We start from the raw sequence: 57,305 nt of genomic DNA on the forward strand, positions 1-57,305 counted from the left end.
CGTCGAGATCGACGAGTCCGAGCTGCGCGTGGACGTCTACCGCGCCTCGGGCCCGGGCGGCCAGGGCGTCAACACCACCGACTCGGCGGTGCGCATCACCCACATCCCGACCGGCATCGTCGTCTCCTGCCAGAACGAGCGCTCCCAGATCCAGAACAAGGCGAGCGCGATGAACGTCCTCCAGGCGAAGCTGCTGGAGCGCCGCCGCCAGGAGGAGCAGGCCAAGATGGACGCCCTCAAGGGCGACGGCGGCAACTCCTGGGGCAACCAGATGCGGTCGTACGTGCTGCACCCGTACCAGATGGTCAAGGACCTGCGGACGGAGTTCGAGGTCGGCAACCCGCAGGCGGTCCTCGACGGTGAGATCGACGGCTTCCTGGAGGCGGGCATCCGCTGGCGGAAGCAGCAGGAGAAGTAACCGCCCACGCGCGCAACGCCGTTCGGCGCCGGATCCCGGTCGGGGTCCGGCGCCGTCTGCGTAAGGGGCGTCAATTCGCTGACGCAAGCGGCGCGCACGCTATTTCGGCGCTTTGTCGACAAGGGAACGGCCAGGTACGGCGCGGTCGTTCGGCTTTTACGTCACAGTTGCATCGTTGCACGCCCGGCAAGTGTGATCATTCCGGGCATCGCACGCGCAACGACCTTGACGCTTGTCTGAAAAGTGGGAAAGCTGACGCGCGGCATGCGCATGAACGGGGGCGTGTGTGATCGGGGGCGACAAGAAGCACGACCCCCAGCGTCCGCTGCCCCGAGCGCTGCTCCACTGACGAATTCAGCTACTGGGGGTAGCAGGCAGATGACCAAGAAGACGCGGGTCCGCGTGGCGCGGATCGCAGCCGGTGCGGTGATCGCCGCCGGTGCGTCCCTGACCGCCGCGGGCGCCGCTTCGGCCGTCGGCGTGGAGGTCAACGTCGCGGGCCTCGGCGCCAGCGCCGAGGTGACCAAGGACGGTGCGGAGATCGGCCTCGGCATCAACGAGGGCGAAGGCGACCCGGGCGGTGTCGGTGACACCTCCACGGGTGGCGCCGCCGCTTCGGGCGGTACGGACACCACGGGCGGCGCGGCTGCCTCGGGCGGCGCGGCCGCTTCGGGTGGCGCGGCTGCCTCGGGTGGTACGGACACCACGGGTGGCGCGGCTGCCTCGGGTGGCGCGACCTCCACGGGTGGCGCGGCCGCTTCGGGTGGTACGGACACCACGGGCGGCGCGGCTGCCTCGGGTGGCGCGACCTCCACGGGTGGCGCGGCCGCTTCGGGTGGTACGGACACCACGGGTGGCGCCGCCGCCTCGGGTGGTGCCGCCTCGACGGGTGGCGCGGCCTCGACCGGCGGTGCGGCCTCCACGGGTGGCGCGGCCTCCACGGGCGGTGCGGCCTCGACCGGCGGCGCGGCCTCCACGGGCGGTGCGGCCTCCACGGGTGGTGCCGCCTCCACGGGCGGTGCGACCGGCGGCAACGGTGGCAGCACCGGTGGCGACCAGGGCGGCTCCACCACCGGCGGCGCGGCCGCGACCGGCGGCTCCACCACCGGTGACGCCGGCAACTGCACCGTCGACCTCGACGGCGCCGAGTGCGCCAACAACACCGACACCGACTCCGCCGGCTCCAAGCCGGTCGAGCAGGGCAAGGCCAAGGAGGAGCTGGCCGAGACCGGCGGCGAGCTCGCCGAGACCGGCGCCGCCGAGACCACGTTCCTGCTGATCGGCGCCGCGACGATGATCGCCGGTGGCATCGGCTTCCGTATGCTGCCGCGCCTCGTCGGCGGGGGCCGTACGGCCGCCTGAAACCGGCCGGTAACCCCGTAACCGATCACCGGCTCCACGCAGGAAGGGCCCCGGAAAGCCGCTCAGCGGCCTTCCGGGGCCCTTCCGCACTGCCCGGCCCCTCCAGGATGTCGGAGGGCCGGGGGAAGCCTTACGCCGTCTGCTGGGCCGTGGCGGCCAGCAGGGCCACCATCGCGACCAGGGCGACCAGCAGCGTCAGCAGAGCCGCCGGGCTGAGGCCCCCGAAGGGCCCCTCCTGCTGGAGGCGCTCCCGATTGGCCCGGCAGACGGGGCACCGGCCCTCGCTGACGGGCGCCGCGCAGTTCGCGCATACCAGTCGGTCATAGGTCATGCGCTTTCCTCCTCCCGCGCGGCGGAGCCGCAGACGCGGACTGTGCACAAGTTCTCTCCGCACAACGCTCACGGAAACGCATCCGTTCCCCCTACCACTCTGCCAGGTCCGGCGCATTTAGGCGCGCCCCACCCGGTGAAGGCGGGCGGGGGCGGTCGCGGGGGCGCGGGGGCGCCGGGACAAAAGGTGCAAGGGCCCACGGCGACTGCGCGGGCCGTCGCCGTTCGCGTATGGTCACGCACACCTACTCCCGGCCGACCGTGGTGCACCCGTGATCCGATTCGACAACGTCTCCAAGTCCTATCCGAAGCAGAACCGCCCCGCGCTCAGGGACGTCTCCCTGGAGATCGAGAAGGGCGAGTTCGTCTTCCTGGTGGGGTCCTCGGGCTCCGGCAAGTCCACCTTCCTGCGGCTGCTGCTGCGCGAGGAGCGCGCCAGCCAGGGCACCGTGCACGTCCTCGGCAAGGACCTCGCCCGGCTGTCCAACTGGAAGGTGCCGCACATGCGCCGCCAGCTCGGCACCGTCTTCCAGGACTTCCGGCTCCTGCCCAACAAGACCGTCGCCCAGAACGTGGCGTTCGCCCAGGAGGTCATCGGCAAGCCGCGCGGTGAGATCCGCAAGGCCGTACCCCAGGTGCTCGACCTGGTCGGCCTGGGCGGCAAGGAGGACCGCATGCCCGGCGAGCTGTCGGGCGGTGAGCAGCAGCGCGTGGCCATCGCCCGCGCGTTCGTCAACCGGCCGATGCTGCTGATCGCCGACGAGCCGACCGGAAACCTGGACCCGCAGACCTCCGTCGGCATCATGAAGCTGCTGGACCGGATCAACCGCACCGGTACGACGGTGGTCATGGCCACCCACGACCAGAACATCGTCGACCAGATGCGCAAGCGCGTCATCGAGCTCGAGCAGGGCCGTCTCGTACGCGACCAGGCGCGCGGCGTCTACGGCTACCAGCACTGAGCGGCGGCTCCCGCAGCAGCAGCTCCAGCAGCACCAGCAGCAGCAAGAAAGGCTGAACGCACGCGATGCGCGCCCAGTTCGTACTCTCGGAGATCGGTGTCGGCCTCCGTCGCAATCTCACGATGACGTTCGCCGTCATCGTCTCCGTGGCCCTGTCACTCGCGCTCTTCGGCGGTGCGCTGCTCATGCGCGAGCAGGTCAGCGTGATGAAGGACTTCTGGTACGACAAGGTCAACGTCTCCATCTTCCTCTGCAACAAGAACGACGCGGAGACCGGTGACACCTGCGCCAAGGGCGCCGTCACCGCGCAGCAGAGGGAGGAGATCAAGACCGACCTCGAGAAGATGGACATCGTCGACACGGTCCACCACGAGACCGCCGACGAGGCGTACAAGCACTACAAGGACCAGTACGGCGACACCGCCATCGCCAGCATCATCACGCCCGACCAGATGCAGGAGTCGTACCGGGTCAAGCTCAAGGACCCGGAGAAGTACCAGGTGGTGGCCACGGCGTTCGCGGGGCGGGCGGGGGTGCACTCGGTCCAGGACCAGCGCGGCATCCTGGAGAACCTCTTCAACATGATGAAGGGCATGAACGTCGCCGCCTTGTGCGTCATGGGCCTGATGCTCGTCATCGCGCTGATGCTGATCGTCAACACCGTGCGGGTGTCGGCGTTCAGCAGGCGCCGTGAGACGGGCATCATGCGGCTGGTCGGCGCCTCCAGCTTCTACATCCAGATGCCGTTCATCATGGAGGCCGCCGTCGCGGGTCTGCTGGGCGGTGTGGTCGCCTGCGTCCTGCTGGTGGTGGGCCGGTACTTCCTGATCGACGCGGGGCTCCGGCTCGCCGAGTCCATGCCGCTGGTCAACTTCATCGGCTGGGACGCGGTGTTCGCGGTGCTGCCGTTCGTCGTGGTCATCGGCCTGCTGATGCCGTCCCTGGCTGCCGCCATAGCGTTGCGCAAGTACCTGAAGGTGTGACGATTGCCCCGGGGCGCCGTGCGGTCAACCACCGTACGGCGCCCTTCGCTTGTCCTAGAGTGGGCGCCATGCTGGGCCCCGAGTTCTGTACCCGGCCCCGCGGCGCACGCAGCCGCGGGGCGGCCCTGACATTCGTCTTCGCCACCGTCGTCGCCACCGCCGCGGTCACCAACTGCCTTCCGCGCGACGAGGGGCGCACGCGCGAGCCGCTGCCCGCGGCGCGCGCCGCCTCGCCCGCCACCGTCGACCGGGAGGAGCTCGACCGCGCCGCGCGCGAGGCCATGGCGGACGGCAAGTCCGCCACCAAGGCCGCCCAGGAGGTCGTCAGCCGCAGCGGCGACCGGTGGGGCGCGGTGTACGACCGGCGGGAGTACGAGGAGTTCGAGCAGGCCCTCGACGGCGCGTACACCGGCGTCGGCCTGTCGGCACGGCGCGACGAGGACGGCCGGGTCGAGGTGGCCCGCGTCCAGCCCGGCGGCCCCGCCGCCAAGGCAGGCCTGAAACCGGGCGACCGCCTCCGTACCGTCGACGGCCGCCCGGTGCGGGGCCGCTCCGTCTCCGAGGTCGTCGCCCTGCTGCGCGGCGACGCCGGTACGCCCGTGGTCCTCGGCCTGGAGCGCGGCACCCGCGCGTGGACCGAGACGCTGCGCCGCGCGCGGCTGGCCACCGAGGACGTCACCGTCCAGCGGCTCGGCGACGGCGCCGCACGGGTCGTACGGATCAAGGTGGCCGCCTTCACCAAGGGCACGGGCGAGCGGGTGCGGCGGGCGGTGCGCGAGGCACCCGACGGCGCCGGCGTCGTACTGGACCTGCGCGGCAGCAGTGGGGGCCTGGTCTCCGAGGCGGTCTCCGTCGCGTCCGCGTTCCTGGACGGCGGGCTGGTCGCCACGTACGACGTCCACGGCGAGGAGAAGGCGCTCTACGCCCAGCCGGGCGGCGATACGCGCCGGCCCCTGGTGGCGCTCGTCGACGGCGGCACCATGAGCGCGGCCGAGCTCCTGGCCGGCGCCCTCCAGGACCGCGGCCGCGCCGTGACGGTGGGCACCCGGACCTTCGGAAAGGGCTCCGTACAGATGCCGAACCGGCTGCCGGACGGGTCCGTCGCCGAGCTGACCGTCGGCCACTACCGCACCCCCGCCGGGCACGCCGTGGACGGGCGGGGCATCACCCCCGACGTGACGGCGGCCGAGGGCGTGGAGGAGCGGGCGCGCACGGTATTGAGTGGCCTCGGCACCACCTCGTAGTGCGAAAATGGCCGCACTATGGCTAAGGAAAAAGGGCGCAAGCTGATCGCGCAGAACAAGAAGGCGCGGCACGACTACCACATCCTGGACACCTACGAGTGCGGTCTGGTGCTGACCGGCACCGAGGTGAAGTCGCTGCGCCAGGGGCGGGCCTCGCTGGTGGACGGCTTCGTACAGATCGACGGCCACGAGGCGTGGCTGCACAACGTCCACGTGCCGGAGTACAGCCAGGGCACCTGGACCAACCACTCCGCGCGGCGCAAGCGGAAGCTGCTGCTGCACCGCGTCGAGATCGACAAGCTGGAGTCCAAGTCCCAGGAGACCGGTCACACGATCGTCCCCCTGGTGCTGTACTTCAAGGACGGGCGGGCGAAGGTCGAGATCGCCCTGGCGAGGGGCAAGAAGGAGTACGACAAGCGCCAGACGCTCCGCGAGAAGCAGGACCGCCGCGAGGCGGAACGCGCGATGTCCGCGGTCCGGCGCCGCCAGCGCGGCTGAGGCGAGTGACGCGCGTCACAGGGCGCGGGAAATAAGCTGGCACCGTCCGGCGTTGATCCCGTACGATGGCACTTGCCTCTCACGGCAGGGGCGCAGATTGAAAAATCAACATGGGGATGATCGGTTTCGACAGCGGCTGTCGAAGCAGGGGAAGCGTGTCGAGGAAGCGGCAATGATCTCGTAAACCATATGTCGCAACCAATAATCGCCAACACCAAGCGCGATTCCTTCGCCCTCGCTGCCTAAGTAGCGACTCGCGAAGTGTCAGCCCGGGGCTGTTCCCGACCCGGATCCTGGCATCAGCTAGGGAACTAAACCTCTAGGCCCGGTCACGGGGTCTAGGGGGAAACCACACAGTGACTGAGCCCGTCGGAGACTTGTCCGCGTGATCTCCGGGGCCGAGAAAAGCGCAGCGGACTGCACACGGAGAAGCCCTGATTCTGCACCGTTGGACGCGGGTTCGATTCCCGCCATCTCCACTCGCCGGAGCCCCGGGGGCACACGCCCCCGGACCCCGACATCCCATGTGGGCAAAGGCCCGGCCGTCGTCATGACGGCCGGGCCTTCGTCATGTCCGGCACCGGCCGGCCCGGCCGGCAGCGGCGATCAGTGGCGATCAGCGCCGTGCCGAGGCCAGCGCCAGCAGCAGTGCCAGGCCCGCCGAGGCGAGCGGGACCGTGTACGCCGTCGTCGCGCCGGCGTGTTCGATCGTCCAGCCGCCGGTCGCCGAGCCCGCGGCTATGCCGCCCAGCAGGGCCGTCACGGCCAGGGTCATGCCCTCGTTCAGCTGCCCGGCCGGGGTCAGGCGCTGCACCAGCGTCATGCCCGTCACCAACGTCGGTGCCGTCGCCATGCCCGCCAGCAGCAGGGCGCCCGCCAGTGCGAGTAGCGAGCCCGTGCCGGCCGCCGCGAGCAGCGGCAGGGACATCAGGGCCGTCATCGCGGCGAGGCAGCGGAGCAGCCGGCGCCGGGCGCCGCCGGCGGGGGCCGCCATCGAGCCGTAGACCAGGCCCGCCACGCACGAACCGGCCGCCTGGAGCGCCAGCACGACGCCGGCCGACGGGCCGTCCACGAAGGCGAGCGTGACGACCTCCATCGACCCGAAGACCGCGCCCGTCGCCAGGAACACCGCCAGCAGGGCGGGCATGCCGGGCGTACGCAGCGGGGTGCGGGGCCCGCGCCCGGTGCGCGGCGTGACGGGCGGCTCGGTGCCGCGCTGCGCCGCGAAGAGCAGGACGCCCGCGACCAGCAGCACCGTGCCGGTCAGGGTGCCCGCCTCCGGGAACACCGCGGCGCACAGGGAGGCCGCCAGGACCGGGCCCAGCATGAAGCACAGCTCGTCGGCGGCCTGCTCGAAGGCGTTCGCGGTGTGCACGGCGGCCGGGTCGTCCCGGTACAGGTGGGCCCAGCGCGCGCGGGACATGCCGCCGGTGTTGGGCATCGTCGCGGTCGCGGCGTACGCGGCGAACAGCGTCCAGGCGGGCGCGTGCACGTGGACGCACGCCAGCAGGGTGAGCTGCCCGAGGGCGGCCACCAACGTGGCGGGCACCGCGACGCGCGCCTGCCCGTACCGGTCGACGAGCCGCGCCGTGAACGGCGCGACGACCGCCGTGGCGGCGAGACCGGTCGCGGTGACGGCCCCGGCGAGGGCGTACGAACCGTAGGCTCCGGCGATCATGATGACGGCGCTCACGCTGAACATGCCCATGGGCAGCCGGGCGATCAGGTTGCCGACGGTGAACGCGCGCGTGCCGGGCAGCGCGAAGAGCCGGGCGTATCGCTGCAGGGGGCGGGCTGTCGGGGTGGTGGTCTGCGGCATGGTGCGAGCCTCGCCGCCACCGGGTGCGGCGGTCCAACACCTGATGGGGACCCATTGACGCACCTGCGTTGTAAATTCGGCGCGTGGCCCATGACATAGACCCGCGCCTCCTGCGCGCCTTCGTCGCCGTCGCCGACGAGCTCCACTTCACCCGCGCCGCCGCCCGGCTGTACGTCGCCCAGCAGGCGCTGAGCCGGGACATCCGGCGCCTGGAGAGGGAGTTGGGCACCGAGCTGTTCGTGCGGACCACGCGGCAGGTGGCGCTCACCGGGGACGGCGAACGACTGGTGCCGTACGCGCAGGCCGTGCTCGCGGCGTACGACGAGCTGGGCGCGGCCTTCGTGGACGAGGCGCGGCCGCTGCTCGTGGACCTCAACAGCGACGGGATGGTCACCGGCAGGGTCCCGGCGCGCGCCCGCGAACTGGCACCCCACTGCGAACTGATGGCCCGGTTCGAGAGCGGGCTGACCGCCGCCGCCGCCAAGATCCTGACCGGCGGGCTGGACGCGTCCTTCGGGCGGTTCGCGGGCCTGGAGCCGGCCGTCCGTGCCCGGCTGTCGGCGCAGCCCGTGCGCTACGAGCCGATGGCCGTGCTCGTACCGGAGGACCACACCCTCGCCGCGCGCGCCGAGGTGGAGGTGGCGGAGCTGGCCGGGGAGTTCGTGTACGCGGGGGCGGGCAACCCCGGGACCCGGGAGTGGACCGACCTGGCCGAGCGGCTGTTCGAGGGGCGGGGCGTGAAGATCGCGCCACCGGCACCCGTGGCCATCGGTCACGACGAGTTCCGCCGCGTGATGGAGAAACACCGCACACCCGTGCTGGTCGGCGTGGACTTCCCGGTCATGCCGGGCACGGTGCTGCGGCCGCTCGTCCGCCCCGTACCGCTCTCGCCCGTCTCCCTGGTGTGGCGGAGGGGCCTGAAGCACCCGGGCGTGGAGGCGCTGCGCGCGGCGGCCGCCGACCTCGCCGAGCGGGAGGAATGGCTGAACAGGCCCCCCGGTTCCTGGCTCCCGGAGGAGGATTTGTTGCAGATGTGCACCAGGAAATGAGAGGCGGACGCGACGGTCACAGGCGTGCGCTACATTCATGACTCGGGTGCGACGTGGGAGGGAGCACCTCGACAGGGTGGGGGCCCGGCGCGGGAGTGGTACCGGCCGGTCGCGTACGCACTCTGATCCGGCTCCATGGGGGATGTGCGTACAGCAGTGGAAAATTGGCGAGAAAACACCTCCGGCGGACAGGCGAACGGCGCGCGCGGCGACTCGTACGACGACGCCATCACCAGCGCCTACCCCGGCGCCTACCGTGACCCGTTCGACGAACCCTTCGACCGGCCGTACCCGTCCCGCGACGATGACGAGCAGGCGTACACCCAGCCGCTCGAGCGGTCGTTCGACATGACGGTCCAGCTGGACCAGCCGGTCCTCCCGGGCGCCGCCGCCCAGGCCGCGGGCGCCCACCCCACGGACATGACGGTGCAACTGGACCGGCTCGAAGAGCCGGGACACCTGGACCGGCCCGTACGGCCGGTGCGACCGGGCGCCGAGGGCGCCGCGAGCGACACCGCCCCGCTCCTCACCGCGATACCCACCTCCGGCGCCGCCGCACCGGAGCCCTCCGACGGGCCCGTCTTCGTCGACGAGAGCGGCCGCCGCAGCAAGAAGCTCCGCCGGCTCGGGTGGGTGGTGGCCGCGGCCTGCGCCGTGTACGCTGTCACGCTCTGTGTCGCCGTCATAGGCGGCAACTCGAGCGCGCCCTGGCTCCTCATACCCGGCCCGGCCAACGAAGAGAAGGCCGACACCACCAAGGTCGTCCCGACCGCCTCCACCAGCCCCGGCGCGGACACCGCCCCGGACGCCGCGCCCAGCGCCCCCGCCCCCACCGGCTCCACCGGCCCGGACACCCCGCGGCCCGCCACCACCTCCGAGGACGGCGCCCCGGCCGAGCCGGCGGCCCCCGGCCCCTCCGCCTCGTCGACGACCGCCCCCGGCACGGGCACCGGCCGTCCCGCCGACAACCCCGGCACGGTGGAGGAGACGGCCCCGCCCGCGCCCAGCGAGGGCGTGCCCGCGCCGCCGGAGAACCCCACGCCGGAGCCGGACGTTCCCGCGGACACGCCGCCGACAGAACCGACGCAAGAAGCGACCGAACCGCCGGTCGAAGAGAGTGACGGCCAGCCGATGGCCGCGGAAGGCACACAGTAAATGACATCGTCAGGCAGACGGCGCGTGAAGCAGGCGCGCGCCGTCCGACGCAGGCTGCCCATGCGCTACCTCCTGCCCTCCGTCCTGCTGGTCGCGCTCTTCGCGATGCTGATGCTGCGCGGCTACGTGCACAACGAGATCCGCCCCGACCACCGGATCCGGCTCCTCGAAGACCGTGACAAGGTGCCGTCCGCCATGCACAAGGGCGGACCGGTCATCGACGCGCGGAACCCGGAGAAGCCGGTCAGCCTGAACGTCCCCGACGACAAGATCGTGCTGACCTTCGACGACGGGCCCGACCCCGTCTGGACCCCCAAGGTCCTCGACCAGCTGAAGAAGCACGACGCCCGCGCGGTCTTCTTCGTCACCGGCGCCATGACCGCCCGCCACCCCGAGCTGGTCGAGCGGATGGTCGCCGAGGGCCACGAGGTGGGCCTGCACACCTTCAACCACCCCGACCTGTCCCTGCAGTCCCCGGAGCGCATCGACTGGGAGCTGTCCCAGAACCAGATGGCGCTCGCCGGAGCGGCGGGCGTCCGCTCCTCCCTGTTCCGCGCGCCGTACTCCAACTTCGTATGGCACCTGGACAACAAGAACTGGGACCTGATCAAGCACGTCGGCGGCCGCGGCTACATCGCCGCCTTCAACGACACCGACAGCCACGACTGGCGGCGCCAGGGCGTCGACACCATCATCAAGAACGCCACGCCGAAGCCCGGCAAGGGCGCGATCGTGCTCATGCACGACTCCGGCGGCAACCGCGAGCAGACCGTCGCCGCACTCGGCCGCTTCCTCCCCGCGCAGAAGGCCAAGGGCTACGAGTTCACCACCCTCACCGAGGCGCTCGGAGCGCCCAGCGCCCACACCGAGGTCAGCGGTACGGAGCTGTGGAAGGGCAAGGCGTTCGTCTACGCCGTCGGCATCTCCGAGAACGTCACCACCATCCTGGTGAGCGGCCTCGCCGTCGTCGGCGCCCTCGTCATCGGGCGCTTCGGTCTCATGCTCGTCCTCGCCTTCACGCACGCGCGCAAGGTGCGCCGCCGCGACTTCCGCTGGGGCGCTCCGGTCACCGAACCGGTCACGGTGCTGGTCCCGGCGTACAACGAGAAGGAGTGCATCGAGAACACCGTGCGCTCCCTGATGGCGAGCGACCACCCGGTCGAGGTCATCGTCATCGACGACGGATCGTCGGACGGGACCGCCGACATCGTCGAGCGCATGGGGCTGCCCAACGTCCGCGTCGTACGGCAGATCAACTCCGGCAAGCCCGCCGCCCTCAACAACGGCATCGCCCACGCCAGTCACGACATCATCGTGATGATGGACGGCGACACGGTCTTCGAGCCGTCCACCGTCCGCGAGCTGGTCCAGCCCTTCGGCGACCCGCGCGTCGGCGCCGTCGCGGGCAACGCCAAGGTCGGCAACCGCGACACCCTGATCGGCGCCTGGCAGCACATCGAGTACGTGATGGGCTTCAACCTCGACCGCCGCATGTACGACGTGCTGCGCTGCATGCCCACCATCCCCGGCGCGGTCGGCGCCTTCCGCCGCACCGCCCTGGAGCGGGTCGGCGGCATGAGCGAGGACACCCTCGCCGAGGACACCGACATCACCATGGCCATCCACCGCGACGGCTGGCACGTCGTCTACGCGGAGAACGCCCGCGCCTGGACCGAGGCCCCCGAGTCCGTCCAGCAGCTCTGGTCGCAGCGCTACCGCTGGAGCTACGGCACCATGCAGGCCATCTGGAAGCACCGCGGAGCCGTGTTCGACCGGGGACCGTCGGGCCGCTTCGGCCGGGTCGGGCTGCCGCTGGTGTCGCTCTTCATGGTGATCACGCCGCTGCTCGCCCCGCTCATCGACGTCTTCCTCCTGTACGGCCTGGTCTTCGGCCCCACCGGCAAGACGATCACGGCGTGGCTGGGCGTCCTGCTGGTGCAGGCGGTGTGCGCGGCGTACGCCTTCCGGCTCGACAAGGAGAAGATGACCCACCTCATCTCCCTCCCGCTCCAGCAGATCCTCTACCGGCAGCTCATGTACGTCGTGCTGCTGCAGTCCTGGATCACCGCGCTCACCGGCGGCCGGCTGCGCTGGCAGAAGCTGCGCCGCACGGGAGTCGTGGAGGCGCCGATCTCCATCCCCACGCAGCGCGACTCCTCCCACAGCGCCGATCGGAGCCCGGTCGCATGACGAACGGCTACCCCGGAGGCGCTCAGGGCGGGTCGTACGACGAGTCGTACGACGGACCGCACGACGGGCCTTACGACGCCGCGCCGTACGACGGGCCGTACGACGCCCCCGTCGGCGGCGGGTACCAGCCCCCGTACGACGGGCGGTTCGACGCTCCGTCCCCGGCGGCGTCCTACGACTGGGCCGGGCCCGCCCACGCGACGCTGCCGCAGCCCCCGGCCCCGGCTCCCGCCCCGGCCCCGGACCCGGACCCGTTCCCGGACTGGTTCGCACCCTCCGGCGTGGCAACCGCCACCGAACCGGACCCGAAGCCCGCCCCGGACGCCGCCCCGGCTCCCGGAACCGAGCCCGGAGCCGAGCCCGAAGTCGCGTCGAAGGCGGGCGGCGGCCGCGACCGGTACTTCGACCTGCTGAGGGCCCTCGCTCTCTTCCGGGTCGTGCTCTACCACCTCACCGGCTGGATGTGGCTGCCCCTGCTCTTCCCGTCGATGGGCGTCATGTTCGCCCTCGCGGGCAACCTGATGGCGCGCTCCCTCAAGCGCCCGCCGGTGCAGGTCATCAGGGGCCGTGTCCGCAGGCTCCTGCCCCCGCTGTGGGCCGCCGGTGCCATCGGCGTGACCGGCATGCTCGTCCAGGGCTGGGGCCCGGCGGAGGGCGAGGACACCCTCACCTGGTGGCTGGAGCTGCTGTTCTGGATCCTGCCGCTCAGCGACCCGCCGAACGCCGCCGAGCTGGCCGGTGTGCCCGGCATCCTGCCCGGCACATGGGCCGAGCCCTTCGCCGGCCCCCTGTGGTACATCCGCGCCTACCTCTGGTTCGTGCTTCTCTCGCCGCTCTTCCTCGCCGCCCTGCGCAAGCAGCCCTGGCCGACGATCGCGGCGCCGCTCGTCCTGATGGCCGCGCTGAACTTCGGCTACCTGGAGGCCGGCGAGTCGATCGCGCCCATCCTGTACGGCATCGGCGAGTTCGGTGCCTGCTGGATCCTGGGCATGGCCCACCAACTCGGGGTCCTGAAGCGCCTGCCCGGCTACGTCATCCCCTCCGTCGCACCCTTCATCATGGGCCTCGGCCTCTGGTGGGCCGTGGACCACGGGCTGAGCGAAGAGAACCAGCTCGGCAACATGCCGTTCGCCTCCGCCTTCTGGGGCCTGGGCTTCGTCCTCCTGCTGCTGCACTTCAGCCCGTCGTGGTCCGAGTGGCCGCGCCCGCTGCGGCGGTTCGACGGTGCCGTCACGCTGCTCAACGCGCGTGCGGTCACGGTCTACCTCTGGCACAACGTCTGCATCGCCATCGCCGTGACGATGTGGAACCGGCTGTGGTCGCTGGAGGTGATGTGGCGGGACCTGCCCTGGCTGATGAACAGCCCGTGGCCGACCCTGATCTTCAGCTGGTCGCTGATCGCCTACTGCATCCTGATGTTCGGCTGGCTGGAGGACGTGGCCGCCAAGCGGCGCCCGAGGCTCTGGCCGTCGGGCGCCGGTACGGGCACGGGCATGGGTACGGGAGCGGCGTCGCGTCGCGGGAAGGGGCGTGACGCATGAGAGTGCGTGCCCGATGGATGCTCTTCGCGGTGGCCCCGCTCCTCGGCCTCACGATCTTCGTCTCGACCCCGACCCCGAAGCCGGAGGCCCAGCAGGCCGCCGGCCAGTCGGAGAGCCAGGGCGCGGCCAAGCGCGCCGAGGAGGAGCTGGAGTCCGCCGAGGACCTCCTCGCCAAGCTGCCGCCCGGGCTCGCCGCCGCGGACAAGAAGGAGCTGGCCCACCAGATCCTCGGCTCGTCCATGAACTCCACCAAGGACTGGCGCACGCTGTACGGCCACATCGCCGACAGCGACGACGGCGACGGCTACTGCGGGGGCGTGATCGGCTTCTGCTCGGGCACCAAGGACATGCGCATCCTGGTCGAGTCGTACACCAAGGAGCACCCGGACAACGCCCTGGCCGCGTACCTCCCCGCGCTGCGGGCGGTCGACGGCACGGACTCGCGCGAGGGCCTGGGGACCGCCTTCATGGAGGCGTGGCAGCGGGAGAGCGAGAAGCGGGCCTTCCGCGACGCGCAGGACGAGATCCGCGACACCATGTACTTCAAGCCGGCGGTCGACCTCGCGAAGCTGGACGGCCTGGGGACGCTCGGACAGTTCGTCTACTACGACGCGATGGTCTTCCACGGCCCGGGCATCGACGAGAACGGCTTCTACGAGATCCGCGAGCGCGTGCGGGCGGCGACCAAGACCGCGTCCGAGGGCGGGGACGAGAAGGCCTACCTGAACGCCTTCCTGGACGCCTGCCGCACGGCGATGCTCGCGTCGAAGTCCGACCAGGACACCAGCCGCATCGACACCACCCAGCGCGCCTTCCTGCGCGACGGCAACCTCTCGCTGAAGACCCCCCTGGTCTGGCGGATGTACGGGGAGACGTTCCGGGCGCCGTGAACCGCGCCACCGCGACAGCTCTCCTCACCGCCGCCCGTCGCGCCAGGTGAGAGCAAGGTTTCAGCCCGGTCACGTCCTATGACCGGGCTGAAACGCGTGCTCCCTAGCGTCGGGTCCTGACGGGATTCAGGCAGGCAGGACCTGACAGCAGCGGAGGTACGCGATGCGCGGCCGGTGGATCGAGCGGTGGGACCCCGAGGACGAGACCTTCTGGCGGGAGGAGGGGGAGCGGGTCGCCCGGCGCAACCTGTACTTCTCCGTCTTCTCCGAGCACATCGGGTTCTCGGTGTGGACGCTGTGGTCGGTGATGGTCCTCTTCATGGGCCCGGAGTACGGGATCGACCCGGCCGGGAAGTTCTTCCTGATCGCGGTGGCGACGCTGGTCGGCGCGGTGATCCGCATCCCGTACACCTTCGCCGTGGCCCGCTTCGGCGGCCGCAACTGGACGGTCTTCAGCGCACTGCTGCTCCTGCTGCCGACGGGCGCGGCATTCGCGGTGATGGAGCCGGGGACCTCGTACACCACCTTCGTCCTCGTCGCGGCGCTCACGGGCGTCGGCGGCGGCAACTTCGCCTCCTCCATGACGAACATCAACGCCTTCTTCCCGCTCCACCGCAAGGGCTGGGCCCTCGGCCTGAACGCGGGCGGCGGCAACATCGGCGTGCCCGTCGTCCAGCTCGTCGGCCTGCTGGTCATCGGCGTCGCCGGGGCGGCCCACCCCAGGATCGTGCTCGGCGTGTACATCCCGCTGATCGTGGTCGCCGCCGTCTGCGCCGCGCTGTACATGGACAACCTGGCGCCCGTGAAGAACGACACCGGCGCCGTCAAGGAGGCCGTCCGGGCCCCGCACACCTGGATCCTGGCGTTCCTCTACATCGGCTGCTTCGGCTCCTTCATCGGCTACAGCTTCGCCTTCGGGCTCGTCCTCCAGACGCAGTTCGGCCGTACGCCGCTCCAGGCCGCGTCCCTCACCTTCCTCGGGCCGCTCCTCGGCTCGCTGATCCGCCCCTTCGGCGGGGCCCTCGCCGACCGGCACGGCGGCGCCCGCATCACCCTGACCACCTTCGCCGGCATGGCCGCAGCCACCGGGGTCGTGGTCTACGCCTCGGTCACGGAGTCGCTCCCCGTCTTCCTGGTCGGCTTCACCGCGCTCTTCGTGCTCAGCGGCATCGGCAACGGCTCAACGTTCAAGATGATCCCTGCGGTGTTCACACGGAAGGCGTACGGGCTCGGGCTCGCGAACGAGGAGGCCGACGCGTACGGGCGCAGGCTCTCCGGCGCCGCGATGGGCCTGATCGGCGCGGTCGGCGCGATCGGGGGGCTCGGCATCAACCTCGCCTTCCGGCAGTCCTTCCAGGCGGGCGGCACCGGCACCGCGGCCTTCGTCGCCTTCCTCGCCTACTACGCGGCCTGCCTGGCCGTCACCTGGGCGGTATACCTTCGCCGTCCGGCCGAGGTCCCGGCGCAGCGGCAGCTCAGCTACTCCGAGGTGTGAGCGGGACATGACTGCCGGGGACGTCCGTAACGGGGGAGAAATATCGGCGAACCAGGACCGTCACGCACCCTTGCCACCCTCTGGTGTCATGCACGAGCAAGAGCAGGCTCCCCCGCACGGTTCGGCAGCACACGATTCGGATGCGCACGGATCCGCGGCGCACGGTTCGGCAGCGCACGGTCCCCTCGCCGGTTTCACGGTCGGCGTCACCGCCGCCCGCCGGGCCGACGAGCTCGGCGCGCTGCTGCAGCGCCGCGGCGCGTCGGTCCTGCACGCCCCCGCGCTGCGGATCGTGCCGCTCGCCGACGACGCCGAGCTCCTCGACGCCACCAAGGGCCTCATCGCCCAGGCCCCCGACATCGTGCTCGCCACCACCGCGATCGGCTTCCGCGGCTGGCTGGAGGCCGCGGACGGCTGGGGGTACGGCGACGACCTGCTCGCCCGCCTGAGGGGCGCGCAGGTCCTCGCCCGCGGCCCCAAGGTCAAGGGCGCCGTCCGGGCCGCCGGGCTCACCGAGGACTGGTCGCCCGCCTCGGACTCCATGGCCGAGGTCCTGGAGCGGCTCCTCGCCCAGGACGTCACCGGGAAGCGCATCGCGCTCCAGCTGCACGGGGAGCCGCTGCCCGGGTTCGTGGAGGCGCTGCGGGACGCCGGGGCGGACGTCGTGGTCGTCCCGGTCTACCGGTGGATGCCGCCCGAGGACCTCGCACCGCTGGACCGGCTGATCGACGCCACCGTGGCCCGCTCCCTGGACGCGGTGACCTTCACCAGCGCGCCGGCGGGCGCCTCGATGCTGGCCCGCGCCGAGAGCCGGGGCCTGCTGCCCGAGCTGCTCGACGCGCTGCACCACGGGGTGCTCGCCGCGTGCGTGGGACCCGTCACCGCCCTGCCGCTCCAGGCGCACGGCATCGACACCGTGCAGCCCGAGCGGTTCCGCCTCGGGCCGCTGGTGCAGCTGCTCTGCCAGGAGCTCCCGGCCCGGGCCCGTACGCTGCCGGTCGCCGGGCGGCGCATCGAGATCCGGGGCCACGCCGTCCTCGTCGACGGCGACCTGCGGCCCGTGCCGCCCGCCGGGATGTCGCTCCTGCACGCGCTCGCCCGCCGCCCCGGCTGGGTCGTCTCCCGCGCCGACCTGCTGCGCGCCCTGCCGGGCGCGGGCCGCGACGAACACGCCGTCGAGACGGCGATGGCCCGCCTCCGCGCGGCCCTCGGCGCGCCGAAGCTCATCCAGACGGTCGTCAAGCGGGGCTACCGGCTGGCCCTGGACCCGGGCGGGGACTCCAAGTACGCGAGCGAGTAGCACCCGTGAGGAGTCCTACGGTGGCGGGATGACGATCCTCATCCGGCCCGCCGACCCCGCCGACGCCCCCGCGCTCGCCGACGCCCTCGCCCGCAACCGCGCCGCCATGCGCCCCTGGGAACCGCGCCGCACCGACGCGTACTACACCGCCGAGGAGCAGTACGCCCGGCTCACCGCGCCCAACAGCCGGACGTGGCTCGCCCGCCACGAGGAGGGCGTCGTCGGGTGCGCCACGCTCTCCGGCATCGCGCTCGGCCCCTTCCGCAGCGCCTTCCTCGGCTACTGGGTCGACGCCGCGCACACCGGGCGCGGGCTGGCCACCCGGATCGTCGCCGAGGTGTGCCGGGCCGCCCGCGAGGAGCTCGGGCTGCACCGGATCGAGGCGGCCACCGTCCTCGCCAACGCCGCCTCCCAACGCGTCCTGGCCAAGAGCGGGTTCGAGCGGATCGGAACGGCCCCCGCCTATCTGCACATCGACGGCGCGTGGCGCGACCACCACCTCTACCAGCGGATTCTCCACAACGACCCGCCGCCGCAGGCGTAGGAGCGGAAGCCGGCGAAAAAAGAATCCGCGCGCGTTGAGAAGAATCCCGCCCGCCTCCGTAGTCATGAACGACAACGACTCAGACAGGGTCTCGACCGGGAGGTGCAGGTGCGCAAGGATGCCGCCGTGGCCGATGACCGTCGGGGAGCGCATCGGGCCCGGCATCGCGCTGTGCCGCCACGCAACGACAACACCTCCGTCCCGGACGAGGAGTTGATGCGTGCGCTCTACCGTGAACACGCCGGCCCCCTGCTCGCCTATGTACTGCGTCTCGTCGCGGGCGACCGCCAGCGCGCCGAGGACGTCGTACAGGAGACACTCATCCGTGCCTGGAAGAACGCCGGTCAGCTCAACCGGGCAACCGGCTCCGTCCGACCCTGGCTGGTGACGGTCGCCCGGCGCATCGTCATCGACGGCCACCGCAGCCGGCAGGCCCGGCCGCAGGAGGTCGACCCGTCGCCGCTCGAGGTCATGCCCGCGGAGGACGAGATCGACAAGGCGTTGTGGCTGATGACGCTCTCTGACGCGCTCGACGATTTGAGCCCGGCCCACCGGGAAGTATTGGTCGAGACTTATTTCAAGGGGCGTACGGTCAACGAGGCTGCCGAGACGCTCGGCATACCCAGCGGGACCGTCCGGTCCCGGGTGTTCTACGCACTGCGTTCCATGAAGCTCGCACTGGAGGAGAGGGGGATCTCGGCATGACGACGTACGAGAACGAGTCGGTGCACGACGCCGTCGGCGCGTACGCGCTCGGAATTCTCGACGACGCCGAGGCCACCGCCTTCGAAACGCATCTGGCCGGCTGCCCGGTGTGCGCCCACCACCTGGAGGAGTTCTCCGGGATGGAGCCCATGCTGGCCATGCTCGCGGAGGGTCCCGGACCGTCCGCCCAGCCGGTCAGCCTGCCCATGCCGGAGCCGCTGCGCGGCGGGGAGACACGCCTGTTCGACCGGATCGTCGACGAGGTCGCCGCCAAGCGCGCCCAGCGCCGGCGCCGTACGCGCTATCTGGTCGCCGCCGCGGCCGCCCTGATCATCGCCGGGCCGGCGACCGCGGTGGTCGTCACCTCGTCCGGCGACGACTCACGTCCCGCCGTCGCCCTCGACCCCCACCCGACCAGCCCCGCCGAGGACGCCTTCTTCCACCACATGGAGCAGAAGGAGTCCGCGGTCGACGCCACCACCAAGGTCAGCGCCACCGTCGGCACCGAGCGCAAGGCCTGGGGCACGCACACCGTGCTGGAGCTCAAGAACGTCAAGGGCCCGCTCAAGTGCAACCTGATCGCCGTCTCCAAGACGGGCGAGGAGGAGATCATCACCTCCTGGTCCGTCCCGAAGTGGGGGTACGGCATCCCGGACAGCCCCGACAAGGCGGCCAGGAACCCGCTGTACGTCCACGGCGGCGCCGCCATGGAGCGCGACGACATCGATCACTTCGAGGTGAGGACGTTCGAAGGGAACCGGCTCGTGACGGTACCCGCCTGACATTCGCGGTCCCCCTGGCGTAGGCTCGACGGCTGCCCAATGCACGTCAGAAGGGGGCCTCGGTGGCCGCGCAGGAAGCCGTCGGTGGTGTCGATACGGTCCGTGACCGCGAGATCGGTATCGAACAGGACCACCTGGACCAGGTGTACCGCCGCCTCGAGGAGAAGATCCACGAGGCGGAGTTCCTGATGAACGACGCCGCCCAGCGCGGCCAGGTCGGAACACCCGGCGCGCTCGCCGAGCGCGACGCGCAGGTGTTCCGCGCCGGGATCCACCTCAACCGGCTGAACAACGAGTACGAGGACTTCCTCTTCGGCCGCATCGACCTGCTCCGCGGGAAGGACGGCAAGAAGGGCCCCGACGGCGCGTACACGTCCGTCGAGCCCGCCGACGACGCCGTGGGGCCGGACAACACCGCCGAGATCGGGGAGACCCTCCACATCGGCCGCATCGGCGTCCTCGACGCCGACTACTCGCCGCTGGTCATCGACTGGCGCGCCCCGGCCGCCGCGCCCTTCTACCGCTCCACGCCCGTCGAGCCGGGCCGGGTCGTACGCCGCCGGGTCATCCGCTCCAAGGGGCGCAGGGTCCTCGGCGTCGAGGACGACCTGATGCGCCCCGAGCTCACCGCGACGCTGGACGGCGCCGAGCTGCCGGTGATCGGCGACGGCGCCCTGATGGCCGCGCTCGGCCAGGCCCGCAGCCACACCATGCGCGACATCGTCGCCTCCATCCAGGCGGAGCAGGACCTCGTCATCCGCGCGCCCGCCGCCTCCGTGACGTACGTCGAGGGCGGCCCCGGCACCGGCAAGACGGCGGTCGCGCTGCACCGCGCCGCCTACCTGCTCTACCAGGACCGGCGTCGCTACGCGGGCGGCATCCTGATCGTCTCGCCGACCCCGCTGCTGGTCGCCTACACCGAGGGCGTCCTGCCGTCGCTGGGCGAGGAGGGCCAGGTGGCCATCCGCGCCGTCGGCAGCCTGGTCGACGGCGTCGAGGCGACGGTGTACGACGAGCCGGCCGTCGCCCGCGTCAAGGGCTCCTCGCGGATGCTCAAGGTGCTGCGGAAGGCCGCGCGCGGGGCCCTGGAGCAGGGCGGCGCGCCCGAGCGGCTGCGGGTCGTCGCCTTCGGGCGGCGCCTGGAGCTGGAGGCCGACGAGCTGAACCGGATCCGCCACAACGCGCTCGGCGGCACCGCGCCGGTGAACCTGCTGCGCCCGCGCGCCCGCAGACTCCTGCTCGACGCCCTGTACGCCAAGTCCGGGGCGGCCTCGCGGCACCCGGGCGACCCGGAGCTCGCCGCCGAGCTGCGCTCCTCCTTCGACGAGGACGTGACGACCGAGGACAGCTTCCTCGCCTTCCTGGACGCCTGGTGGCCCGAGCTCACCCCGCGCCGCGTGCTCGACACCATGGCCGACGAGAAGCGGCTGGGCCGCTGGGCCCGCCGGGTGCTCAACCCGGGCGAGGTGCGCCGCCTGGCCCGCTCCCTGCGCCGCCCGGAGCTCTCCGTGCACGACGTGGCGCTGCTGGACGAGCTCCAGGCGATCCTCGGCGCCCCGGCGCGCCCCCGCAAGAAGCGGGAGCTCGACCCGCTGGACCAGCTCACGGGCCTCGAGGAGCTCATGCCCGTACGGGAGGAGACGCAGCGCGAGCGGGCCGAGCGGCTGGCGCAGGAGCGCACCGAGTACGCGCACGTCATCGTCGACGAGGCGCAGGACCTCACGCCCATGCAGTGGCGCATGGTGGGCCGGCGCGGGCGCCACGCCACCTGGACGGTGGTCGGGGACCCGGCCCAGTCGTCGTGGCCGCTGCCGGACGAGGCCGCCGAGGCGCGCGACGAGGCGCTGGGCACCCGGCCGCGCCGCCGCTTCGAGCTGACCGTGAACTACCGCAACCCCGCCGAGATTGCCGAGCTGGCGGCGAAGGTGCTGGCGCTCGCCATGCCCGGCATGGAGGCCCCTCGCGCGGTCCGCTCGACGGGCGTGGAGCCCCGCTTCGTCGCCGTGCCGGACGGCGGGGACGGCGGGGACCTCGCCGAGCTCGTACGGGACGAGGCGCGGCGGCTGCTGGAGCGCGTGGACGGCACCGTGGGCGTCGTGGTGGCCATGGAGCGGCGGCGGCAGGCGGCGCGCTGGCTGGCGGAGCTCGGCGACCGGGTGGTGGCGCTGGGCAGCCTGGAGGCGAAGGGCCTCGAGTACGACGCGACGGTCGTGGTCTCGCCGGCGGAGATCGCCGACGAGTCGCCGGCCGGGCTGCGCGTGCTGTACGTGGCGCTCACCCGGGCGACGCAGCAGCTGACGGTGGTGTCGGGGCGGCGCGACGAGCCGGACGCGGACGGGGTGCCGGACCTGCTCCGGGACTGATCCACGCGCGGGTTCGGCGTCAACCGTCCGTAGGGGAATCACTTTCCGGAGTGGTTTGTTAGCCTGGGTGTTGGCACCGGCTCGATCCAAGCCCCCGGGCCCAACCTTAGTCGCTTAGAGCGACCACTTGCCGCGAGGCGAGCATGGCGGGTCGGTGCCACCCTTCGCTCATGAGCAGCAGGTCCGTGTCATCAGACGATGACACGGACCTGCTGCTTTTTGGGTCCGGGGATCTTGGGGCTTCCGCCAAGCGGTCGGTTTCTCGTATGGTGGAAGTTAGTTTCCGAAAACTAAATGACCGCTATTACCTGTTACTCACAGGTAGGTGCGACCATCGGAGGGCTCCGCCCGGCCACCCGCCGGCGCGGCGCAGCAACGAAGCTAGGGAAAGAGGAACTCGGCCATGGCAACGGCGCCCAGCGTCTCGTACTCGATGACGGTCCGGCTGGAGGTGCCCGCGAGCGGAACCGCGGTCTCCCAGCTCACCACGGCCGTGGAGTCCTCCGGCGGCTCCGTCACCGGCCTCGACGTGACCGCATCCGGCCACGAGAAGCTGCGGATCGACGTCACGATCGCCGCCACGTCCACCGCGCACGCCGACGAGATCGTCGGCAAGCTGCGCTCCATCGAGGGCGTCGTGCTCGGCAAGGTCTCCGACCGTACGTTCCTGATGCACCTCGGCGGCAAGATCGAGATGGCGAGCAAGCATCCCATCCGCAACCGTGACGACCTCTCCATGGTCTACACCCCGGGCGTCGCCCGCGTGTGCATGGCGATTGCCGAGAACCCCGAGGACGCCCGCCGCCTCACCATCAAGCGCAACTCCGTCGCCGTCGTGACCGACGGCTCCGCCGTGCTCGGCCTCGGCAACATCGGCCCCAAGGCCGCGCTGCCGGTCATGGAGGGCAAGGCCGCCCTCTTCAAGCGGTTCGCCGGCATCGACGCCTGGCCGATCTGCCTGGACACCCAGGACTCCGACGCCATCGTCGAGATCGTCAAGGCCATCGCCCCCGGCTTCGCCGGCATCAACCTCGAGGACATCTCCGCGCCCCGCTGCTTCGAGATCGAGGCGCGGCTGCGGGAGGCCCTGGACATCCCGGTGTTCCACGACGACCAGCACGGCACCGCCATCGTCGTCCTCGCCGCCCTGACCAACGCCCTGCGCGTCGTCGGCAAGGCGATCGGCGACGTACGGGTCGTCATGTCGGGCGCCGGCGCCGCCGGTACGGCCATCCTCAAGCTCCTCATCGCGGCGGGCGTCAAGCACGCCGTCGTCGCCGACATCCACGGCGTGGTGCACGCGGGCCGCGAGGACCTCGTCTCCGCCGACCCCGACTCGGCGCTGCGCTGGATCGCCGACAACACCAACCCCGAGGGCGTCACCGGCACCCTCAAGCAGGCCGTGGCCGGCGCGGACGTCTTCATCGGCGTCTCCGCCCCGAACGTCCTCGGCGGTGACGACGTCGCGGCCATGGCGGACGACGCCATCGTGTTCGCGCTCGCGAACCCCGACCCCGAGGTGGACCCGGCAATCGCCCGCCAGACGGCGGCAGTTGTCGCCACCGGCCGGTCCGACTTCCCCAACCAGATCAACAACGTGCTGGTCTTCCCGGGGGTCTTCCGCGGCCTGCTCGACGCCCAGTCGCGCACCGTCAACACCGAGATGATGCTCGCGGCGGCGACCGCGCTGGCGGGGGTCGTCACCGAGGACGAGCTCAACGCGAACTACATCATCCCGTCGGTCTTCAACGACAAGGTCGCCGGCGCGGTCGCGGGCGCCGTGCGCGACGCCGCGAAGGCGGCGGGCGCGACGGTGGCGTCCGCCACGCCGTCGTCGGTCTGACCGTCGCGCGACCGGCGCTCTGAGGTTCGCGGCGCGCCGCGCGGGCCCGGAGCCGTACAGCCGCCCTGTCGGCCTTTAGGGTGGCGATTCGGCTCCGGGGAGTCCCGCATGATCGACCCAACGTCACCAGGACGGGCCAGTGGCGCTTTTCGTGTGACTCCGGAGGGTGCCGGATTGGCTTTCCCGCCGCTGGTGGGGGCAGGATGCGTATTCGGGCGCGAGGGTCTGACAGCAGACCCGGGTCCGGGGACTGTCCAAGGGCCCTGGCAGCATCGGCTTCGCTGTGCCCAACATGCGGCTCCGCCGCGTGGCACGCCTCACAGGCAGAAAGAACACGGGAGTAAGAACATGAACCGCAGTGAGCTGGTGGCCGCCCTGGCCGACCGCGCCGAGGTGACCCGCAAGGACGCCGACGCCGTGCTGGCCGCGCTCGCCGAGACCATCGGTGAGGTCGTCGCCAAGGGCGACGAGAAGGTCACCATCCCCGGCTTCCTGACCTTCGAGCGCACCCACCGTGCCGCTCGCACCGCTCGTAACCCGCAGACCGGCGAGCCGATCAACATCCCGGCCGGCTACAGCGTGAAGGTCTCCGCGGGCTCGAAGCTCAAGGAAGCCGCGAAGGGCAAGTAAGCCCCCCTGGGCGCCGGCCGCGCACCGGCCGGGCGCCACTGGGCACGAGACGTGACAGAAGGGCGGCCACCCCACCGAGGGTGGCCGCCCTTCTGTTCGTCCGCACACGGCCCCGTACAGCCCCGCAGAAGGCCTCGTACGCGCCAGACGCCGACGGCCCCCGCGAAGTGCGGGGGCCGTCGGCGTCTGTGCGGGGTCGGCGCGTTACACGCCGTCAGATCGCGGCGGTGGCCGGGAGTTCGACCTTCGCGCCCAACTCCACCAGCTTCGCCATGCTGTGTTTTCCCGGGGGATGACCCCCGGACCCCCAGCAAAGGGGCTCTGGCGGGCAGGCGTGCCGTGGAGAAGCGGACGGCCCCCGTGCGGGACGGGGGCCGTGCTGGACGGAATCAGATCGCGGCGGTGGCCGGGAGTTCGACCTTCGCGCCCAACTCCACCAGCTTCGCCATGAAGTTCTCGTAGCCGCGGTTGATCAGGTCGATGCCGTGGACCCGCGAGGTCCCCTGCGCCGCCAGGGCCGCGATCAGGTACGAGAAGCCGCCGCGCAGGTCCGGGATGACCAGGTCGGCGCCCTGGAGCTTCGTCGGGCCCGACACGACCGCGGAGTGCAGGAAGTTGCGCTGGCCGAAGCGGCAGTCCGAGCCGCCCAGGCACTCGCGGTACAGCTGGATGTGCGCGCCCATCTGGTTCAGCGCGGAGGTGAAGCCGAGCCGGGACTCGTACACCGTCTCGTGGATGATGGACAGGCCCGCCGCCTGCGTCAGGGCCACCACCAGCGGCTGCTGCCAGTCGGTCTGGAAACCGGGGTGCACGTCCGTCTCCAGGGCGATCGCGTTGAGCGCGCCGCCCGGGTGCCAGAAGCGGATGCCCTCGTCGTCGATCTCGAAGGCGCCACCCACCTTCCGGTACGTGTTGAGGAACGTCATCATCGAGCGCTGCTGTGCGCCGCGCACGTAGATGTTGCCCTCGGTCGCCAGCGCCGCCGACGCCCAGGAGGCCGCCTCCAGGCGGTCCGGGAGCGCGCGGTGGGTGTAGCCGCCGAGCTTGTCGACACCGGTGATCCGGATCGTCCGGTCGGTGTCCATGGAGATGATGGCGCCCATCTTCTGCAGGACGCAGATGAGGTCCTCGATCTCCGGTTCCACCGCGGCGTTGGACAGCTCCGTCACGCCCTCCGCCAGTACGGCGGTGAGCAGCACCTGCTCGGTCGAGCCGACCGAGGGGTACGGCAGGCGGATCTTGCAGCCGCGCAGCCGCTGCGGGGCCTCCAGGTACTGGCCGTCCGCCCGCTTCTCGATGGTCGCGCCGAACTGGCGCAGCACGTCGAAGTGGAAGTCGATCGGCCGGCCGCCGATGTCGCAGCCGCCCAGGCCCGGGATGAAGGCGTGGCCGAGGCGGTGCAGCAGCGGACCGCAGAAGAGGATCGGGATGCGCGACGAGCCCGCGTGGGCATCGATGTCGGCGACGTTGGCGGACTCGACGTACGTCGGGTCCAGGACCAGTTCGCCCGGCTCGTCACCGGGACGCACGGTCACGCCGTGCAGCTGCAGCAGCCCGCGCACCACCCGGACGTCACGGATGTCGGGCACGTTGCGCAGGCGGCTCGGCTCACTGCCGAGCAGGGCGGCGACCATCGCCTTGGGCACGAGGTTCTTCGCGCCGCGGACGCGGATCTCGCCCTCCAGCGGGGTTCCGCCGTGGACAAGCAGTACATCGTCTGTGCCGGTCATGAATCTCGCGTTCCGGGAGTCAGGGGCAGGGGGCCAGGGAAAAGGGTAAGGGGCTTCGGACCCTGTACCGGTAGGGCGAGGGGCTACGTCAGATGTAATGAATTCGGCACAACACCCTCTGCTTTCCCGCCCTTGCGGAGGGTTACGGTCCACTTCCAGCCACGAGCCGTCCCCGGGTGGCCGGAGTCGGCCCGTCCCTCGACCCCCCGCTGCGGCCCGAAGTGCGGGATCATGTCGGCATGACCGAGGTGTCCTCGCTCACAGGACGGCTGCTCGTGGCCACCCCCGCGCTGGTGGACCCCAACTTCGACCGCGCGGTGGTGCTGCTGCTCGACCACGACGACGAAGGCTCGCTCGGCGTGGTCCTGAACAGACCGACGCCCGTCGACGTCGGCGACATCCTCGAACCCTGGGCCCCGCTGGCCGGGGAGCCGGGCGTCGTCTTCCAGGGCGGGCCCGTCTCGCTGGACGCGGCGCTCGGCCTCGCCGTGATCCCCGGCGACGAGGGTCCGCTGGGCTGGCGGCGCGTGTACGGCGCGATCGGGCTCGTGGACCTGGAGACGCCGCCGGAGCTGATCGCGGCGGCGCTCGGCTCGCTGCGCATCTTCGCCGGGTACGCGGGCTGGGGCCCGGGCCAGCTGGAGGAGGAGCTGGCCGGCGGGGCGTGGTTCGTCGTCGACTCGGAACCGGGCGACGTCTCGTCGCCGCGGCCCGAGAACCTGTGGCGCGAGGTGCTGCGGCGGCAGCGCAGCGAGCTGGCGATGATCGCGACGTATCTGGACGACCCGTCGCTGAACTGACTCCTTCGGTCGCTGTCCGCGCGGGGGTACCCTTGGAGCTCATGAGCACTCTTGAGCCCGAGCGCGGGGCAGGTACGGGAACCCTCGTCGAGCCGACGCCGCAGGTGTCGCACGGCGACGGTGACCACGAGCGCTTCGCCCACTACGTCCAGAAGGACAAGATCATGGCGAGCGCCCTCGACGGCACTCCCGTGGTGGCGCTGTGCGGAAAGGTCTGGGTGCCCGGGCGCGACCCGAAGAAGTACCCGGTCTGCCCGATGTGCAAGGAGATCTACGAGTCCATGGGCGCCGGCGGCGACAAGGACAAGGGCGGCAAGGACAAGAAGTAACCCGACCGGTACGGGTCGGGGCCGGAGCCCCCGGGAGCGCGCGGGACGTGCGCACCCGGGGGCTCCGTCGTGTCCGCTCGTCCCTGGTGCCGCTGACTGGTTCAGACCTCTTGTGGGGCCGGTCGGGGCCGCTTTACCCTCCTGCGTGTGTTGTGCAGCACGAAACGCCCGTTGCGCATGGTGCAACGCAGCCGCTGTCGCCGCCTCGGAGGGGACCCCTGCCCGTGAAGCTTCCTGCCCGGATACCCCGCCTGGCGGCGACGGCCGCCGCCCTCGTGCCCTTACTGCTCGCCGGAGCCTGCGCCCCGCAGACCTCCGGCACCTCCCCGAAGAAGGACGAGAAGAGCGGCACCCTGCGCGTCTGGCTCTTCCGTGAGGTGAACAACACACCGAAGGAACGGGTCGTCGACGCCGCCGTCGCCGCCTTCGAGAAGCGGCACGCGGGCACGGACGTCCGGGTCGAGTACATCCCCGTCGACACCCGCGCGCAGCGGATCAAGGCCGCCTTCAACGACCCGGCGAGCGCCCCCGACCTCGTCGAGTACGGCAACACCGACACCGCCGGATACGTGGCGGACGGCGGACTCGCCGACATCGGCGCGGAGTTCGCCGCCTGGCCCGACGCCAAGGACACCGACCCGACGGCGCGCGCCTCCGTCACGGTCGACGGGAAGGTGTACGGGGCGCCGCTCTTCGTCGGCGTACGGGCGCTGTACTACCGCACGGACGTCTTCCGGGAGCTGGGCCTTCCGGTCCCGAGGTCCCAGCAGGAGCTGATCACGACGGCCAAGCGCATCCGGCAGGCGAAGCCCGGGCTGTACGGGATCGCCGTCGGCGGCGCGTACACGTACGGCGCCCTGCCCTTCATCTGGGCGCACGGCGGCGAACTCGCGGTGGCGCGCGGCGGCTCGTACACCTCCGCCCTCGACGGCGAGGCGGCGCGCCGGGGCATCGCCGCGTACACCTCGCTCTTCGGCGACGACAACTGCCCAGCCGCCACGTGCGCCTCGATGGGCGGCAACGCGACGGTCACGGCGTTCGCCTCCGGCAAGGCGGCCATGGCGATCGGCGGCGACTTCAGCCGGGCGGCCGTCGAGGCGGGGACGGTGAAGGGCGCGTACGCGGTGGTGCCGCTGCCGGGCGTACGTCCCGGATCGGTGGCGCCGGCGTTCGCAGGCGGGAACAACCTCGGGGTGCTGAAGAGCAGTTCGCACCGCACGCTCGCCGTCGACCTGCTGAAGTCCCTGGCCGGGAAGGCGACCCAGAGCGAGCTCTTCGACGCGATGGGCTTCCTGCCGACCTACACCGACGTGCGCGCGGACGCCGCGCGGCGACAGCCCGCGCTGAAGCCCTTCATCGACACGCTGGCGGCCGGGACCAAGTTCGTCCCCGCGTCGGCGGCCTGGGGGCGGATCGACGCGTCCCTGGTGCTGCCGACGATGTTCCAGGAGATCGTCAGCGGCCGTAAGGACGTGGCCACGGCGGCGGGCGACGCGGCGGAGAAGATGAACGCGGCGTTCGCGGCGACGCGTTGAGCACCGTGAGCCGAACGGGACGCGGGGGATGGACGCCCTGGCTCTATCTCGCGCCCGCGCTGGCCGTGCTCGCGGGGCTGCTCGTGTACCCCGTCTACCAACTGGGGCTCATCTCCTTCCTGGAGTACACCCAGGCGCAGGTCAGCGGCGGCGAACCGACCTCCTTCCAGGGCTTCGGCAACTACGCGGCCCTCTTCCGCGACGAGCAGTTCCGGCAGGTGCTCCTCGCCACCGTGCTCTTCGCCGCCGCCTGCGTCACCGCCACCCTCGCCGTCGGCTGCGCCCTCGCCGTCCTCCTCACGCGCGTGCGCGCCGTACCGCGCCTCGCCCTGATGCTCGCCGCGCTCGGCGCCTGGGCGACACCCGCCGTCACCGGTTCCACCGTGTGGGTGTTCCTCTTCGACCCCGACTTCGGGCCGGTCAACGGGCTGTTGGGCCTCGGCGGCTTCTCGTGGACGTACGGCCGCTACAGCGCCTTCGCGCTCGTCCTCTTCGAGGTGGTGTGGTGCTCGTTCCCGTTCGTGATGATCACCGTGTACGCGGGCATCCGGGCCGTCCCCGCCGAGGTCCTGGAGGCCGCCGCGCTCGACGGCGCCTCGCAGTGGCGGACCTGGCGCTCCGTCACCGCGCCGCTGCTGCGGCCGATCCTGGCCGTCGTGACCATCCAGTCGATCATCTGGGACTTCAAAGTCTTCACGCAGATCTACGTCATGACCAACGGCGGCGGCATCGCCGGCCAGAACCTCGTCCTCAACGTGTACGCCTACCAGAAGGCCTTCGCGTCCTCCCAGTACAGCCTCGGCTCGGCCATCGGCGTCGTCATGCTGCTGATCCTGCTCGCCGTCACGCTGGTGTACCTGCGGCTGCTGCGCCGCCAGGGAGGCGAGCTGTGAACCGCCTCCGCCCGCGCGCGCCCGGCCGCCTGGCCGCCGACGCCGCCGCCCTCCTCGTCGCGGGCGTCGTCGCCTTCCCCCTGTACTGGATGGTCCTCTCCGCCTTCAAGCCGGCCGGCGAGATCCAGTCCACCGACGCCCGCCCCTGGACGCTCGCCCCGTCCCTCGACTCCTTCCGCCGCGTCTTCCAACAGGAGGACTTCGGCCGCTACTTCCTCAACAGCCTCCTCGTCGCCTCCGCCGTCGTCGTCGCGTCCGCGCTCATCGCCTTCCTCGCGGCCACCGCCGTCACCCGCTTCCGGTTCCGCTTCCGTACGACGCTGCTCGTGATGTTCCTCGTCGCGCAGATGGTCCCGATCGAGGCGCTGACCATCCCGCTCTTCTTCCTGATGCGGGACCTCGGCCAGCTCAACACCCTCGGCTCGCTGATCCTGCCGCACCTCGCGTTCTCCCTCCCCTTCGCGATCTGGATGCTCCGCGGCTTCGTCAAGGCGGTCCCCGAGGCGCTGGAGGAGGCCGCGTACCTCGACGGCGCGAGCCGGGGACGCTTCCTGTGGCGGATCCTCTTCCCGCTGGTCTTCCCCGGGCTCGTCGCGACGAGCGTCTTCTCCTTCATCTCCACCTGGAACGACTTCCTCTTCGCGAAGTCGTTCCTCATCAGCGACACCTCCCAGTCGACCCTCCCCATGGCGCTCCTCGTCTTCTTCAAGCCGGACGAGAACGACTGGGGCGGCATCATGGCCGCGTCGACGGTGATGACCATCCCGGTGCTGGTCTTCTTCGTACTCGTACAGCGCCGCCTGGTGTCCGGGCTCGGCGGCGCGGTGAAGGACTGACCCATGGAGCCCCTCGACCTGATCCCCGCCCCCTCCCGCTCCTGGGAGGTGCCGCCCCCCGGCCTCGACCCCCTCGACACGGACACCCAACTGGAGGCCCAGCCGGGCACCGAGGGCGTCGCGCACTGGTTCCGCGCCACGATCGGCGCCGCCACCGGGCTCCCCTTCCCGGACGGGAACGACGACGACAACCGCATCGTGCTGAGCGTCGAACCGGGGCTGGCGCCCGAGGCGTACCGCATCGTCATCGACGGCTACGCCCGGCGCATCCAGGGCGGCAGCGCCGCGGGCGTCTTCTGGGGCGCCCAGACGTTCCGGCAGCTCCTCGGCCCCGACGCGTACCGCAGGGCGCCCATCGGCCCGCGCGGCCGGGACTGGTACGTGCCCACGGTCGTCATCGAGGACGAGCCCCGCTTCCCCTGGCGCGGCCTCCTGCTCGACGTCGCCCGCCACTTCCTGCCCAAGGACGATGTCCTGCGCTACGTCGACCTCCTCGCCGCCCACAAGCTCAACGTCCTCCACCTCCACCTCACCGACGACCAGGGCTGGCGCGTCGAGATCCGGCGCCACCCCCGGCTCACGGAGGTCGGCGCCTGGCGGCCGCGGACGAAGCGGGGGCACCGGGCCTCGGAGCTCTGGTACGACACCCCGCACGGCGGCTTCTACACGCACGACGACATCCGCGAGATCGTCGCGTACGCCGCCGAGCGGCACGTCCGCGTCGTCCCGGAGATCGACCTCCCCGGCCACGCGCAGGCCGCCATCGCCGCGTACCCGGAGCTCGGCAACACCGACGTCGTCGACACGAGCGCCCTGCCCGTCTGGGACACCTGGGGCGTCAACCCGAACGTCCTCGCCCCCACCGACACCACCCTCCGCTTCTTCGAGGAGGTGCTGGAGGAGGTCCTCGACCTCTTCCCCTCCCCGTACATCCACCTGGGCGGCGACGAGTGCCCCAAGGACCAGTGGAAGGCGTCCCCGACCGCACAGGCCCGCATCAAGGAGCTCGGGCTGGCGGACGAGTACGAGCTCCAGTCCTGGTTCATCCGGCACTTCGACCGGTGGCTGGCGGAGCGGGGCCGCCGCCTGATCGGGTGGGACGAGATCCTGGAGGGCGGGAGTCGAGCCGAGGGGCGCGCCCCCGTCGGAAGCGACGAGGAGGAGGGAGCGAGGCACGAGCGGCCGCGCGACGAGGAACGTCGACAGGGGGTACGAGCGCCCGGAGGCGAGACGACATCGTTGGGCCTCGCGCCCGGCGCCACCGTCGCCTCCTGGCGCGGGTACGCCGGCGGGATCGCCGCCGCCGAGGCCGGCCACGACGTCGTCATGTGCCCCGAACAGCACGTCTACCTCGACCACCGGCAGCACGGCGGCCCCGACGAGCCCATGCCCATCGGGTTCGTCCGCACCCTGGAGGACGTCTACCGCTTCGACCCCGTCCCGCCGGGACTCTCCCCGGAGGCCGCCGCGCACGTCATCGGCACCCAGGCCAACGCCTGGACCGAGGTCATGGAGACCCGCGCCCGCGTCGACTACCAGGTCTTCCCCCGCCTCGCCGCCTTCGCCGAGGTCGCCTGGTCCACCGGCCTCCCGGCCCCCGCCGAGCGCGACTTCGCGGACTTCGAACGCCGCATGGGCGTCCACTACCGGCGCCTGGACGCGCTCGGCGTCGACTACCGGCCGCCCGGCGGCCCGTTGCCGTGGCAGCGGCGCCCCGCCCCAGAAGGAATGAAAGGCAGCCTCGGACGCCCGATCGAGGGGCCGCCCCCGAACGTGTGAGCCCGGCCCGAACGGAGCCCGCCGCGCGCCCGCCGCCTGCCACGGTGGAGACCGTCCGGAACAACCCGTACAAGGTCGCCGAGAAGTGGCAATGACGTCGCAATCCGCACCTGCCGCCGATCGCGCGGCAAACCCGCCCATCCCGCAGGTCACGGGACGTCCGGGGCGGATGCGCCCTTCGCGGACCCTCGCGTCGAGCAGCCCCGAAGATGTGCCAGAGTTGCCACGTCGGCTCTGTGAGCACGTACGGTACGGCAACACAGGCGGGACAGCCGGGGACATCCGGGGACACCGGGAAGGGGCAGCTGGGTTGACCACGCACGCACCGCAGGCGGCGCAGTCCGTGACGCTGCCGGCCACGCTCGACGCGGCCGTGGCGGCGCTCACGGCCATGCCCGCCGCCGTGCCCGTAGCGGGCGGCACCGATCTGATGGCCGCCGTCAACAAGGGCCAGCTCCGCCCGGCCGGCCTCGTCGGACTCGGCCGCGTCAACGAGATCCGCGGCTGGCAGTACCAGGACGGCCACGCCCTCCTCGGCGCCGGCCTCACCCACGCGCGCATGGGCCGCCCCGACTTCGCGGCGCTCATCCCCGCGCTCGCCGCCGCCGCCCGCGCCGCCGGACCGCCCCAGATCCGCAACGCGGGCACCCTCGGCGGCAACATCGTCAGCGCCGCGCCCACCGGTGACTCCCTGCCCGTGCTGGCCGCCTTGGAGGCGGACCTCGTCGTGGCGGGCCCGGCCGGTACGCGCGAGATCCCGGTGTCGTACCTGCTGGCCGGCCGCGAGCTGCTCGCGCCGGGCGAACTGGTCGGCTTCGTCCGCGTCCCCCTGCTGCACGCGCCGCAGGTCTTCCTGAAGGCCACCGGCCGGACCGGACCCGGCCGCGCCACCGCGTCCGTCGCGCTCGTCCTGGACCCGGCGCGGCGCGGCGTGCGCTGCGCGGTGGGCGCCATCGCCCCGATGCCGCTGCGGCCGCTGGAGGCCGAGCGCTGGATCGCGTCGCTGATCGACTGGGACGGCGACCGGGGGCTGGTTCCGGAGGCGTTGGCGGCGTTCGGGGAGTACGTCGCGGCGGCGTGCATCCCGGATCCGCCGGAGGGCGGGGAGCAGCTGCCGCCCGCCGTACTGCACTTGCGGCGCACGGTCGCCGCGCTGGCCCGACGAGCACTGGGGAGGGCGCTGTCGTGACCACCGGCGAGAACGAGCACGAGAACGAGCAGCCGTACGGGCAGGAGTACGGGCCGGAGTACGGCGGCTGGCGGCCGACGCCGCAGGGCGAGTACGACGGTGACGCGACCGCCTTCGTCCAACTGCCGCCGGAACTCGCGGGCGAGGGTGCCCCGCTCGAGGCCCCCGGGCACGGTTACGTACCGGCGGAGGCGTGGGCGGCGCACGACCCGAACGCGACCGCGCAGTGGGCCTTCCCGGCCGCGCCGGCCGCTCCCGCCGGCCCGGAGGCCGCGGCTGCACCGGAGGCCGCTCCCACCGAGCTGACCGGGCAGTGGACGATTCCGGTCGCACAAGGGGATATCCCGGACGAATCGGGCGAGTTCGCGGCCTCGGCACTGGCCTCGCAGTGGACGAGCGGCAACCCGCCGGCCACCCTGCCGGGCGGCGCCCCCGCGCCCTGGGCGACCCCGGAGCCGGTGACCGCGCCGGAGCCCGCACCCGCGCCCGAGCCCGCGCCCGTGGAGGCGACGCCGCGGGAACCGGAGCCGGAGGCCGAGCCCGTCCCCGCCGCCGAGCCCGAGCGGGCGGCGGAACCGGAGCCGGAACCGCAGGAGGCACAGGCCCCGGAACCGCAGCCGGAACCGCAGCCGGAGCCGGAACCGGAGCCGCGGGAAGAAGCCGCTGCGCCGCCCCACGCCGCCGACAGCGACGAGCACCCCCACGTCTCGTACGTCCTGCGCGTCAACGGCACCGACCGCCCCGTCTCCGAGGCGTGGATCGGCGAGTCGCTGCTCTACGTGCTGCGCGAGCGCCTCGGCCTCGCCGGCGCCAAGGACGGCTGCTCGCAGGGCGAGTGCGGCGCCTGCAACGTCCAGGTCGACGGCCGCCTCGTCGCCTCCTGCCTGGTCCCCGCGGCCACCGCGGCCGGCAGCGAGGTCCGCACGGTCGAGGGCCTCGCCGTGAACGGCGAGCCCTCCGACGTGCAGCGGGCCCTCGCCACGTGCGGTGCCGTCCAGTGCGGTTTCTGCATCCCCGGCATGGCCATGACCGTGCACGACCTGCTCGAGGGCAACCACGCCCCGACCGAACTGGAGACCCGCCAGGCGCTGTGCGGCAACCTCTGCCGCTGCACCGGGTACCGCGGCGTCCTCGACGCCGTACGGGAGGTGGCCGCCGAGCGCGCCGCCTCCGCCGCCGCGGCGGCCGAAGCAGCCGCCGAAGCGGCCGACACGGCCCGCATCCCGCACCAGGTTCCCCACCCGCACGACGGAGGCATGGCGTGAGCAACGACGCGGCCACCGCCATCCCGGCGGTCGAGGCCCCCCAGGTCCCGCAACAGGAAGTGCCGACCCACGGGCTCGGCGCGTCGCTCCCGTCCGCCGACGCCCGCGCCAAGACCGAGGGCACCTTCCCGTACGCCTCCGACCTGTGGGCCGAGGGCCTGCTGTGGGCGGCCGTCCTGCGTTCGCCGCACGCCCACGCGCGCGTGGTGTCGATCGACACCAGCGCCGCGGCCGAGATGCCGGGCGTACGCGCCGTCGTGACGCACGCCGACGTGCCGGGCGCCGCCACGTACGGCCGCACCGTCGCCGACCGCCCCGTCTTCGCCTCCGACCTCGTGCGCCACCACGGCGAGGCCATCGCCGCGGTCGCCGCCGACCACCCGGACACCGCCCGCCTGGCCGCCGCCGCCATCGCGGTCGAGTACGAACTCCTCGACCCGGTCACCGACCCGGAGAAGGCCTTCGCGGCCCCGCCCCTCCACCCCGACGGCAACCTGATCCGCCACATCCCGCTGCGCTACGGCGACCCGGAGGCGGTCGGCGAGGTCATCGTCGAGGGCCTGTACCGCATCGGCCGCCAGGACCCGGCGCCCATCGGCGCCGAGGCGGGGCTCGCCGTGCCGCGCCCGGACGGCGGCGTGGAGATCTACACCGCCTCCACCGACCCGCACACCGACCGGGACCTGGCCGCCGCCTGCTTCGGCCTCGCGCCCGAACAGGTCAAGGTCGTCGTCACCGGCGTCCCCGGCGCCATGGGCGACCGCGAGGACCCCGGCTTCCAGATCCCGCTGGGGCTGCTCGCCCTGCGCACCGGCTGCCCCGTCAAACTGGCCGCCACCCGCGAGGAGTCCTTCCTCGGCCACGCCCACAGACACCCCACACTGCTGCGCTACCGCCACCACGCCGACGCCGAGGGCCGCCTGGTCAAGGTCGAGGCGCAGATCCTCCTCGACGCGGGCGCGTACGCCGAGGCCTCCTCCGAGTCCCTCGCCGCGGCCGTCGCCTTCGCCTGCGGCCCGTACGTCGTGCCGCACGCCTTCATCGAGGGCTGGGCCGTCCGCACCAACAACCCGCCCTCCGGCCACGTGCGCGGCGAGGGCGCGATGCAGGTCTGCGCCGCGTACGAGGCGCAGATGGACAAGCTCGCGGCGCGGCTGGGCCTGGACCCGGCCGACCTGCGCCTGCGCAACGCCATGGCCACCGGCGACATCCTCCCCACGGGGCAGACCGTCACCTGCCCGGCGCCCGTCGTCGAACTCCTCCAGGCCGTCCGCGACTTCCCGCTCCCCGACCTCCCCGAGGGCTCCCCGGAGGACGGCTGGCTGCTCCCCGGCGGCCCGGAGGGCGCGGGCGAGCCGGGCGCCGTACGGCGGGGCGTCGGGTACGCGCTCGGCATGGTCCACATGCTCGGCGCGGAGGGCACGGACGAGGTCTCCACGGCCACGGTCAAGGTCCACGACGGCGTGGCCACCGTCATCTGCGCGGCGGTCGAGACCGGCCAGGGCTTCTCCACCCTCGCCCGCCAGATCGTCCAGGAGGTCCTGGGCGTCGACGAGGTCCACGTCGCCTCCGTCGACACCGACCAGCCGCCGGCCGGCCCCGCCGCGCACGGCCGCCACACCTGGGTCTCGGGCGGCGCGGTCGAACGCGCTGCCAAGATGGTGCGCACGCAGCTCCTCCAGCCGCTGGCCCACAAGTTCGGCATGTCCACCGAACTGCTCCAGATCACGGACGGCAAGATCACGTCGTACGACGGGGTCCTGTCCACCACCGTCATGGAGGCGTTGGACGGCAAGGAGCTCTGGGCCACCGCCCAGTGCCGCCCCCACCCCACCGAACCCCTCGACGACGCGGGCCAGGGCGACGCCTTCGTGGGCCTCGCCTTCTGCGCCATCCGCGCCGTCGTCGACGTCGACGTCGAGATCGGCTCCGTCCGCGTCGTCGAGATGGCGGTCGCCCAGGACGTGGGCCGCGTGCTGAACCCCGCCCAGCTCGCCACCCGCATCGAGGCGGGCGTCACCCAGGGCATCGGCGCGGCCCTCACCGAGAACCTCCGCACCCCCCGCGGCCTCGTCCGCCACCCGGACCTCACGGGCTACGCCCTGCCGACGTCCCTGGACGCCCCGGACATCCGCATCGTCAAACTCGTCGAGGAGCGCGACGTGGTGGCGCCGTTCGGCGCCAAGGCCGCCAGCGCCGTCCCGGTGGTCACCGCCCCGGCCGCCGTGGCCTCCGCCGTCCGCGCCGCCACGGGCCGCCCCGTCAACCGGCTGCCCATCCGCCCCCAGGCGGCGGTCGCGGTGCCCAAGGCGTAACCGAACACGGCAGGTGGACCCCGGCGCGGCTGGGCCGGGTGCTGCGGGGGGAGACGCCACAGGTCGGGCTGTGGCCGGATACGTCGGAGCTCGACGTGGAGGGAACGGTGGACGCGGTCCCTGGCGGGACTGGACCGCGCCCTCCTTCCGTGGAGACCGTGGCGGGAATCGAACCCGCGTCACCAGATTTGCAGTCTGGCCCCTCAGCCACTCGGGCACACGGTCGTGCGGTGGTGCTTCGGTACGACCGTACGAGCGGCGGCAGTGGCAAGGAAAGCCCGGCGGGCGGGCCGCAACACGACTGCCATACGCCGTTCATGGTCGTACGACCAAGGGGGGAGATCTTCCCCGTCCGGAGACAGGGGCCATCGCCCTCCACGCCCCTTACTGTGAGGGGCATGACCGTCTTGGGAAGCAGCGCCGGCACATCCACCGGCGACCAGCGACAGGAGCCGCGCGGCGGCGTACTCGACCGGGAGCACCGCGCGCTCAGCATCGGCATCGTCTCCGTCGTCATGCTCATCGCCTTCGAGGCGACCGCCGTCGGTACGGCGATGCCGGTCGCCGCGCGCGAGCTGCACGGCATCCCGCTGTACGCCTTCGCCTTCTCCGCGTACTTCACCACCAGCCTCTTCGCCATGGTCCTCTCCGGCCAGTGGTCCGACCGCGCCGGGCCGCTCGCGCCCCTCGCCACCGGCATCACCGCCTTCGGGACCGGGCTGCTGCTGTCGGGGACGGCCGGGGCGATGTGGCTGTTCATCGCCGGGCGGGCCGTCCAGGGGCTGGGCGGCGGACTGGTCATCGTGGCGCTGTACGTGGTGGTCAGCCGCGCCTACGCGGAGCGGCTGCGGCCCGCCATCATGGCCGCGTTCGCCGCGGGCTGGGTGGTGCCGTCGGTGGTCGGGCCGCTCGTCGCCGGGACGGTCACCGAGCGGCTCGGCTGGCGGTGGGTCTTCGTCGGCATCCCCGCGCTCATCGTGCTGCCGCTGGTGCTCGCGCTGCCCGCGATACGGCGGACGGCGTCCGGGCCCGCGGACCCGGAGGCGCCGCCGGCGCCCTTCGACCGGCGCCGTATCCGGCTGGCGCTCGGGATCTCGCTGGGGGTGGGGCTGCTCCAGTACGCCGGGCAGGACCTCCGCTGGCTGTCGGTCCTCCCGGCGGTCGCGGGCGCGGCGCTGCTGGTGCCCGCCGTGCGGGGCCTGCTGCCGCGCGGCACGTACCGGGCGGCGCGCGGGCTGCCGTCGGTGGTGCTGCTGCGCGGCATCTCGATGGGGGCGTTCATCTCGGCGGAGTCGTTCGTGCCGCTGATGCTGGTCAGCGAGCGGGGCCTGAGCCCCACCATGGCCGGGCTGTCGCTCGCGGTGGGCGGCGTGACGTGGGCCCTCGGCTCGTACATCCAGGCACGGCCGCGCATGGAGCCGTACCGGCAGGGGCTGATGGTCTTCGGCATGCTGCTGGTCACCGCGGCCATCGCCGCCGCGCCGAGCGTCCTCATCCCCGCCGTGCCCGTCTGGACCGTGGGCGTGGCCTGGGGCTTCGGCTGCCTCGGCATGGGCATGGTGGTCGCCTCGACGAGCGTGCTGCTGCTGAAGCTGTCCGCGCCGGAGGAGGCGGGCACGAACTCCGCCGCGCTCCAGATCTCCGACGGCCTGTCGAACGTCCTGCTCCTCGCGGCGGGCGGCGCGGCCTTCGCCGCCCTCGGCGGCGGCGCGCTCTCGGCCCACGCGGCCACCGCCACGGCGACCGGCTCCCACACGGCGGCGTTCGCGGCGGTGTTCCTGCCGATGGCGGGGGTGGCGCTGGTGGGGGCGTGGGTGGCGACCCGACTGGGACCGGGCGCCGAAACCCGGTGACACCGCGCCTGGGCCCGGACCGGCCGGCGGCTGTGACCCGCGTCGCAGTCGTCGTGGTCACGGCGTCGTACGGACGGGAACGGAGCCGGGCCCCCGGTAGGGTGGCCCGGTTGTCGTACGTAACGCCGCAGGCGGCGTGACCGCCGTAACCCGAGAGCCGAATCGGAGACCGTGACTACTACCGCCTCCCATCACCTCTCACCCGCCTTCCCCGGCCGCGCCCCCTGGGGCACCGCCAACAAGCTGCGCGCCTGGCAGCAGGCCGCGATGGACAGGTACATCCAGGAGCAGCCCCGCGACTTCCTCGCCGTCGCGACGCCCGGCGCCGGCAAGACGACCTTCGCGCTGACCCTCGCGTCCTGGCTGCTGCACCACCACATCGTCCAGCAGGTCACCGTCGTCGCCCCGACCGAGCACCTGAAGAAGCAGTGGGCGGCCGCGGCGGCGCGCATAGGCATCAAGCTGGACCCGGAGTACAGCGCCGGGCCGCTCAGCAAGGAGTACCAGGGCGTCGCCGTCACCTACGCCGGTGTCGGCGTGCGGCCCATGCTGCACCGCAACCGCAGCGAGCAGCGCAAGACGCTCGTCATCCTCGACGAGATCCACCACGCCGGCGACTCCAAGTCCTGGGGCGAGGCCTGCCTGGAGGCCTTCGAGCCCGCCACGCGGCGGCTCGCGCTCACCGGTACGCCGTTCCGGTCCGACACCAACCCCATCCCCTTCGTCACGTACGAGGAGGACAACGCCGGCATCCGGCGCTCGTCCGCCGACTACACGTACGGATACGGCAACGCCCTCGCCGACGGCGTCGTCCGCCCCGTGATCTTCCTCAGCTACAGCGGCAACATGCGCTGGCGCACGAAGGCGGGCGACGAGGTCGCCGCGAAGCTCGGCGAGCCGATGACGAAGGACGCCGTCTCCCAGGCGTGGCGCACCGCCCTCGACCCGCGCGGCGACTGGATGCCCAACGTCCTGCGCGCCGCCGACCAGCGGCTGACGGAGGTCAGGAAGGGCATCCCCGACGCGGGCGGCCTCGTCATCGCCTCCGACCAGGACTCGGCCCGCGCGTACGCCAAGCTCATCCGCGAGATCACCGGGACGAAGGCGACCGTGGTCCTGTCGGACGACGCGGGCGCGTCGAAGCGGATCGACGAGTTCAGCGACGGCGACGACCGCTGGATGGTCGCGGTCCGCATGGTGTCCGAGGGCGTCGACGTCCCGCGCCTCGCGGTCGGCGTGTACGCGACGACGATCTCCACGCCGCTGTTCTTCGCCCAGGCCGTCGGCCGTTTCGTGCGATCGCGCAGGCGCGGCGAGACCGCGTCCGTGTTCCTTCCGACGATCCCCACGCTGCTCGGCTTCGCCAGCGAGATGGAGGTCGAGCGGGACCACGCCCTCGACAAGCCGAAGAAGGCGGGCGAGGACGAGGACCCGTACGCCGAGTCCGAGAAGGAGATGGACGAGGCCAACAAGCAGCAGGACGAGGACACCGGCGAGCAGGACATGCTGCCCTTCGAGGCGCTGGAGTCCGACGCGGTCTTCGACCGGGTGCTGTACGACGGCGCCGAGTTCGGCATGCAGGCCCACCCCGGCAGCGAGGAGGAGCAGGACTACCTCGGCATCCCGGGCCTGCTCGAGCCCGACCAGGTGCAGCTGCTGCTGCGCAAGCGGCAGGCCCGGCAGATCGCCCACAGCCGGCAGAAGCCGGCCGAGGAGGCCGACCTGCTGGAGCTGCCGGCGGAGCGGCGGCCCGTCGTATCGCACAAGGAGCTGCTGGAGCTGAGGAAGCAGCTGAACACGATGGTGAGCGCGTACGTCCACCAGAGCGGCAAGCCGCACGGCGTGATCCACACGGAGCTGCGCCGGGTGTGCGGCGGGCCGCCGAGCGCGGAGGCGACGGCGGGCCAGATCCGGGAGCGCATCAAGAAGGTCCAGGAGTGGGCGACCCGCATGCGCTGAGCCGTCACCTCCCGGCCTCAGCCCCCGGAGCCGCATGACCTCCCGCCCCGCGGCGGGACCGTGCGGTGCGCGGCGGCCTGCAGGCCAGTGCCTCGCGTGGCGCGGTGGCTTGCGGTGCGCGGCCTCGCGTGGCGCGGCAGGTCGCGGTTCTGCCCGGTGCGGGGCGATGCCCCCTCCGGGCCCGGCGCCCACCGTGAAACGCGGGCCTTTCAGGCCTCCGTTGACGAACGCCAGCCGCGCATTGCGGCCAAATCGGCACAAACAGCCCGCGCAGCAAACGCTTGCGCCCGGATTCTGGACGAGGTCTTCCGCTAAGCGGAGTCCCTCGCTACTGTCCCGGCAATCGCAATGCAAACGCCCCGTGGCAACGCCGCCGCGGAGCGCAGCCGGTGTGCCATGGCCTGCCGGCGGCCTCTCCGTGCGTCGCCGATGGGACCGGCGGCGCAGCCGACGTTGAGAGTGTCCGCCGACTCACTCCGAAGGAGAGGGCGTCGTGACCGCGGAGACCTCCCAGACGCTCGACCGGGGACTGCGCGTCCTCAAGCTGCTCGCCGACACCGATCACGGGCTGACCGTCACCGAGCTGTCCAACAAGCTCGGTGTCAACCGCACCGTCGTCTACCGCCTGCTCGCCACGCTCGAACAGCACGCGCTCGTACGCCGCGACCTGGGCGGCCGCGCCCGGGTCGGGCTCGGTGTGCTCCGGCTGGGCCGGCAGGTCCATCCGCTGGTGCGCGAGGCCGCCCTGCCCGCGCTGCGCTCGCTGGCCGAGGACATCGGAGCCACCGCGCACCTCACGCTCGTCGACGGGGCCGAGGCCCTCGCCGTCGCGGTCGTCGAACCCACCTGGACGGACTACCACGTCGCGTACCGGGCCGGTTTCCGCCACCCACTGGACCGCGGCGCGGCCGGACGGGCGATACTCGCCGCCCGCCAGGGCGCCCTCGGCGACCCCGGCTACACGCTCACGCACGGCGAGCTGGAGGCGGGCGCGAGCGGCGCGGCGGCCCCGCTGGTGGGCGTGACGGGCATCGAGGGCAGCGTCGGCGTGGTGATGCTGGCGGACTCGGTCCCGGAGCGGGTCGGCCTGCGCGTGGTCGACGCCGCCCGCGAGGTCGCCGACGCCCTGCGCTGAGCCCGGCCGATAGATTGGCGTCGTGCTGCTCACCAGTCTCCTGCGTAACCGGACCCGTGCCCTGCTCGTCTCCGGGCTGCCCGTGCTCGCGCTGCTCGGCGTGGCCGCGTTCGCGCCGCTGCCGTACACCTTGGCGCAGCCCGGCTCGACCGCCGACGTGCTGGGGCGGCACCAGGGCCAGGAGGTGATCACCATCTCCGGCGCGCCGGTCGGGAAGACCGACGGCGAGCTGCGCATGACGACGATCGTCGCGACCGGGCCCCGGACCCACGTCGACCTCGCGGACGTCGTCGACGGCTGGTTCCGTACGGACCGGGCCGTCCTGCCGCACGACTCCGTCTATCCGCCCGGCAAGAGCGACGCGGAGATCGAGAAGCGCAACCTCGGCCAGATGGCCGAGTCGCAGGACGCCGCCGTGGACGCCGCGCTCGGCTACCTCGGCAAGAGCCCGAAGGACGTCAAGGTCACCCTGCGCCTGCCCGACATCGGCGGCCCCAGCGCCGGGCTGCTCTTCGCGCTCGGCATCGTCGACAAGCTCGACGGCGGCGGCGCGAGCCTCACCGGCGGGCGCGTCATCGCCGGTACGGGGACCATTACCCCGGACGGAAAGGTCGGCGCCGTCGGCGGGGTCTCCCTCAAGACGCAGGCCGCCGCGCGCGACGGCGCCACCGTCTTCCTCGTACCGAAGGACGAGTGCGCGCAGGCCCGGGCCGAGCGGCCCGACGGCCTCCGGCTCGTCCCCGTCACCACGCTCAAGGACGCGGTGTCGTCGCTCCGGGCGCTGCAGCGGGGGACGAAGGTCCCGTCCTGCTGAGGCCGGCGTCCTCGCCCGCGGCCTGCTCCACCAGCGGGATGATCCGCAGCGGGACGGGGTTCTCCATGACGATCGCCGTGGAGGCCCGCACGATCCCCTCGAAGCCGACCACCCGGTCGATCACCCGCTGGAGGTCGGCGTTCGAGCGGGCCACCAGCCGGCACAGCATGTCCCCGTGGCCGGTGGTGGTGTGCAGCTCCAGCACCTCCGGCACGCCCGCCAGGTGCTCCCGTACGTCCGCGCCCTGCCCCTGCTTGATCTCCAGCGTGGCGAACGCGGTGACCGGATAGCCCAGGGCCGCCGGGTCGACGTCGGGCCCGAAACCCCGGATGACGCCGTTCGCCTGCAGCCGGTCCAGGCGCGCCTGGACCGTCCCGCGGGCCACGCCGAGGCGGCGCGACGCCTCCAGAACGCCGATGCGCGGCTCACGCGCGAGCAGGGCGATGAGCCTGCCGTCCAGATGATCGATCGCCACGACGGCCTCCCGGTGGTCATCCTGTACAGAACGCCCGGCCATACTGCCCAGTCGCTGTGCAGCTTGCCCAGTCCTCCCGCGAACTATTGCGCACCTTGCGGAACGGAGAGAGTCTGCGGCCATGACTGAGACCCTCTCCCAGACCCCCGACACCGCCCGGCAGGCCGACCCCTTCCCGGTGAAGGGCATGGACGCGGTCGTCTTCGCCGTCGGCAACGCCAAGCAGGCCGCGCACTACTACTCCACGGCCTTCGGGATGAAGCTGGTCGCCTACTCCGGACCGGAGAACGGCAGCCGCGAGACCGCCAGCTACGTCCTGACGAACGGCGCCGCGCGCTTCGTGTTCACCTCCGTCATCAAGCCGTCCACCGACTGGGGCCGCTTCCTCGCCGAGCACGTCGCCGCCCACGGCGACGGCGTCGTCGACCTCGCCATCGAGGTGCCGGACGCGCGCAAGGCGTACGCGTACGCCGTCGAGCAGGGCGCCACCGGCGTCACCGAGCCGTACGAGCTCAAGGACGAGCACGGCACCGTCGTCCTCGCCGCCATCGCCACGTACGGCAAGACCCGCCACACCCTCGTCGAGCGCTCCGGCTACGACGGCCCCTACCTGCCCGGCTTCGTCGCCGCGCAGCCGATGGTCGAGCCGCCCGCCAAGCGCACCTTCCAGGCGATCGACCACTGCGTGGGCAACGTCGAGCTCGGCAAGATGAACGACTGGGTGGCCTTCTACAACAAGGTCATGGGCTTCACCAACATGAAGGAGTTCGTGGGCGACGACATCGCCACCGAGTACTCCGCGCTCATGTCGAAGGTCGTCGCGGACGGCACCAAGAAGGTCAAGTTCCCGATCAACGAGCCGGCGATCGCGAAGAAGAAGTCGCAGATCGACGAGTACCTGGAGTTCTACGGCGGCCCCGGCGTCCAGCACATCGCCCTCGCCACGAACGACATCGTCGCCACCGTCCGCACCATGCGCGCGGCCGGCGTCCAGTTCCTCGACGTCCCGGACTCGTACTACGACACGCTCGGCGAGTGGGTCGGCGACACGCGCGTGCCGATCGACGAGCTGCGCGAGCTGAAGATCCTCGCCGACCGCGACGAGGACGGCTACCTGCTCCAGATCTTCACCAAGCCGGTCCAGGACCGTCCGACCGTCTTCTTCGAACTCATCGAGCGGCACGGGTCGATGGGCTTCGGCAAGGGCAACTTCAAGGCCCTCTTCGAGGCGATCGAGCGGGAGCAGGCCAAGCGCGGCAACCTCTGACCGCTCCGCGCGGGTGGCGGAGCACCGGGGACTCCGCCACCCGCCCGCAGCACCGTCAGCGCGACGGGCGTCCCGCCGCGCTCGCACCGGCGCTCGCGCTCGGCCGCGGCTTCGTGCCCCGCACGTCCGCCGGGCCGCCCGCCGCGGGTTCCCCCAGGACCGCCAGCGCCCGCCGCGCCTCCGGCGCCAGCAGCGGCGAGAACGCCGGGTTCGTGCGCAGCGCCTGCGTGAGGTGGCGCCGCGCCGCCCCGTACTGCCCGAGCGTCCGCTCGATCTGGCCCCGGTGGTACGCGAACAGCGCGCTGCGCAGGCCCGCCTCCGTGGCCTTCTTCGCGTACCGCAGGCCCTGCGCCGGTTCGCTGGAGCGGTACAGGGCCCAGCCGAGCGCGTCGGCGACGTGCGCGGAGCGGTGGCCGCGCGCCCACGCGTCGGAGAGCCACTTCACGGCCCGCTCCGGGTCGCCGTGGTCCGACTCGTACCGCGCGAGCACCAGCGACGCGTCCACACCGTGCGCCTGTGCCTTCTCCGCCCGCGCGCGCAGCAGCTCGTACTGCGTGCGCGCGTCCCCGTCCAGGCCCTGCGACTCGTACAACTCGCCGACCTCCAGGGCGTACTCCGGCAGCGGCAGCGCGTCCAGCACCGCCGCGTAGTCGCGCAGCGCCTCATCGGTACGCCCCAGCGCCGCCAGCGCCCGCGCCCGCCCCGCGAGCGACGGCGGATGGCCGGCCACCAGCCGCAGCGCGGGCTCGTAGTAGCCGATCGCCTCGGCCGGCTCGCCCCGCTCCCACGCCAGGTCGCCGAGGTGGCGCAGGCACTCGGCCCGCTCCGCCGGGGTCGCGGCCAGGGCCACCGCGTCGGAGGCGAGCGCCGCCGCGTCCTCGCGCCAGCCCTTGTCGCGGTACACCCGGGACGCGCGCGACAACGCGGCCGCGCCGCCCGGGTGCAGCTCGCGCAGCCGCCCCGCCGCCTTGTCGGCCGCCCCGTACGCGCCGAGGCCGGTGTACGCGTCGACCAGCAGCGCGTGCGCCTGCCAGCGCCGCGGCTCCCGCTGCCGTACGGCCTCGCCCCACCGCCGGGCCGCGGCGAAGTCGCCCCGGGCCTGGGCGAGCACGCCCAGACCGAGCTGCGCGTCGGTGTTGCCCTCGGCGGCCGGCCGCACCGCCAGCGACCGCTCCAGCGCCTTCTCGGCGCGTACGTACGCCGCGGTGTCGCCGTTCCGGGCCGCCCGCTCCACGTACGCCGTGCCCAGCTCCGCCCAGGCCGCCTCGTCCCGCGGATGGGCCCGCAGCCACTTCTCCCGGTCGGCGATGAACGCGGTCAGCTCCGGCAGCGACGCCTGCGCGCCCGCCCGCACCGCCTCCCGCGCCCGCGCCAGCGGCCCCGCCGCCGGCGGCGCCGCGTCCACCCCGCGCAGGGCGTCCGGTACGCCGGGTACGCCGGGGACGTACAGCAGCACTGCGCCCGCGAGCACCAAGCCCGCACCCGACAGCAGGACGGCCAGCGTGACCCGTTCGGACTTCGTACGACGTGGACGCTCCCGGCCCTGGGTACGGCTCTTCATGCGGCTCACTGTGCGCCAGTACGACCGGTCACCCGCGGCACGCCGACCGCAGCGGCGAACGGGTTCACACCGATGGCCCCGGCTGCCAGGCTGGGATCATGGACGACTTGCTGACACACCTGCGCGCCGGCCTCCCGGCGGAAGCGATCCTCACGGACCCGGACGTCACCGCCTCGTACGCCCACGACGCGGCGAGCTTCTGCGCCGCCGGCGCGCCCGCCGTGGTCGTCCTGCCGAGCACCGTCGAGCAGGTCCAGCACGTCATGCGCACGGCGACCGCGCTGCGCGTGCCCGTCGTCCCGCAGGGCGCCCGCACGGGCCTGTCCGGCGGCGCCAACGCCTCCGACGGCTGCATCGTCCTGTCCCTCGTCACGATGGACCGCATCCTGGAGATCAACCCGGTCGACCGGATCGCGGTCGTCGAGCCGGGCGTCGTCAACGCCGCCCTCTCCCGCGAGGTCGCCGCGCACGGCCTGTACTACCCGCCCGACCCGTCCAGCTGGGAGACGTGCACCATCGGCGGCAACATCGGCACGGCGTCCGGCGGCCTGTGCTGCGTCAAGTACGGGGTCACGGCGGAGTACGTCCTCGGCCTCGACGTCGTCCTCGCCGACGGCCGCCTGCTCACCACCGGCCGCCGCACCGCCAAGGGCGTCGCCGGCTACGACCTGACCCGGCTCCTCGTCGGCTCGGAGGGCACCCTCGGCATCGTCGTACGGGCCGTGCTGGCGCTCAAGCCGCAGCCGCCGCGGCAGCTGGCGCTCGCCGCCGAGTTCCCGTCGGCGGCCGCCGCCTGCGCGGCCGTCTGCGCGATCATGAAACGCGGCCACACGCCGTCGCTGCTGGAGCTCATGGACCGCACGACGATCCAGGCCGTCAACCGGCTGGCCAAGATGGGCCTGCCCGACTCCACCGAGGCGCTGCTCCTCGCCGCCTTCGACACCCCGGACCCGGCCGCCGACCTCGCGGCGGTGGGCGAACTGTGCACGGCGGCGGGCGCCACGCAGGTCGTGCCCGCCGAGGACGAGGCCGAGTCGGAACTGCTCCTGCAGGCCCGGCGCCTGTCGCTCACCGCCCTGGAGACCGTCTCGTCCGCGACGATGATCGACGACGTGTGCGTACCGCGCAGCCGGCTCGCCGAGATGCTCGACGGCACGGCCGCCATCGCCGAGACGTACGACCTCACCATCGGCGTCTGCGTCCACGCGGGCGACGGCAACACCCACCCCGTCGTCTGCTTCGACCACACCGACCCCGACGAGTCCCGGCGCGCCCGCGAGTCGTTCGACGCCATCATGGCGCTCGGCCTGGAGCTGGGCGGCACGATCACCGGCGAACACGGCGTCGGAGTCCTGAAGAAGGAGTGGCTGTCCCGCGAACTGGGCCCGGTCGGGGTGGAGTTGCAGCGCTCCATCAAGCAGGCCTTCGACCCGCTCGGCATCCTCAACCCGGGCAAGCTCTTCTAGGTCTCCGGTCCTGGTCCCCATGCCCGATGGTCACCGGACCGCCCCGCCGCCTGGCGTGAAAGGACGTCGACGGAAGCAGCCGAGTAGGAGTCGAACGGAAGAGGAGAGAGCCGTGCCCGCACGCCTTGACCACACCATCGTCCGCAGCCGCGACCGCTTCGCCGGCGCCCGCTTCCTCACCGACCTGCTCGCGGCGCCGGAGCCCAAGCCCTTCGGCCCCTTCGCCGGCGTCGCGCTCGACGGCGGAGTCACCCTCGACTACCTCGACGACGACTCCGAACGGATCGTCCCGCAGCACCTCGCCTTCCTCGTCTCCGAGGACGAGTTCGACGAGATCTTCGGCCGGATCAAGGAGCGCGGGCTGCCGTACTGGGCCGACCCCCACCACCACGAACCCCAGCGGATCAACCACCACCACGGGGGCCGCGGCGTGTACGTCGACGACCCGGACGGCCACTCGATCGAATTCATCACCCACACGTACGTCGTCGACTGACCCGGCCCCGCGGATTTCCTGTACCGGCGGAAGTAGATATCGGGCGGCGCGGAACGTAGTGTTTCCGCTGTACGCAGGCATCCTCGATGCGTCCCCCGAACGAAGGTGCTATGCCCTCTGAGAAGCCCGCCGTCGACCACCTCGACGACGACGATTACCCCGCCTACACCATGGGACGGGCCGCCGCCCTGCTGGACACGACGCCCGCCTTTCTCCGCGCGATCGGCGAGGCGCGGCTCATCACCCCCCTGCGCTCGGAGGGCGGGCACCGGCGCTACTCCCGCTACCAGCTGCGCATCGCCGCCCGGGCCCGCGAACTCGTCGACCAGGGCACACCGGTCGAGGCCGCCTGCCGCATCATCATCCTGGAGGACCAGCTCGAAGAGGCCCTCCGCCTCAACGAGGAAATGCGGAAATCTGCCACCGCCGGTACAGAAAATCAGGAAATGGGCGACCGGTAAACATATCGAGCTCCTCCGCCGACCACCGTGCTACGGTGATGTCAGTTGCGGTCGTGGTTCCCAGATACTTTTCAGTCCGGTTCTTCCGGAGGGTAAATCATGCAGCGACTCCGGGTTCGCAAGGTGCGGACTCCGGGCACTGCCCCCGAGGGAGATTCAATATGGCATCTGGCACCGTGAAGTGGTTCAACGCGGAAAAGGGCTTCGGCTTCATCGAGCAGGACGGTGGCGGCGCCGACGTGTTCGCCCACTACTCGAACATCGCCAGCTCCGGCTTCCGCGAGCTTCAGGAAGGCCAGAAGGTGAACTTCGACGTCACGCAGGGCCAGAAGGGCCCGCAGGCCGAGAACATCGTTCCCGCCTGACGCTGACGCGTACGACGTAGTCGGGGCCCGCACCGTGGGTGTGGGCCCCTGCTCGTTACCCAGCTCCAGCCGGCTCCCCACCGAGCCGGTCACTCTGTTCGCGCCCGTCGTTTCGGACGGGCCCATGAACTCCGGCCGGATGAATACGCCCGGCCCTCGCGCCCGAATGCCGATGCCGCCTTTCCTCGGCTCGCCCGCACTCCGGCGTCCTCTTCGAGACGAACCGCCGCACAGCCGGCCCGGACCCGTCTCGTCTTTTTCTTCGGCTCGTTCTCGCGACGCGATACGTGCCGCATCGAGGAAGGTTCCCCGTGAACCGCACCGCTCGCACGAACGACCGCTTCCGTCCCTCCGGCGCCCCCCGCGGCGCCACCCGCGCCCCGCGCCCCTCCCGCCCGGTCGGGCACGGCCCCCGCGAGTTCGCGCCGCCGGCCACCCGCACCGCGGCGCTCCCGCCCGTCGAGACCTTCGCCGGCCTCGACCTCCCGGCCGCCCTGCTGGCCGCGCTCCACTCGGAAGGCATGACCGTGCCGTTCCCGATCCAGGCCGCGACCCTGCCGAACTCGCTGGCCGGCCGGGACGTCCTGGGCCGCGGGCGCACCGGCTCCGGCAAGACGCTCGCCTTCGGCCTGGCCCTGCTGGCCCGTACCGCCGGACAGCGGGCCGAGCCCAAGCAGCCGCTGGCCCTCGTCCTCGTACCCACCCGGGAACTGGCCCAGCAGGTCACCGACGCGCTCACGCCCTACGCCCGCTCGCTGCACCTGCGGCTCACCGCGGTGGTCGGCGGGATGCCGATCGGCCGCCAGGCGAACGCCCTGCGCAACGGCAGCGAGGTCGTCGTCGCGACCCCCGGCCGGCTCAAGGACCTCGTCGACCGGGGCGCCTGCCGCCTGGACCGGGTCGCCGTCACCGTCCTGGACGAGGCCGACCAGATGGCCGACATGGGCTTCATGCCCCAGGTGACCCAGCTCCTCGACCAGGTACGGCGCGAAGGGCAGCGCCTGCTCTTCTCCGCGACGCTCGACCGGAACGTCGACCTCCTGGTCCGCCGCTACCTGGCCGACCCGGTGGTCCACTCCGTCGACCCGTCCGCCGGGGCCGTCACCACGATGGAGCACCACGTGCTGCACGTGCACGGCGCCGACAAGCACGCCACCACCACGGAGATCGCCGCCCGCGACGGACGAGTGATCATGTTCCTGGACACCAAGCACGCCGTGGACCGGCTCACCCGGGACCTCCTGGCCGTCGGGGTGCGCGCCTCCGCCCTGCACGGCGGCAAGACCCAGCCCCAGCGCAGCCGTACCCTCGCGCAGTTCAAGACCGGCCACGTCACGGTCCTGGTCGCCACCAACGTCGCGGCCCGCGGCATCCACGTCGACAACCTCGACCTCGTCGTCAACGTCGACCCGCCCAGCGACCACAAGGACTACCTGCACCGCGGCGGCCGCACGGCCCGCGCCGGGGAGTCCGGCACCGTCGTCACGCTCGTCCTGCCCGCCCAGCGACGCGGCATGAACCGCGTGATGGCCGACGCCGGCATCACCGCGCGGGAGACCAAGGTCCGCTCCGGCGAGGCGGAACTGAGCCGCATCACCGGCGCCCAGGCGCCCTCGGGCGTCCCCGTCACCATCAGCGCCCCCGCCGCCGAGCGGACCGGGCGCGCCGACTCCACCACGCGCGGACGACGGAGCCGGCCCGCGCGCTCGCGCGGCCGCTCCTCCGCACCCCGCACCGCCGCGTAACCCCAGGCTCATCCGTCCCTTCCGGAACTCCCCTTCGACCCCGCGAGGAACCATGCGCTGCGTCATCGCCCACTTCCCCTTCGACCTGTTCAAGTCCGACGTGCAGGAAGCGATGAGGGGCATCAAGCCCGAACCCGTCTCCGGCGAGTCCGTGACCATCGGCCGCCGCACCTACCCGCTCAAGCAGGTCGGTGAAGTGATCACCCGGCAGGACCGCCGCGACTTCACCGCCGGTGAGGTGCGCAGGGCGCTGACCAAGCTCGGCTTCACCTGCCACTCCGCCGCCGCCGTCCTGCCCGCCCCCGGCCCCACCCCCCTGCAGACGGCGGCCGCACTGCTGGGTACGCCGGAGCCCCAGGCCCAGCTGTAGACACCCCGGTACTCCCGGCGGCCTCAGGCCAGCAGCTCGGCCAGCTCCTCGTCCAGGCCGAGCTGCTCCGCCTCCGCCCCCGGCGGCACCACGCGCAGCGTCCGCTCCAGCCACGCCGACACCGCCACGGCCGGCACCTCCAGGAGGGCGTCCCCGTCCGGCGACGTCAGCGCCATCAGCACGACCGCCCGCCCGTCGAGCGTGGTGGGCCAGATCCGCACGTCGCCGTGGCCGCAGGGCCGGAAGACCCCCTCCACCAGCAGCTCGCGGGCGAAGGTCCAGTGCACCGGGTGGTCGGAGCCGACGTGGAAGGTGATGTGCACGGCGTACGGGTCGTCGGTGCGGTACGTCAGCCGGGCCGGCACGGGGATGCTGCGCTCCGGCGACAGCACCAGGTTCAGCTCCAGCTCGCGCTCGACGGCGGTGTGTCCAGCGTGCTCGGTGTGCTCGGTGTGCTCCATGGGACGCTCCTTCTCCTGCTCCTCGTACGGGGTCCTGGAGTGGCCCCGCACCGGTGGAGAGGCGCTCCCCCCTCCGTCATTACGCGACACGGGCGGGGAATTTCTCATTACTTTCCGTGATGTTCGCCCCGGGTGTCCGTCACCTGATCGGTCAAGCTCGCTCGAACACGGTCTTTGCCCGTCTCCTTCTTACGGCTCCGGCGTTCTTCGTTAATGTCCTCCCTGGACATGCGGTGTCGTGAAGGAACGGAGTTGGGGGCTGTGGCTACACCTCCTGGTGACGGCGGGAACGTACCCCTGGCTGGGTACTACCCCGATCCGTCCATCCCCGGATACATCCGGTACTGGAACGGCGCCGCCTGGGTGCCCGGCACGAGCCGGCCCGCGCCCGCGGAGGGCGAGGCCGTGCCGGCGCCACCGGCCTCGGCCGTACCGGCCGCCCCGGCGCCGAAGCCGGCCCCGGCGCCCGCCCCGGCGCCGTCCGTCGAGGAGACCGGGCCCGTCTTCTTCGACGAGGAGGAGGCCGCCGAAGAGGCGGCCGCCAAGCCGGAGCCCGCGTCCGCCTGGCAGGCCGACGCCACCCGCCAGACCGGCTTCGGCGGCGACCGCGACCGCCGGGTCTCCTGGGGCGCGGAGAACGCCCAGGCGCAGCCCCAGGGCGCCGCGGCGGACCCGCGCGTGCCGGCGGGCACGGACCCGACGGGCGGCGCGCTGCCGGGCGTACGGAAGGTGGAGCCCCGTTCCGACGGCACGGTCACCATCCGCGCCCAGAAGCCCGCACCCGCGACGGCGCCGGCCCCCGTGCCCGCGCAGGAGCGGCCCGCCGACGGCACCATGACCATCCGCGCGCTGGGCAAGGACGCGCCGCGCACCCCGCAGGTCCCGGCCCAGCACCAGCCGCAGGCACAGCCCGCCCCGCAGGCCGCCCAGGCCCCGCAGGCGCAGGCTCAGGTCCCGCAGCCGGCCCCGGCTCCGGCACCCGCACCCACGCCCGCGCCCGCACCCCCCGTCGCACACGGCGCCGGTGGCGGATCGGCCTCCTGGGCCCAGCAGGTGCACCAGCTCGCGCAGCCGCCCCAGGCGGCGCACCAGCAGCAGCCGCTTCAGCCCGGGCCGCAGCAGGAGTCGCAGCAGGAGCCGCCGGTCGTCCCGTGGAAGCCCCCGGTGGAGGACCCGTTCCTGCGCGCCGCGCGCGCCCAGGCCGCCGCCCGCCCGGCCCCGCTCGGCAAGCGGCTGGCGGCCCGGCTGATCGACACCGTGGTCCTGGGGGCGGCCGTCGGCGCCGTCGGCGTACCGCTCGTCTCCAAGGCGCTGGACCACATCGACGGCAAGATCCAGCAGGCCAAGCAGTCCGGCGAGACGGTCACCGTCTGGCTGCTGGACTCCACCACGTCCACGTACTTCGGCATCACGCTCGCCGCCCTGCTGGTCCTCGGCGTGCTGTACGAGGCGCTGCCGACCGCCAAGTGGGGCCGCACGCTGGGCAAGCGGGTGTGCGGCCTGGAGGTGCGGGACATCGAGTCGCACGCACCCCCGGCGTTCGGCGCGGCGCTGCGCCGCTGGCTCGTCTACAGCGTGCCGGGGCTCCTCGTCATCGGGATCGTGGGCGTCCTGTGGGCGCTGATCGACCGCCCGTGGCGCCAGGCGTGGCACGACAAGGCGGCGCACACCTTCGTGGCGGGACAGGGCGGGTAGCCCGAACGGCCGGTGATCCGTTGCGGGGGTCCGGCGGGCGGGATGCACTGCCCACATGAGCAACGAACCGCCGCCGCCCGGTCAGCCGCCCGAGGACGATCCGTTCCGCAAGAGGCCGCCCGAGGAACCGCCGCCCGCGCCGCCCCCGGGCGGCGGTGGCGGCCCGTACGGCGGCCCCTACGGCGGCGGAGGCAGTCCCTACGGTGGCGGCGGTCCGTACGGCGGTGGTGGCGGTGGCGGCGGTCCGTACGGCTACGGCGGAACCGACCCGCTCGCGGGCATGCCGCCGCTCGCCGACTCCGGCAAGCGGGTTTTGGCCCGGCTGATCGACTGGCTCCTCATCTTCGTACCGCTGGCCCTGATCGGGCTGCCGTTCGACATCTACGACCGCGTGGCGGAGGAGTCCGACCTCGCGGACGTCTGGCAGACGACCAACGACGGCGGACAGTGGGTCTTCCAGCTCCTCACGATCGTGGCGTACATCGCCTACGACACCCTCATGACGACCAAGCGGCACGGCCAGACCGTCGGCAAGCGGCTGATGGGCCTGCGGGTGGCGATGCTCAACGACGGGAGCGTGCCGAACACGAGCGCGGCGCTGACCCGGGCCATCGTGCTGTGGCTGCCCGCGCTGGTGTGCTGCGCCTGCCTGTGGCCGTTGCTCCTGCTGATCCTGATCCTCGTCGACAAGCCGTACAAACAGGGCCTGCACGACAAGGCGGCCAGAACCGTCGTCGTGTCAACGACGCACTGACTGCGGGGCGGCGGCCTCGGCGCGCGGGCGCGGCACCCGGGCGTCGGCCGCCGCCCGCGTCGTGGCCTTCGTCCTCGTCTTCGCGGGTACGGGCATGGTCAGCGTGACCAGCAGCCCGAGCAGCAGCGCGCCCACGCCGATCAGCGCGACGCCGAGCCCGGTGGTGGTGCGCGAGAGCAGCAGCAGGGCGACGGTCGAGAAGACGACGGTGGCCGAACCGTAGGCGAGTTGTGCGGCAGTCGGACGCGGCATGACGGATCCGTCCTCAATGCATCGGTATGGGTGACTCGCAACTCGGTCGCACTCACCGGCGACTCTACGAAGGTGGATGCCCGAGAGGAACCAGTAGTAAGCGTGACCTAACCCACGGTACCGGTGCATGGGGGGCGCACAGAATCACCGCCTATGCCGATTGGCCGGAAGAGGGCGGGAGCTGACGCGTTCCGCCGCCACCCCCGTACGGTGGGGCCCACCTGATCCATGCCCCGAGCGACCGCCGCCCGAACTCGCGCGGGGCACCGCTCCGTTCGTCCGGAATCCGGATCATGGTTCGCACATAGTGGCTTGGTCTGTTCAAGTCAAGATCTGTCTTTTCTCGCGTCCATCCGGTCGAATGTCGTCACTTATGGCGCGACTCGCACGCGGATACCACTTCGACCCCCCATCCGCGGATCGCGGGCGCGGGGAGGACATTAAGTGACCAGCAGACGACGCGCGTTCAGAGCGTCCGCGGTGTTCGTGGCCCTGGCGGCCACCGCCGCGACCGCCTCGGCCCTCACCACGGCCCAGGCAGACAACCGCCCCGACCACGGCATCGAGCGCCACGACCCGGCGCCCGGCGCGCACGAGGCCGGGGACGCCCACGGGGCCCCGGGGCACGACCACGCCGCGAAGGTCGACCACGACCTCGACGGCCCGTTCAGCAAGCAGCAGGCGCAGCAGCGCGAGGCGGCGCTGGAGCAGGTGCTGGCCGGCGACCTGAAGGTGGAGCGCAGGGGTGCCTCCCAGGTCGTCAAGCTCGACGACAAGAAGTACGTCGAGCTGGGCCGCGAGAAGACCGACAAGATCTTCACGATCCTGGTCGAGTTCGGCGACAAGGTCGACAACGAGACGCTCGTCGACCGCGCGGACGACGACACCACCGAGAAGAAGCCCAAGTTCGGTGGCAAGCCCGGACCGCTGCACAACCAGATAGAAGAGCCGGACCGTTCGAAGGACAACTCGACGGCCTGGCAGAAGGACTACAACCAGCAGCACTTCCAGGACCTGTACTTCGGCACCGGCAAGGACCCGAAGACCGGTCAGCAGAAGCACTCGCTCAAGACCTACTACGAGAAGACCTCCTCGGGCCGGTACTCGGTCGACGGCGCGGTCTCCGACTGGGTCAAGGTCGAGTACAACGAGGCCCGTTACGGCTCGAACTACTGCGGCAGCAGCAACTGCGCCAACGTCTGGGACGCCGTCCGCGACGGTGTGACGGCGTGGACCGCGCAGCAGAAGGCGGCCGGCAAGACCGACGCCGAGATCAAGGCGCAGCTGGCCCAGTACGACCAGTGGGACCGCTACGACTTCGACGCCGACGGCAACTTCAACGAGGCCGACGGCTACATCGACCACTTCCAGATCGTCCACGCCGGCGAGGACGAGTCCGCGGGCGGCGGCGCCCAGGGCTCCGACGCGCTGTGGGCCCACCGCTGGTACGCGTACGGCACCGACGCCGGCAAGACCGGCCCGGCGCACAACAAGGCCGGCGGTACCCAGATCGGCGACACCGGCATCTGGGTCGGCGACTACACCATGCAGCCGGAGAACGGCGGCCTCGGCGTCTTCGCCCACGAGTACGGCCACGACCTCGGCCTGCCGGACCTGTACGACACCTCCGGCAAGGCGGGCGCCGAGAACTCCACGGGCTTCTGGTCCCTGATGTCCTCCGGCTCCTGGCTCGGCCTGGGCAAGGACTCCATCGGCGACATGCCGGGCGACATGACCGCCTGGGACAAGCTGCAGTTGGGCTGGCTCAACTACGAGAAGGCCAAGGCGGCGACGAAGTCCAAGCACACGCTGGGCGTCGCGGAGTACAACACCAAGAACCCGCAGGCGCTCGTTGTCGAGCTGCCGAAGAAGAAGGTCACCACCCCGGTCGTGAAGCCCGCCCAGGGCGCCACGCAGTGGTGGAGCGACATGGGTGACGACCTCAAGAACACCCTCACCCGCTCCGTGGACCTCACCGGCAAGACCAAGGCCGAGCTGACGCTCGACGGCTGGTGGGACATCGAGAAGGACTACGACTACCTCTACACCGAGGTGTCGACCGACGGCGGCAAGAACTGGACGGCCCTGGCCGGCACCGCCAACGGCAAGCCGATCCCGGCCGACGCGAGCGGCGCCCCCGCGCTGACGGACGTCTCCGGCTCCTGGCAGAAGCTGGCCTTCCCGCTGGACGCGTACGCCGGCAAGAAGTTCGACCTCCGCTTCCGCTACCAGACGGACGGCGGCGCGGGCGGCAAGGGCTTCACCGCCGACAACATCGCGCTGACCGCCGACGGCGCCCCGGTCTTCTCGGACAACGCCGAGAACGCCGACGCCGCCTGGACGGCGAAGGGCTTCTCCCGCATCGGTGAGTCCTTCACCAACGAGTACGAGCAGTACTACCTGGCCGAGAACCGCCAGTACGTCTCGTACGACGCGACCCTCAAGGTCGGCCCGTACAACTTCGGCTTCGCCGCCCCCATGGACGGCTGGGTGGAGCACTACCCGTACCAGACCGGTCTGCTGGTCTGGCAGTGGGACACCTCCCAGAAGGACAACAACACGGCCGTCCACGAGGGCCAGGGCCTGATCCTGCCGGTCGACGCGCACCCCACGCCGACGAAGTGGGCCGACGGCACGCTGATGCGCAACCGGATCCAGGCGTACGACTCGCCGTTCAGCCTGTACCGCACCACCGGCATCACGCTGCACAAGGCGGGTGTCGCGGCCCCGATCGCGTCCCAGCCGGGTGTCCCGGTGTTCGACGACCGCAAGGGCGTCTACTGGTACGAGTCGAACCCGCGCGCGGGCGTCAAGGTAACTGACACCAACACCAAGATCTCGATCGTCAAGCAGCCGAAGAACGGCCGGACGATCACGGTCCAGGTCGGCCCGTCGACGAAGTAACCGCATCGTCGCAGGTCAAAGCATGATCGGCCGTCGCCCTCTAGCGGGCGGCGGCCGATTCTGTTTAGGTGCCTGTGGCCCGTCTTATTGACACACCATCTCACGGGGGAGTGGTTTCATATGCCCGGCGGAGGTTTCACCAAGTTGCCCGGCGGCAGCGTGGTGGTCGCGCTCAGCCTGCCCAACCCGGTCGGCGACGGCTCCACGGTCCGCGTCCTCGTGCACGCGCCGAACCGCGCCCGGGCCCTGACCCGACTGCGCAACCTCGGCCTGCGCTCCGTCTACCTCCGGGGCAACCTCCACCCGCCGACGCCGGACGAGGTCACCGCCGTCCTCCACCACCCCGACGGCCTGCTGTGGCGCACCTGCCCGGAGGGCGCGACGGAGCTCTGGCACCCGATCCGGGCCCTGCTGCCGCAGAGCCGCACCTGGGGCACGCCACGGCTCGCGGACGGCGCGTAGCGCGCCGCCCCGGAGCCGCCCCCGGAGCCGCCCCGG

50 protein-coding genes, 1 tRNA gene and 1 other RNA gene (1 of these 52 only partly in view) are annotated in these 57,305 nt (G+C 72.2%); 44 read left to right on the forward strand and 8 right to left on the reverse strand.

The features are described from left to right. Positions 1-418 carry the 3' portion of a peptide chain release factor 2 gene (prfB, locus tag AC07FJ_RS29695; protein WP_479052326.1) on the forward strand. The gene continues 689 nt to the left of window position 1, outside the view, so only the last 418 of its 1,107 coding nucleotides appear in the window; its start codon lies off the left edge, out of view; it ends in the stop codon at positions 416-418. A gap of 378 nt (positions 419-796) precedes the next feature. Further along, complete coding sequence (locus AC07FJ_RS29700; RefSeq protein WP_479052327.1) at positions 797-1,780, forward strand: hypothetical protein; 984 nt, start codon at positions 797-799, stop codon at positions 1,778-1,780. 130 nt (positions 1,781-1,910) lie between these two features. Here the strand turns inward: AC07FJ_RS29700 and AC07FJ_RS29705 are convergent, their stop codons facing one another. Next, positions 1,911-2,111, reverse strand: coding sequence for a hypothetical protein (locus AC07FJ_RS29705; RefSeq protein ID WP_479052328.1), 201 nt, complete (start codon positions 2,109-2,111; stop codon positions 1,911-1,913). Between the two features lie 271 nt (positions 2,112-2,382). Here AC07FJ_RS29705 and ftsE point away from each other — a divergent pair, with 271 nt between their 5' ends. The 5 genes from ftsE to ssrA all read left to right on the forward strand — a co-directional run bounded on the left by ftsE (position 2,383) and on the right by ssrA (position 6,279). Next, positions 2,383-3,072 (forward strand): cell division ATP-binding protein FtsE, encoded by a 690-nt coding sequence (gene ftsE, locus AC07FJ_RS29710; RefSeq protein ID WP_355363492.1) that lies wholly within the window; start codon positions 2,383-2,385, stop codon positions 3,070-3,072. Between the two features lie 65 nt (positions 3,073-3,137). After that, a complete protein-coding gene (ftsX, locus tag AC07FJ_RS29715; protein WP_361422665.1) occupies positions 3,138-4,055 on the forward strand; it encodes a permease-like cell division protein FtsX in 918 nt (305 codons plus the stop codon). A gap of 68 nt (positions 4,056-4,123) precedes the next feature. Continuing rightward, positions 4,124-5,299, forward strand: a complete 1,176-nt coding sequence (locus AC07FJ_RS29720; protein WP_479052329.1) for a S41 family peptidase — start codon at positions 4,124-4,126, stop codon at positions 5,297-5,299. Between the two features lie 18 nt (positions 5,300-5,317). Beyond that, positions 5,318-5,797, forward strand: coding sequence for an SsrA-binding protein SmpB (gene smpB / locus AC07FJ_RS29725; RefSeq protein ID WP_479052330.1), 480 nt, complete (start codon positions 5,318-5,320; stop codon positions 5,795-5,797). 112 nt (positions 5,798-5,909) lie between these two features. Beyond that, positions 5,910-6,279: a transfer-messenger RNA gene (ssrA, locus tag AC07FJ_RS29730) on the forward strand. A 134-nt stretch (positions 6,280-6,413) separates the two neighbouring features. Here the strand turns inward: ssrA and AC07FJ_RS29735 are convergent. Then, the gene (locus AC07FJ_RS29735) at positions 6,414-7,616 is read right to left on the reverse strand and encodes an MFS transporter (RefSeq protein WP_479052331.1); all 1,203 of its coding nucleotides are present in this window, start codon (positions 7,614-7,616) and stop codon (positions 6,414-6,416) included. Positions 7,617-7,699: 83 nt separating this feature from the next. Between AC07FJ_RS29735 and AC07FJ_RS29740 the strand changes: the two genes are divergently transcribed. The 13 genes from AC07FJ_RS29740 (at position 7,700) to AC07FJ_RS29800 (ending at position 24,103) form a co-directional block, all read left to right on the forward strand. After that, positions 7,700-8,665 carry a LysR family transcriptional regulator gene (locus AC07FJ_RS29740; RefSeq protein WP_479052332.1) on the forward strand — a complete coding sequence of 322 codons (966 nt, stop codon included), beginning with the start codon at positions 7,700-7,702 and terminating at the stop codon, positions 8,663-8,665. Positions 8,666-8,809: 144 nt separating this feature from the next. After that, the gene (locus AC07FJ_RS29745; RefSeq protein WP_479052333.1) at positions 8,810-9,820 is read left to right on the forward strand and encodes a hypothetical protein; all 1,011 of its coding nucleotides are present in this window, start codon (positions 8,810-8,812) and stop codon (positions 9,818-9,820) included. Between the two features lie 60 nt (positions 9,821-9,880). After that, positions 9,881-12,010, forward strand: coding sequence for a bifunctional polysaccharide deacetylase/glycosyltransferase family 2 protein (locus AC07FJ_RS29750; protein ID WP_479052405.1), 2,130 nt, complete (start codon positions 9,881-9,883; stop codon positions 12,008-12,010). A gap of 281 nt (positions 12,011-12,291) precedes the next feature. After that, the gene (locus tag AC07FJ_RS29755) at positions 12,292-13,551 is read left to right on the forward strand and encodes an acyltransferase family protein (RefSeq protein ID WP_479052406.1); all 1,260 of its coding nucleotides are present in this window, start codon (positions 12,292-12,294) and stop codon (positions 13,549-13,551) included. Further along, entirely contained in the window at positions 13,548-14,441 is an 894-nt protein-coding gene (locus AC07FJ_RS29760; protein ID WP_479052334.1) for a chitosanase, read from the forward strand. Before AC07FJ_RS29755 ends, AC07FJ_RS29760 begins: the two co-directional genes overlap by 4 nt. A gap of 163 nt (positions 14,442-14,604) precedes the next feature. Continuing rightward, a complete protein-coding gene (locus tag AC07FJ_RS29765; RefSeq protein WP_479052335.1) occupies positions 14,605-15,936 on the forward strand; it encodes a nitrate/nitrite transporter in 1,332 nt (443 codons plus the stop codon). 88 nt (positions 15,937-16,024) lie between these two features. Further along, on the forward strand, positions 16,025-17,236 hold the full coding sequence (locus tag AC07FJ_RS29770; RefSeq protein WP_479052336.1) for a uroporphyrinogen-III synthase: 1,212 nt from the start codon (positions 16,025-16,027) through the stop codon (positions 17,234-17,236). A gap of 28 nt (positions 17,237-17,264) precedes the next feature. Continuing rightward, positions 17,265-17,780, forward strand: coding sequence for a GNAT family N-acetyltransferase (locus AC07FJ_RS29775; RefSeq protein WP_479052337.1), 516 nt, complete (start codon positions 17,265-17,267; stop codon positions 17,778-17,780). Positions 17,781-17,882: 102 nt separating this feature from the next. After that, entirely contained in the window at positions 17,883-18,485 is a 603-nt protein-coding gene (locus AC07FJ_RS29780) for a sigma-70 family RNA polymerase sigma factor (RefSeq protein ID WP_355363460.1), read from the forward strand. After that, positions 18,482-19,267 (forward strand): anti-sigma factor family protein, encoded by a 786-nt coding sequence (locus AC07FJ_RS29785; protein ID WP_361422698.1) that lies wholly within the window; start codon positions 18,482-18,484, stop codon positions 19,265-19,267. The genes AC07FJ_RS29780 and AC07FJ_RS29785 overlap by 4 nt, the downstream gene beginning before the upstream one ends. Positions 19,268-19,329: 62 nt before the next feature. Further along, positions 19,330-21,630, forward strand: a complete 2,301-nt coding sequence (locus AC07FJ_RS29790; protein WP_479052338.1) for a HelD family protein — start codon at positions 19,330-19,332, stop codon at positions 21,628-21,630. A gap of 403 nt (positions 21,631-22,033) precedes the next feature. After that, complete coding sequence (locus AC07FJ_RS29795) at positions 22,034-23,473, forward strand: NAD-dependent malic enzyme (RefSeq protein ID WP_479052339.1); 1,440 nt, start codon at positions 22,034-22,036, stop codon at positions 23,471-23,473. Between the two features lie 348 nt (positions 23,474-23,821). Continuing rightward, entirely contained in the window at positions 23,822-24,103 is a 282-nt protein-coding gene (locus AC07FJ_RS29800) for an HU family DNA-binding protein (RefSeq protein ID WP_023588435.1), read from the forward strand. Between the two features lie 389 nt (positions 24,104-24,492). Here the strand turns inward: AC07FJ_RS29800 and murA are convergent, their stop codons facing one another. Further along, the gene (gene murA, locus AC07FJ_RS29805; RefSeq protein WP_468290348.1) at positions 24,493-25,833 is read right to left on the reverse strand and encodes a UDP-N-acetylglucosamine 1-carboxyvinyltransferase; all 1,341 of its coding nucleotides are present in this window, start codon (positions 25,831-25,833) and stop codon (positions 24,493-24,495) included. Positions 25,834-26,072: 239 nt separating this feature from the next. Here murA and AC07FJ_RS29810 point away from each other — a divergent pair, with 239 nt between their 5' ends. The 9 genes from AC07FJ_RS29810 (at position 26,073) to AC07FJ_RS29850 (ending at position 36,774) form a co-directional block, all read left to right on the forward strand. After that, positions 26,073-26,633, forward strand: coding sequence for a YqgE/AlgH family protein (locus AC07FJ_RS29810; RefSeq protein WP_479052340.1), 561 nt, complete (start codon positions 26,073-26,075; stop codon positions 26,631-26,633). 41 nt (positions 26,634-26,674) lie between these two features. Then, the gene (locus AC07FJ_RS29815) at positions 26,675-26,962 is read left to right on the forward strand and encodes a DUF3039 domain-containing protein (protein ID WP_063835429.1); all 288 of its coding nucleotides are present in this window, start codon (positions 26,675-26,677) and stop codon (positions 26,960-26,962) included. A gap of 224 nt (positions 26,963-27,186) precedes the next feature. Continuing rightward, positions 27,187-28,497 (forward strand): extracellular solute-binding protein, encoded by a 1,311-nt coding sequence (locus tag AC07FJ_RS29820; RefSeq protein WP_479052341.1) that lies wholly within the window; start codon positions 27,187-27,189, stop codon positions 28,495-28,497. Then, the gene (locus tag AC07FJ_RS29825) at positions 28,494-29,390 is read left to right on the forward strand and encodes a carbohydrate ABC transporter permease (protein WP_479052342.1); all 897 of its coding nucleotides are present in this window, start codon (positions 28,494-28,496) and stop codon (positions 29,388-29,390) included. The genes AC07FJ_RS29820 and AC07FJ_RS29825 overlap by 4 nt, the downstream gene beginning before the upstream one ends. Continuing rightward, on the forward strand, positions 29,387-30,226 hold the full coding sequence (locus AC07FJ_RS29830) for a carbohydrate ABC transporter permease (protein WP_479052343.1): 840 nt from the start codon (positions 29,387-29,389) through the stop codon (positions 30,224-30,226). Before AC07FJ_RS29825 ends, AC07FJ_RS29830 begins: the two co-directional genes overlap by 4 nt. A 3-nt stretch (positions 30,227-30,229) precedes the next feature. After that, entirely contained in the window at positions 30,230-32,005 is a 1,776-nt protein-coding gene (locus AC07FJ_RS29835) for a beta-N-acetylhexosaminidase (protein WP_479052344.1), read from the forward strand. Between the two features lie 310 nt (positions 32,006-32,315). Further along, complete coding sequence (locus AC07FJ_RS29840; protein WP_479052345.1) at positions 32,316-33,194, forward strand: FAD binding domain-containing protein; 879 nt, start codon at positions 32,316-32,318, stop codon at positions 33,192-33,194. Continuing rightward, on the forward strand, positions 33,191-34,459 hold the full coding sequence (locus AC07FJ_RS29845) for a (2Fe-2S)-binding protein (protein ID WP_479052346.1): 1,269 nt from the start codon (positions 33,191-33,193) through the stop codon (positions 34,457-34,459). Before AC07FJ_RS29840 ends, AC07FJ_RS29845 begins: the two co-directional genes overlap by 4 nt. Next, positions 34,456-36,774 (forward strand): xanthine dehydrogenase family protein molybdopterin-binding subunit, encoded by a 2,319-nt coding sequence (locus tag AC07FJ_RS29850; RefSeq protein ID WP_479052347.1) that lies wholly within the window; start codon positions 34,456-34,458, stop codon positions 36,772-36,774. Before AC07FJ_RS29845 ends, AC07FJ_RS29850 begins: the two co-directional genes overlap by 4 nt. A gap of 150 nt (positions 36,775-36,924) precedes the next feature. Here the strand turns inward: AC07FJ_RS29850 and AC07FJ_RS29855 are convergent. Further along, positions 36,925-36,999 (reverse strand) — tRNA-Cys (locus tag AC07FJ_RS29855). Between the two features lie 173 nt (positions 37,000-37,172). On the opposite strand from AC07FJ_RS29855, the gene AC07FJ_RS29860 reads away from it, so the two are divergent. From AC07FJ_RS29860 to AC07FJ_RS29875, 4 genes are all read left to right on the forward strand, one after another. Beyond that, positions 37,173-38,627, forward strand: a complete 1,455-nt coding sequence (locus AC07FJ_RS29860; RefSeq protein WP_479052348.1) for an MFS transporter — start codon at positions 37,173-37,175, stop codon at positions 38,625-38,627. 171 nt (positions 38,628-38,798) lie between these two features. Continuing rightward, positions 38,799-40,586 carry a DEAD/DEAH box helicase gene (locus AC07FJ_RS29865; protein ID WP_361422750.1) on the forward strand — a complete coding sequence of 596 codons (1,788 nt, stop codon included), beginning with the start codon at positions 38,799-38,801 and terminating at the stop codon, positions 40,584-40,586. Positions 40,587-41,079: 493 nt separating this feature from the next. Further along, positions 41,080-41,721, forward strand: a complete 642-nt coding sequence (locus AC07FJ_RS29870; protein WP_361422753.1) for an IclR family transcriptional regulator — start codon at positions 41,080-41,082, stop codon at positions 41,719-41,721. A 25-nt stretch (positions 41,722-41,746) separates the two neighbouring features. Further along, positions 41,747-42,535 (forward strand): YlbL family protein, encoded by a 789-nt coding sequence (locus AC07FJ_RS29875; protein WP_479052407.1) that lies wholly within the window; start codon positions 41,747-41,749, stop codon positions 42,533-42,535. Here the strand turns inward: AC07FJ_RS29875 and AC07FJ_RS29880 are convergent. After that, positions 42,474-43,010 carry an Lrp/AsnC family transcriptional regulator gene (locus AC07FJ_RS29880; protein ID WP_361422756.1) on the reverse strand — a complete coding sequence of 179 codons (537 nt, stop codon included), beginning with the start codon at positions 43,008-43,010 and terminating at the stop codon, positions 42,474-42,476. The genes AC07FJ_RS29875 and AC07FJ_RS29880 overlap by 62 nt on opposite strands. Before the next feature lie 121 nt (positions 43,011-43,131). On the opposite strand from AC07FJ_RS29880, the gene hppD reads away from it, so the two are divergent. Next, positions 43,132-44,277, forward strand: coding sequence for a 4-hydroxyphenylpyruvate dioxygenase (gene hppD / locus AC07FJ_RS29885; RefSeq protein ID WP_468290388.1), 1,146 nt, complete (start codon positions 43,132-43,134; stop codon positions 44,275-44,277). Positions 44,278-44,332: 55 nt separating this feature from the next. Here the strand turns inward: hppD and AC07FJ_RS29890 are convergent, their stop codons facing one another. Beyond that, positions 44,333-45,838 (reverse strand): tetratricopeptide repeat protein, encoded by a 1,506-nt coding sequence (locus AC07FJ_RS29890; RefSeq protein ID WP_479052349.1) that lies wholly within the window; start codon positions 45,836-45,838, stop codon positions 44,333-44,335. A gap of 98 nt (positions 45,839-45,936) precedes the next feature. Between AC07FJ_RS29890 and AC07FJ_RS29895 the strand changes: the two genes are divergently transcribed. From AC07FJ_RS29895 to AC07FJ_RS29920, 6 genes are all read left to right on the forward strand, one after another. Beyond that, a complete protein-coding gene (locus AC07FJ_RS29895) occupies positions 45,937-47,304 on the forward strand; it encodes an FAD-binding oxidoreductase (protein WP_479052350.1) in 1,368 nt (455 codons plus the stop codon). A 112-nt stretch (positions 47,305-47,416) separates the two neighbouring features. Continuing rightward, positions 47,417-47,800, forward strand: a complete 384-nt coding sequence (locus tag AC07FJ_RS29900; protein WP_361422768.1) for a VOC family protein — start codon at positions 47,417-47,419, stop codon at positions 47,798-47,800. A 110-nt stretch (positions 47,801-47,910) separates the two neighbouring features. Then, a complete protein-coding gene (locus AC07FJ_RS29905; protein WP_479052351.1) occupies positions 47,911-48,261 on the forward strand; it encodes a MerR family transcriptional regulator in 351 nt (116 codons plus the stop codon). Between the two features lie 161 nt (positions 48,262-48,422). Next, the gene (locus AC07FJ_RS29910) at positions 48,423-48,626 is read left to right on the forward strand and encodes a cold-shock protein (RefSeq protein ID WP_064071132.1); all 204 of its coding nucleotides are present in this window, start codon (positions 48,423-48,425) and stop codon (positions 48,624-48,626) included. 311 nt (positions 48,627-48,937) lie between these two features. Continuing rightward, positions 48,938-50,371 (forward strand): DEAD/DEAH box helicase, encoded by a 1,434-nt coding sequence (locus AC07FJ_RS29915; protein WP_479052352.1) that lies wholly within the window; start codon positions 48,938-48,940, stop codon positions 50,369-50,371. 52 nt (positions 50,372-50,423) lie between these two features. Continuing rightward, entirely contained in the window at positions 50,424-50,741 is a 318-nt protein-coding gene (locus AC07FJ_RS29920) for an SCO5918 family protein (RefSeq protein ID WP_361422778.1), read from the forward strand. A 23-nt stretch (positions 50,742-50,764) separates the two neighbouring features. Here the strand turns inward: AC07FJ_RS29920 and AC07FJ_RS29925 are convergent, their stop codons facing one another. Next, the gene (locus AC07FJ_RS29925) at positions 50,765-51,202 is read right to left on the reverse strand and encodes an SsgA family sporulation/cell division regulator (protein WP_361422781.1); all 438 of its coding nucleotides are present in this window, start codon (positions 51,200-51,202) and stop codon (positions 50,765-50,767) included. A 228-nt stretch (positions 51,203-51,430) separates the two neighbouring features. Here AC07FJ_RS29925 and AC07FJ_RS29930 point away from each other — a divergent pair, with 228 nt between their 5' ends. Together AC07FJ_RS29930 and AC07FJ_RS29935 are read left to right on the forward strand one after the other, a co-directional pair. Then, the gene (locus AC07FJ_RS29930; RefSeq protein WP_479052353.1) at positions 51,431-52,897 is read left to right on the forward strand and encodes an RDD family protein; all 1,467 of its coding nucleotides are present in this window, start codon (positions 51,431-51,433) and stop codon (positions 52,895-52,897) included. Positions 52,898-52,952: 55 nt separating this feature from the next. Further along, on the forward strand, positions 52,953-53,651 hold the full coding sequence (locus AC07FJ_RS29935) for an RDD family protein (RefSeq protein WP_479052354.1): 699 nt from the start codon (positions 52,953-52,955) through the stop codon (positions 53,649-53,651). Here the strand turns inward: AC07FJ_RS29935 and AC07FJ_RS29940 are convergent. After that, positions 53,637-53,903: a hypothetical protein gene (locus AC07FJ_RS29940; RefSeq protein WP_468290414.1), complete on the reverse strand. Its 267-nt coding sequence runs from the start codon at positions 53,901-53,903 to the stop codon at positions 53,637-53,639. The two genes, AC07FJ_RS29935 and AC07FJ_RS29940, sit on opposite strands and share 15 nt — an antisense overlap. Positions 53,904-54,347: 444 nt before the next feature. On the opposite strand from AC07FJ_RS29940, the gene AC07FJ_RS29945 reads away from it, so the two are divergent. Continuing rightward, positions 54,348-56,807 (forward strand): immune inhibitor A domain-containing protein, encoded by a 2,460-nt coding sequence (locus tag AC07FJ_RS29945; RefSeq protein ID WP_479052355.1) that lies wholly within the window; start codon positions 54,348-54,350, stop codon positions 56,805-56,807. Between the two features lie 120 nt (positions 56,808-56,927). After that, positions 56,928-57,269 carry a hypothetical protein gene (locus tag AC07FJ_RS29950; RefSeq protein WP_479052356.1) on the forward strand — a complete coding sequence of 114 codons (342 nt, stop codon included), beginning with the start codon at positions 56,928-56,930 and terminating at the stop codon, positions 57,267-57,269. Positions 57,270-57,305: the final 36 nt, after the last annotated feature.

The sequence above is a fragment of the Streptomyces sp. NPDC045998 genome, from assembly GCF_056430285.1.

What these genes read in the sequence shown, in the direction of transcription:
- AC07FJ_RS29860 (WP_479052348.1), top strand. Translation starts at nt 37,173, where the DNA reads ATGACCGTCTTGGGAAGCAGCGCCGGCACATCCACCGGCGACCAGCGA.
- AC07FJ_RS29935 (WP_479052354.1), top strand. Translation starts at nt 52,953, where the DNA reads ATGAGCAACGAACCGCCGCCGCCCGGTCAGCCGCCCGAGGACGATCCG.
- AC07FJ_RS29910 (WP_064071132.1), top strand. Translation starts at nt 48,423, where the DNA reads ATGGCATCTGGCACCGTGAAGTGGTTCAACGCGGAAAAGGGCTTCGGC.
- hppD (WP_468290388.1), top strand. Translation starts at nt 43,132, where the DNA reads ATGACTGAGACCCTCTCCCAGACCCCCGACACCGCCCGGCAGGCCGAC.
- smpB (WP_479052330.1), top strand. Translation starts at nt 5,318, where the DNA reads ATGGCTAAGGAAAAAGGGCGCAAGCTGATCGCGCAGAACAAGAAGGCG.
- AC07FJ_RS29930 (WP_479052353.1), top strand. Translation starts at nt 51,431, where the DNA reads ATGCGGTGTCGTGAAGGAACGGAGTTGGGGGCTGTGGCTACACCTCCT.
- AC07FJ_RS29705 (WP_479052328.1), bottom strand. Translation starts at nt 2,111, where the DNA reads ATGACCTATGACCGACTGGTATGCGCGAACTGCGCGGCGCCCGTCAGC.
- AC07FJ_RS29800 (WP_023588435.1), top strand. Translation starts at nt 23,822, where the DNA reads ATGAACCGCAGTGAGCTGGTGGCCGCCCTGGCCGACCGCGCCGAGGTG.
- AC07FJ_RS29810 (WP_479052340.1), top strand. Translation starts at nt 26,073, where the DNA reads ATGACCGAGGTGTCCTCGCTCACAGGACGGCTGCTCGTGGCCACCCCC.
- AC07FJ_RS29795 (WP_479052339.1), top strand. Translation starts at nt 22,034, where the DNA reads ATGGCAACGGCGCCCAGCGTCTCGTACTCGATGACGGTCCGGCTGGAG.
- AC07FJ_RS29750 (WP_479052405.1), top strand. Translation starts at nt 9,881, where the DNA reads ATGCGCTACCTCCTGCCCTCCGTCCTGCTGGTCGCGCTCTTCGCGATG.
- AC07FJ_RS29775 (WP_479052337.1), top strand. Translation starts at nt 17,265, where the DNA reads ATGACGATCCTCATCCGGCCCGCCGACCCCGCCGACGCCCCCGCGCTC.
- ftsX (WP_361422665.1), top strand. Translation starts at nt 3,138, where the DNA reads ATGCGCGCCCAGTTCGTACTCTCGGAGATCGGTGTCGGCCTCCGTCGC.
- AC07FJ_RS29950 (WP_479052356.1), top strand. Translation starts at nt 56,928, where the DNA reads ATGCCCGGCGGAGGTTTCACCAAGTTGCCCGGCGGCAGCGTGGTGGTC.
- AC07FJ_RS29905 (WP_479052351.1), top strand. Translation starts at nt 47,911, where the DNA reads ATGCCCTCTGAGAAGCCCGCCGTCGACCACCTCGACGACGACGATTAC.
- murA (WP_468290348.1), bottom strand. Translation starts at nt 25,833, where the DNA reads ATGACCGGCACAGACGATGTACTGCTTGTCCACGGCGGAACCCCGCTG.
- AC07FJ_RS29920 (WP_361422778.1), top strand. Translation starts at nt 50,424, where the DNA reads ATGCGCTGCGTCATCGCCCACTTCCCCTTCGACCTGTTCAAGTCCGAC.
- AC07FJ_RS29770 (WP_479052336.1), top strand. Translation starts at nt 16,025, where the DNA reads ATGCACGAGCAAGAGCAGGCTCCCCCGCACGGTTCGGCAGCACACGAT.
- AC07FJ_RS29785 (WP_361422698.1), top strand. Translation starts at nt 18,482, where the DNA reads ATGACGACGTACGAGAACGAGTCGGTGCACGACGCCGTCGGCGCGTAC.
- AC07FJ_RS29765 (WP_479052335.1), top strand. Translation starts at nt 14,605, where the DNA reads ATGCGCGGCCGGTGGATCGAGCGGTGGGACCCCGAGGACGAGACCTTC.
- AC07FJ_RS29940 (WP_468290414.1), bottom strand. Translation starts at nt 53,903, where the DNA reads ATGCCGCGTCCGACTGCCGCACAACTCGCCTACGGTTCGGCCACCGTC.
- AC07FJ_RS29735 (WP_479052331.1), bottom strand. Translation starts at nt 7,616, where the DNA reads ATGCCGCAGACCACCACCCCGACAGCCCGCCCCCTGCAGCGATACGCC.
- AC07FJ_RS29815 (WP_063835429.1), top strand. Translation starts at nt 26,675, where the DNA reads ATGAGCACTCTTGAGCCCGAGCGCGGGGCAGGTACGGGAACCCTCGTC.
- AC07FJ_RS29720 (WP_479052329.1), top strand. Translation starts at nt 4,124, where the DNA reads ATGCTGGGCCCCGAGTTCTGTACCCGGCCCCGCGGCGCACGCAGCCGC.
- AC07FJ_RS29895 (WP_479052350.1), top strand. Translation starts at nt 45,937, where the DNA reads ATGGACGACTTGCTGACACACCTGCGCGCCGGCCTCCCGGCGGAAGCG.
- AC07FJ_RS29925 (WP_361422781.1), bottom strand. Translation starts at nt 51,202, where the DNA reads ATGGAGCACACCGAGCACACCGAGCACGCTGGACACACCGCCGTCGAG.
- AC07FJ_RS29890 (WP_479052349.1), bottom strand. Translation starts at nt 45,838, where the DNA reads ATGAAGAGCCGTACCCAGGGCCGGGAGCGTCCACGTCGTACGAAGTCC.
- AC07FJ_RS29835 (WP_479052344.1), top strand. Translation starts at nt 30,230, where the DNA reads ATGGAGCCCCTCGACCTGATCCCCGCCCCCTCCCGCTCCTGGGAGGTG.
- AC07FJ_RS29760 (WP_479052334.1), top strand. Translation starts at nt 13,548, where the DNA reads ATGAGAGTGCGTGCCCGATGGATGCTCTTCGCGGTGGCCCCGCTCCTC.
- AC07FJ_RS29700 (WP_479052327.1), top strand. Translation starts at nt 797, where the DNA reads ATGACCAAGAAGACGCGGGTCCGCGTGGCGCGGATCGCAGCCGGTGCG.